Annotated in this window: 65 protein-coding genes and 1 pseudogene (1 of these 66 running past the window's edge); 33 read left to right on the top strand and 33 right to left on the bottom strand. The window is 68.1% G+C overall.

Features of this window, described 5'->3' with window-relative positions:
- Positions 1-119 precede the first annotated feature (119 nt).
- Both ABFX45_RS18920 and ABFX45_RS18925 read right to left on the bottom strand, forming a co-directional pair.
- Positions 120-866 (bottom strand): hypothetical protein, encoded by a 747-nt coding sequence (locus tag ABFX45_RS18920; RefSeq protein ID WP_346131496.1) that lies wholly within the window; start codon positions 864-866, stop codon positions 120-122.
- A gap of 442 nt (positions 867-1,308) precedes the next feature.
- Complete coding sequence (locus ABFX45_RS18925) at positions 1,309-1,569, bottom strand: hypothetical protein (protein ID WP_346131498.1); 261 nt, start codon at positions 1,567-1,569, stop codon at positions 1,309-1,311.
- A 260-nt stretch (positions 1,570-1,829) separates the two neighbouring features.
- Here ABFX45_RS18925 and ABFX45_RS18930 point away from each other — a divergent pair, with 260 nt between their 5' ends.
- The gene (locus ABFX45_RS18930; protein WP_346131501.1) at positions 1,830-3,308 is read left to right on the top strand and encodes a transcriptional regulator; all 1,479 of its coding nucleotides are present in this window, start codon (positions 1,830-1,832) and stop codon (positions 3,306-3,308) included.
- Here ABFX45_RS18930 and ABFX45_RS18935 read toward each other — a convergent pair whose 3' ends face one another.
- Together ABFX45_RS18935 and ABFX45_RS18940 are read right to left on the bottom strand one after the other, a co-directional pair.
- Positions 3,309-3,671 (bottom strand): signal peptidase I, encoded by a 363-nt coding sequence (locus ABFX45_RS18935; RefSeq protein ID WP_428834166.1) that lies wholly within the window; start codon positions 3,669-3,671, stop codon positions 3,309-3,311.
- On the bottom strand, positions 3,656-4,507 hold the full coding sequence (locus ABFX45_RS18940) for a hypothetical protein (protein ID WP_346131504.1): 852 nt from the start codon (positions 4,505-4,507) through the stop codon (positions 3,656-3,658). The genes ABFX45_RS18935 and ABFX45_RS18940 overlap by 16 nt, the downstream gene beginning before the upstream one ends.
- Between ABFX45_RS18940 and ABFX45_RS18945 the strand changes: the two genes are divergently transcribed.
- On the top strand, positions 4,506-4,889 hold the full coding sequence (locus ABFX45_RS18945) for a hypothetical protein (RefSeq protein WP_346131507.1): 384 nt from the start codon (positions 4,506-4,508) through the stop codon (positions 4,887-4,889). The genes ABFX45_RS18940 and ABFX45_RS18945 overlap by 2 nt on opposite strands.
- A gap of 476 nt (positions 4,890-5,365) precedes the next feature.
- Here ABFX45_RS18945 and ABFX45_RS18950 read toward each other — a convergent pair whose 3' ends face one another.
- Positions 5,366-5,770 (bottom strand): helix-turn-helix domain-containing protein, encoded by a 405-nt coding sequence (locus ABFX45_RS18950; RefSeq protein WP_346131508.1) that lies wholly within the window; start codon positions 5,768-5,770, stop codon positions 5,366-5,368.
- A gap of 166 nt (positions 5,771-5,936) precedes the next feature.
- Between ABFX45_RS18950 and ABFX45_RS18955 the strand changes: the two genes are divergently transcribed.
- The 7 genes from ABFX45_RS18955 (at position 5,937) to ABFX45_RS18985 (ending at position 12,310) form a co-directional block, all read left to right on the top strand.
- Positions 5,937-6,134 carry a helix-turn-helix domain-containing protein gene (locus tag ABFX45_RS18955; protein WP_346131510.1) on the top strand — a complete coding sequence of 66 codons (198 nt, stop codon included), beginning with the start codon at positions 5,937-5,939 and terminating at the stop codon, positions 6,132-6,134.
- Positions 6,127-6,465, top strand: coding sequence for a WhiB family transcriptional regulator (locus tag ABFX45_RS18960; RefSeq protein ID WP_346131511.1), 339 nt, complete (start codon positions 6,127-6,129; stop codon positions 6,463-6,465). The genes ABFX45_RS18955 and ABFX45_RS18960 overlap by 8 nt, the downstream gene beginning before the upstream one ends.
- On the top strand, positions 6,462-6,800 hold the full coding sequence (locus ABFX45_RS18965; RefSeq protein ID WP_346131512.1) for a hypothetical protein: 339 nt from the start codon (positions 6,462-6,464) through the stop codon (positions 6,798-6,800). Before ABFX45_RS18960 ends, ABFX45_RS18965 begins: the two co-directional genes overlap by 4 nt.
- On the top strand, positions 6,797-7,438 hold the full coding sequence (locus tag ABFX45_RS18970) for a hypothetical protein (RefSeq protein ID WP_346131513.1): 642 nt from the start codon (positions 6,797-6,799) through the stop codon (positions 7,436-7,438). The genes ABFX45_RS18965 and ABFX45_RS18970 overlap by 4 nt, the downstream gene beginning before the upstream one ends.
- Before the next feature lie 8 nt (positions 7,439-7,446).
- Positions 7,447-9,558, top strand: coding sequence for an FtsK/SpoIIIE domain-containing protein (locus ABFX45_RS18975; RefSeq protein ID WP_346131693.1), 2,112 nt, complete (start codon positions 7,447-7,449; stop codon positions 9,556-9,558).
- Between the two features lie 150 nt (positions 9,559-9,708).
- Entirely contained in the window at positions 9,709-11,472 is a 1,764-nt protein-coding gene (locus ABFX45_RS18980; protein WP_346131514.1) for a recombinase family protein, read from the top strand.
- Between the two features lie 640 nt (positions 11,473-12,112).
- Positions 12,113-12,310: a hypothetical protein gene (locus tag ABFX45_RS18985; protein ID WP_146771873.1), complete on the top strand. Its 198-nt coding sequence runs from the start codon at positions 12,113-12,115 to the stop codon at positions 12,308-12,310.
- A 341-nt stretch (positions 12,311-12,651) separates the two neighbouring features.
- Here ABFX45_RS18985 and ABFX45_RS18990 read toward each other — a convergent pair whose 3' ends face one another.
- Positions 12,652-13,107 carry an ATP-binding protein gene (locus ABFX45_RS18990; RefSeq protein WP_346131515.1) on the bottom strand — a complete coding sequence of 152 codons (456 nt, stop codon included), beginning with the start codon at positions 13,105-13,107 and terminating at the stop codon, positions 12,652-12,654.
- A gap of 145 nt (positions 13,108-13,252) precedes the next feature.
- On the opposite strand from ABFX45_RS18990, the gene ABFX45_RS18995 reads away from it, so the two are divergent.
- Complete coding sequence (locus ABFX45_RS18995; protein WP_112228733.1) at positions 13,253-13,786, top strand: hypothetical protein; 534 nt, start codon at positions 13,253-13,255, stop codon at positions 13,784-13,786.
- An 80-nt stretch (positions 13,787-13,866) separates the two neighbouring features.
- Here ABFX45_RS18995 and ABFX45_RS19000 read toward each other — a convergent pair whose 3' ends face one another.
- Positions 13,867-14,259 (bottom strand): hypothetical protein, encoded by a 393-nt coding sequence (locus ABFX45_RS19000; protein WP_346131516.1) that lies wholly within the window; start codon positions 14,257-14,259, stop codon positions 13,867-13,869.
- Positions 14,260-14,401: 142 nt separating this feature from the next.
- Here ABFX45_RS19000 and glgX point away from each other — a divergent pair, with 142 nt between their 5' ends.
- Positions 14,402-16,513 carry a glycogen debranching protein GlgX gene (gene glgX, locus ABFX45_RS19005; protein ID WP_346131694.1) on the top strand — a complete coding sequence of 704 codons (2,112 nt, stop codon included), beginning with the start codon at positions 14,402-14,404 and terminating at the stop codon, positions 16,511-16,513.
- Between the two features lie 11 nt (positions 16,514-16,524).
- Here the strand turns inward: glgX and ABFX45_RS19010 are convergent, their stop codons facing one another.
- Both ABFX45_RS19010 and ABFX45_RS19015 read right to left on the bottom strand, forming a co-directional pair.
- Complete coding sequence (locus ABFX45_RS19010) at positions 16,525-16,905, bottom strand: STAS domain-containing protein (protein ID WP_346131517.1); 381 nt, start codon at positions 16,903-16,905, stop codon at positions 16,525-16,527.
- Positions 16,906-16,969: 64 nt separating this feature from the next.
- Positions 16,970-18,115 (bottom strand): carboxylate-amine ligase, encoded by a 1,146-nt coding sequence (locus tag ABFX45_RS19015; RefSeq protein ID WP_346131518.1) that lies wholly within the window; start codon positions 18,113-18,115, stop codon positions 16,970-16,972.
- Between the two features lie 376 nt (positions 18,116-18,491).
- Between ABFX45_RS19015 and ABFX45_RS19020 the strand changes: the two genes are divergently transcribed.
- From ABFX45_RS19020 to ABFX45_RS19035, 4 genes are all read left to right on the top strand, one after another.
- Positions 18,492-18,710: a hypothetical protein gene (locus ABFX45_RS19020; RefSeq protein ID WP_112228729.1), complete on the top strand. Its 219-nt coding sequence runs from the start codon at positions 18,492-18,494 to the stop codon at positions 18,708-18,710.
- 281 nt (positions 18,711-18,991) lie between these two features.
- The gene (locus ABFX45_RS19025) at positions 18,992-19,108 is read left to right on the top strand and encodes a hypothetical protein (protein WP_428834167.1); all 117 of its coding nucleotides are present in this window, start codon (positions 18,992-18,994) and stop codon (positions 19,106-19,108) included.
- A 439-nt stretch (positions 19,109-19,547) separates the two neighbouring features.
- Complete coding sequence (locus ABFX45_RS19030; protein ID WP_346131519.1) at positions 19,548-19,808, top strand: hypothetical protein; 261 nt, start codon at positions 19,548-19,550, stop codon at positions 19,806-19,808.
- A 107-nt stretch (positions 19,809-19,915) separates the two neighbouring features.
- Positions 19,916-20,239 (top strand): hypothetical protein, encoded by a 324-nt coding sequence (locus ABFX45_RS19035; RefSeq protein ID WP_146771872.1) that lies wholly within the window; start codon positions 19,916-19,918, stop codon positions 20,237-20,239.
- A gap of 1 nt (position 20,240) precedes the next feature.
- Here ABFX45_RS19035 and ABFX45_RS19040 read toward each other — a convergent pair whose 3' ends face one another.
- A complete protein-coding gene (locus ABFX45_RS19040) occupies positions 20,241-20,807 on the bottom strand; it encodes a DUF2231 domain-containing protein (RefSeq protein ID WP_428834168.1) in 567 nt (188 codons plus the stop codon).
- 87 nt (positions 20,808-20,894) lie between these two features.
- Between ABFX45_RS19040 and ABFX45_RS19045 the strand changes: the two genes are divergently transcribed.
- Positions 20,895-21,392, top strand: coding sequence for a DUF1360 domain-containing protein (locus ABFX45_RS19045; protein WP_112228726.1), 498 nt, complete (start codon positions 20,895-20,897; stop codon positions 21,390-21,392).
- A gap of 378 nt (positions 21,393-21,770) precedes the next feature.
- Here the strand turns inward: ABFX45_RS19045 and ABFX45_RS46855 are convergent, their stop codons facing one another.
- The 13 genes and pseudogenes from ABFX45_RS46855 to ABFX45_RS19105 form a co-directional block, all read right to left on the bottom strand.
- Entirely contained in the window at positions 21,771-22,415 is a 645-nt protein-coding gene (locus ABFX45_RS46855) for an Orn/Lys/Arg family decarboxylase (RefSeq protein ID WP_487047087.1), read from the bottom strand.
- Positions 22,389-23,239: pseudogene (locus ABFX45_RS46860) on the bottom strand (aminotransferase class I/II-fold pyridoxal phosphate-dependent enzyme); the annotation flags it as partial. The pseudogene ABFX45_RS46860 and the gene ABFX45_RS46855, both read right to left, overlap by 27 nt.
- Positions 23,240-23,288: 49 nt before the next feature.
- Positions 23,289-24,017, bottom strand: coding sequence for a cysteine dioxygenase (locus ABFX45_RS19055; RefSeq protein ID WP_346131520.1), 729 nt, complete (start codon positions 24,015-24,017; stop codon positions 23,289-23,291).
- Between the two features lie 108 nt (positions 24,018-24,125).
- Positions 24,126-24,887 (bottom strand): alpha/beta hydrolase, encoded by a 762-nt coding sequence (locus ABFX45_RS19060; RefSeq protein ID WP_346131521.1) that lies wholly within the window; start codon positions 24,885-24,887, stop codon positions 24,126-24,128.
- 44 nt (positions 24,888-24,931) lie between these two features.
- The gene (locus tag ABFX45_RS19065) at positions 24,932-26,167 is read right to left on the bottom strand and encodes a cytochrome P450 (protein WP_346131522.1); all 1,236 of its coding nucleotides are present in this window, start codon (positions 26,165-26,167) and stop codon (positions 24,932-24,934) included.
- A 34-nt stretch (positions 26,168-26,201) separates the two neighbouring features.
- Entirely contained in the window at positions 26,202-26,459 is a 258-nt protein-coding gene (locus ABFX45_RS19070) for a DUF3040 domain-containing protein (RefSeq protein ID WP_112228723.1), read from the bottom strand.
- 3 nt (positions 26,460-26,462) lie between these two features.
- On the bottom strand, positions 26,463-28,217 hold the full coding sequence (gene ctaD, locus ABFX45_RS19075) for an aa3-type cytochrome oxidase subunit I (protein WP_346131523.1): 1,755 nt from the start codon (positions 28,215-28,217) through the stop codon (positions 26,463-26,465).
- 45 nt (positions 28,218-28,262) lie between these two features.
- Positions 28,263-29,450, bottom strand: coding sequence for a glycosyltransferase (locus tag ABFX45_RS19080; RefSeq protein WP_346131524.1), 1,188 nt, complete (start codon positions 29,448-29,450; stop codon positions 28,263-28,265).
- A gap of 257 nt (positions 29,451-29,707) precedes the next feature.
- The gene (locus ABFX45_RS19085) at positions 29,708-30,565 is read right to left on the bottom strand and encodes a type I-G CRISPR-associated protein, Cas3-extension family (RefSeq protein WP_346131525.1); all 858 of its coding nucleotides are present in this window, start codon (positions 30,563-30,565) and stop codon (positions 29,708-29,710) included.
- A 173-nt stretch (positions 30,566-30,738) separates the two neighbouring features.
- On the bottom strand, positions 30,739-32,655 hold the full coding sequence (ligD, locus tag ABFX45_RS19090) for a DNA ligase D (protein ID WP_346131695.1): 1,917 nt from the start codon (positions 32,653-32,655) through the stop codon (positions 30,739-30,741).
- Positions 32,656-32,785: 130 nt separating this feature from the next.
- On the bottom strand, positions 32,786-33,628 hold the full coding sequence (locus ABFX45_RS19095; protein ID WP_346131526.1) for a trypsin-like serine protease: 843 nt from the start codon (positions 33,626-33,628) through the stop codon (positions 32,786-32,788).
- Positions 33,629-33,709: 81 nt separating this feature from the next.
- Positions 33,710-34,195 carry a glutathione peroxidase gene (locus ABFX45_RS19100; protein ID WP_109637088.1) on the bottom strand — a complete coding sequence of 162 codons (486 nt, stop codon included), beginning with the start codon at positions 34,193-34,195 and terminating at the stop codon, positions 33,710-33,712.
- A 51-nt stretch (positions 34,196-34,246) separates the two neighbouring features.
- Positions 34,247-34,810, bottom strand: coding sequence for a TetR/AcrR family transcriptional regulator (locus ABFX45_RS19105; protein ID WP_109636856.1), 564 nt, complete (start codon positions 34,808-34,810; stop codon positions 34,247-34,249).
- A gap of 128 nt (positions 34,811-34,938) precedes the next feature.
- Between ABFX45_RS19105 and ABFX45_RS19110 the strand changes: the two genes are divergently transcribed.
- The 8 genes from ABFX45_RS19110 (at position 34,939) to ABFX45_RS19145 (ending at position 38,523) form a co-directional block, all read left to right on the top strand.
- Entirely contained in the window at positions 34,939-35,496 is a 558-nt protein-coding gene (locus tag ABFX45_RS19110) for a hypothetical protein (RefSeq protein ID WP_346131527.1), read from the top strand.
- A gap of 288 nt (positions 35,497-35,784) precedes the next feature.
- Positions 35,785-36,087, top strand: a complete 303-nt coding sequence (locus ABFX45_RS19115; RefSeq protein ID WP_112225263.1) for a gas vesicle protein GvpO — start codon at positions 35,785-35,787, stop codon at positions 36,085-36,087.
- A gap of 15 nt (positions 36,088-36,102) precedes the next feature.
- Positions 36,103-36,405, top strand: coding sequence for a gas vesicle protein (locus ABFX45_RS19120; protein WP_112225262.1), 303 nt, complete (start codon positions 36,103-36,105; stop codon positions 36,403-36,405).
- Positions 36,402-37,085 (top strand): GvpL/GvpF family gas vesicle protein, encoded by a 684-nt coding sequence (locus ABFX45_RS19125; protein WP_346131528.1) that lies wholly within the window; start codon positions 36,402-36,404, stop codon positions 37,083-37,085. Before ABFX45_RS19120 ends, ABFX45_RS19125 begins: the two co-directional genes overlap by 4 nt.
- Entirely contained in the window at positions 37,078-37,236 is a 159-nt protein-coding gene (gvpJ, locus tag ABFX45_RS19130) for a gas vesicle protein GvpJ (protein ID WP_109636861.1), read from the top strand. Before ABFX45_RS19125 ends, gvpJ (ABFX45_RS19130) begins: the two co-directional genes overlap by 8 nt.
- Positions 37,233-37,502 carry a gas vesicle protein K gene (locus tag ABFX45_RS19135; protein WP_109636862.1) on the top strand — a complete coding sequence of 90 codons (270 nt, stop codon included), beginning with the start codon at positions 37,233-37,235 and terminating at the stop codon, positions 37,500-37,502. The genes gvpJ (ABFX45_RS19130) and ABFX45_RS19135 overlap by 4 nt, the downstream gene beginning before the upstream one ends.
- Entirely contained in the window at positions 37,499-37,840 is a 342-nt protein-coding gene (gene gvpJ, locus ABFX45_RS19140; protein ID WP_109636863.1) for a gas vesicle protein GvpJ, read from the top strand. Before ABFX45_RS19135 ends, gvpJ (ABFX45_RS19140) begins: the two co-directional genes overlap by 4 nt.
- Positions 37,837-38,523, top strand: a complete 687-nt coding sequence (locus ABFX45_RS19145) for a GvpL/GvpF family gas vesicle protein (RefSeq protein WP_346131529.1) — start codon at positions 37,837-37,839, stop codon at positions 38,521-38,523. The genes gvpJ (ABFX45_RS19140) and ABFX45_RS19145 overlap by 4 nt, the downstream gene beginning before the upstream one ends.
- 3 nt (positions 38,524-38,526) lie before the next feature.
- Here the strand turns inward: ABFX45_RS19145 and ABFX45_RS19150 are convergent, their stop codons facing one another.
- Positions 38,527-39,600, bottom strand: a complete 1,074-nt coding sequence (locus ABFX45_RS19150) for an NAD(P)H-dependent amine dehydrogenase family protein (protein WP_346131530.1) — start codon at positions 39,598-39,600, stop codon at positions 38,527-38,529.
- 10 nt (positions 39,601-39,610) lie between these two features.
- Positions 39,611-40,399: an SDR family oxidoreductase gene (locus ABFX45_RS19155; protein WP_428834169.1), complete on the bottom strand. Its 789-nt coding sequence runs from the start codon at positions 40,397-40,399 to the stop codon at positions 39,611-39,613.
- A 58-nt stretch (positions 40,400-40,457) separates the two neighbouring features.
- Here ABFX45_RS19155 and ABFX45_RS19160 point away from each other — a divergent pair, with 58 nt between their 5' ends.
- Entirely contained in the window at positions 40,458-41,087 is a 630-nt protein-coding gene (locus tag ABFX45_RS19160) for a TetR family transcriptional regulator (RefSeq protein ID WP_346131532.1), read from the top strand.
- A 6-nt stretch (positions 41,088-41,093) separates the two neighbouring features.
- Here ABFX45_RS19160 and ABFX45_RS19165 read toward each other — a convergent pair whose 3' ends face one another.
- Positions 41,094-41,231 carry a hypothetical protein gene (locus tag ABFX45_RS19165; protein ID WP_170166279.1) on the bottom strand — a complete coding sequence of 46 codons (138 nt, stop codon included), beginning with the start codon at positions 41,229-41,231 and terminating at the stop codon, positions 41,094-41,096.
- A 197-nt stretch (positions 41,232-41,428) separates the two neighbouring features.
- Positions 41,429-41,602, bottom strand: a complete 174-nt coding sequence (locus ABFX45_RS19170; protein WP_170154946.1) for a DUF5999 family protein — start codon at positions 41,600-41,602, stop codon at positions 41,429-41,431.
- A gap of 184 nt (positions 41,603-41,786) precedes the next feature.
- On the opposite strand from ABFX45_RS19170, the gene ABFX45_RS19175 reads away from it, so the two are divergent.
- Positions 41,787-44,096 carry an ATP-binding protein gene (locus ABFX45_RS19175; RefSeq protein WP_346131533.1) on the top strand — a complete coding sequence of 770 codons (2,310 nt, stop codon included), beginning with the start codon at positions 41,787-41,789 and terminating at the stop codon, positions 44,094-44,096.
- Between the two features lie 36 nt (positions 44,097-44,132).
- Here the strand turns inward: ABFX45_RS19175 and ABFX45_RS19180 are convergent, their stop codons facing one another.
- Positions 44,133-45,500, bottom strand: coding sequence for a GH1 family beta-glucosidase (locus tag ABFX45_RS19180; protein ID WP_112226204.1), 1,368 nt, complete (start codon positions 45,498-45,500; stop codon positions 44,133-44,135).
- A 216-nt stretch (positions 45,501-45,716) separates the two neighbouring features.
- On the opposite strand from ABFX45_RS19180, the gene ABFX45_RS19185 reads away from it, so the two are divergent.
- A complete protein-coding gene (locus tag ABFX45_RS19185; RefSeq protein WP_346131534.1) occupies positions 45,717-46,748 on the top strand; it encodes a LacI family DNA-binding transcriptional regulator in 1,032 nt (343 codons plus the stop codon).
- 3 nt (positions 46,749-46,751) lie between these two features.
- Here the strand turns inward: ABFX45_RS19185 and ABFX45_RS19190 are convergent, their stop codons facing one another.
- Positions 46,752-47,153, bottom strand: coding sequence for an Lrp/AsnC family transcriptional regulator (locus tag ABFX45_RS19190; RefSeq protein WP_346131535.1), 402 nt, complete (start codon positions 47,151-47,153; stop codon positions 46,752-46,754).
- 73 nt (positions 47,154-47,226) lie between these two features.
- Here ABFX45_RS19190 and ABFX45_RS19195 point away from each other — a divergent pair, with 73 nt between their 5' ends.
- The 3 genes from ABFX45_RS19195 (at position 47,227) to ABFX45_RS19205 (ending at position 48,984) form a co-directional block, all read left to right on the top strand.
- Positions 47,227-47,457 carry a hypothetical protein gene (locus tag ABFX45_RS19195; protein ID WP_428834170.1) on the top strand — a complete coding sequence of 77 codons (231 nt, stop codon included), beginning with the start codon at positions 47,227-47,229 and terminating at the stop codon, positions 47,455-47,457.
- Complete coding sequence (locus ABFX45_RS19200; RefSeq protein ID WP_109636872.1) at positions 47,454-47,660, top strand: hypothetical protein; 207 nt, start codon at positions 47,454-47,456, stop codon at positions 47,658-47,660. Before ABFX45_RS19195 ends, ABFX45_RS19200 begins: the two co-directional genes overlap by 4 nt.
- Before the next feature lie 235 nt (positions 47,661-47,895).
- On the top strand, positions 47,896-48,984 hold the full coding sequence (locus ABFX45_RS19205) for an RICIN domain-containing protein (protein ID WP_109636873.1): 1,089 nt from the start codon (positions 47,896-47,898) through the stop codon (positions 48,982-48,984).
- A gap of 47 nt (positions 48,985-49,031) precedes the next feature.
- Here ABFX45_RS19205 and ABFX45_RS19210 read toward each other — a convergent pair whose 3' ends face one another.
- Positions 49,032-49,388 (bottom strand): 5-carboxymethyl-2-hydroxymuconate Delta-isomerase, encoded by a 357-nt coding sequence (locus ABFX45_RS19210; RefSeq protein ID WP_112225255.1) that lies wholly within the window; start codon positions 49,386-49,388, stop codon positions 49,032-49,034.
- Between the two features lie 19 nt (positions 49,389-49,407).
- On the bottom strand, positions 49,408-49,785 hold the full coding sequence (locus tag ABFX45_RS19215; protein WP_109636875.1) for a hypothetical protein: 378 nt from the start codon (positions 49,783-49,785) through the stop codon (positions 49,408-49,410).
- 43 nt (positions 49,786-49,828) lie between these two features.
- On the opposite strand from ABFX45_RS19215, the gene ABFX45_RS19220 reads away from it, so the two are divergent.
- Both ABFX45_RS19220 and ABFX45_RS19225 read left to right on the top strand, forming a co-directional pair.
- Positions 49,829-50,659 carry an alpha/beta fold hydrolase gene (locus ABFX45_RS19220; protein WP_233439532.1) on the top strand — a complete coding sequence of 277 codons (831 nt, stop codon included), beginning with the start codon at positions 49,829-49,831 and terminating at the stop codon, positions 50,657-50,659.
- Positions 50,656-51,849 (top strand): PP2C family protein-serine/threonine phosphatase, encoded by a 1,194-nt coding sequence (locus ABFX45_RS19225; protein WP_109636877.1) that lies wholly within the window; start codon positions 50,656-50,658, stop codon positions 51,847-51,849. The genes ABFX45_RS19220 and ABFX45_RS19225 overlap by 4 nt, the downstream gene beginning before the upstream one ends.
- Before the next feature lie 61 nt (positions 51,850-51,910).
- Here ABFX45_RS19225 and ABFX45_RS19230 read toward each other — a convergent pair whose 3' ends face one another.
- Positions 51,911-52,576: a response regulator gene (locus ABFX45_RS19230; RefSeq protein WP_109636878.1), complete on the bottom strand. Its 666-nt coding sequence runs from the start codon at positions 52,574-52,576 to the stop codon at positions 51,911-51,913.
- On the bottom strand, positions 52,573-53,349 hold the full coding sequence (locus ABFX45_RS19235; protein WP_215732130.1) for a sensor histidine kinase: 777 nt from the start codon (positions 53,347-53,349) through the stop codon (positions 52,573-52,575). The genes ABFX45_RS19230 and ABFX45_RS19235 overlap by 4 nt, the downstream gene beginning before the upstream one ends.
- 139 nt (positions 53,350-53,488) lie before the next feature.
- Here ABFX45_RS19235 and ABFX45_RS19240 point away from each other — a divergent pair, with 139 nt between their 5' ends.
- On the top strand, positions 53,489-53,600 hold the start of the coding sequence (locus tag ABFX45_RS19240) for an ABC transporter ATP-binding protein (protein ID WP_233441851.1). It continues 593 nt past the right edge of the window; only the first 112 of its 705 coding nucleotides appear in the window; its start codon is at positions 53,489-53,491; the stop codon falls past the right edge of the window.

Here is a 53,600-nt window from a genome sequence, read left to right on the forward strand (position 1 = left end):
AGTCCTATCAGGAGCTCCCCGTCCTTCTACTCCCAGGCCCCGCGGCACGTCAGAGCGCCTGCACGAGCGTTCCCCCGAACATCCTCAGGCCTTCAGTGCTGGAATCTCCGCTGTTGAGATCACCTCAGTCTGTTCCTTCTTGCGGTCGGATCGGTGCTTGAAACGTGCTTGTCCCACAGGCCAGAGATAAGCGCTTCACATAGTATCCAGGCGGCAAGGACGGTTTCGGAGACGTTTCCGCGTGAAGCGTGGTGCGCTGCGGCAACGAGCAGTTCGGGAAGACGCGCTCCAATGCCGCGAATAATCTGGGCGTTTCTGAAATCCGCAATGTCGTTGAGTAGCTGCGGATCTTCGGCGGTCCAGTAGTAGTTAGCTGGCCAGATGGTAGGCCCACGGTATCCAAAATCTACGCCAAGATCAGCGGGTTGAGCGGCGAGCAGTGCGAACGGGCCCCATGCCTGTTCGCCGTGTCGTCCTCCACCTCCGTATATCGCTGCGTGAGTGCCAATCAGCTTGCCATCTTGGACATCCTTTGGGTTGATAGGATGCGATGGAACTCCGTTTATGGCAAGTTCACAAAGTATGTAGTTTAGTGTCTCGGCAATCTTGCTTGGCCAAGCTTGCCTGAGGTCATAATCGGCAACTCGATCGACCCGCACGAATAACCCGCCACCTCGGGTTATGGCGATGTCGGTATCGTCGACCCTAAGTATCTGGACGACTTCAAGATAGTCATCCGGGTTCTGGGACTCGTCAAGGCTGAAGTACTTGAGCGGAAACATGTAGGCGCCAAGCACGGGCGTCCAGGACTTGTTGTAAACGAACCGTCCGAGCGCGCCTGAGTGTGGGTTGGCCGAGCTGCTCATGTCGGGCTCATCGTCGGCGGCAAGGCCTTTGTTTCACCTGCTGGGGCGGCGATGCTGCGAGCTGCTCGGCTCGCATAGAGCTAGCGATCTTCATTGCTTCGGCGTCTTGGCCTGGTCTTCGGGCATCTGTGGCATCGGCGAATGCCAGTCGACACATCGAGTACAGCCAGGAGCGCAGCGCCCGCAAAGCCAACTCACACATCGTTCACGGGCTTGAAAGATCCGCTCGTGATCGTCGTCTGACTGCGGCGTTCGAGCTTCCACCCTCATCGGGGATCACGCTGGCGAGCGGTGGTGTGCGGTGCTCGGTGTCGCGCCTGGTCGGTGGAAGCTCGCCGAACCGTCATACGCGCAACGAGTTCGCCGTACACGGCGACGATGAACACGGCGGCGACCGCCACCAGGACCGTGTCGAGTCCGCAGATACACAACGGTCCGGCCGTCATCGGTGCTGCTCCTGGCGGTCGGCGAGCGCGCGAAGCTGGTCCGACAACATCGAGGAGAATTTCTCGGCGCCTTGCGGGAGAAAGCCGATCAGCACCGGGCACGGACTGCCGGGCAGCGTGACGTAGATCAGCTCATCGTCGCCGAGGTGCGCCTCGATCGGTGTGCTCGACCGCACGACGGAAACGACGTACCCCGAGCCGAGTAGCCCTTCGGCTGCCGGATCTCGTTCGCCGGGCGTAGTCACGGTGACCTCCATTGCGAGGTGTCCGGCGGCGCTGAGGCGGACAGGAGGTGTCCACGCCGCCGGACGGCTCGGGGGACCGCCTATAAGCGACCCATGTCAAACTGAAATCAACGTCTCATCAGCACTTGGTCAGCGGAACGACCTGGCGGCGACATGTGGACGACATGGGCGAATCGGGGAGGTGGGACGGCGTGCGGACGTTCCGAACGGTCCTGGAGCAGAAGATCCGGGAACGGCGTCAGACCCTCCAGGAGTTCATCGACTTCGCCGAGTTGTTCGCGCGCGAGCACAACGAGCCGGGGACGATCGGCAAGCGTCATCTTCAGCGGCTCATCGCTGGTCGGAAGGCTTCTGGGGAACCGCTTGGGCCGACTGTTCAGCCGGCGACCGCGCGCCTGCTGGAACGGATCTTTGAGGTCGGGATCGATGACCTGTTGTCGCCACCGAAGCCACCCGAGATCGTTGGGCGGCAACAGCCGGAACGAGACGCGGTCGAGTTGGCTGCTGCCCTTGACTGGCTCGACGAACGCGCCGGGTGGAAGCCAGGAACGAGCCGTTCGAAGGTGCGCACGAGGCTTGAAGCGCTCGACCTAGGGGCGCTGCTGGACCGGGGAGCGCGACGAGCGAGGATTGGGCGAACGGCGTTGGCTCGCGCGCTCATCGAGTACTACGGCGACCAGGGCATCTACCGGGCGATCTGTGCGGACGTCGAGATCTTGACCAGCGTTGTGAGCCGTGTGGAATGGCTCGACCTCGCCTGCTCGCTCGCCGGTGCCCAGGGTGGGCTGACGCTCGCAGAGGAGACCTGCGATCACCGGGCGCTGGACGAGGTCGAAGCCTCGGCGGCCCTGTCGCAGCTGGCAGAGTCGGTCGCGCTCGGTGTGCGGTTCGCCAATCTGCCGCTGTACCGCCTACGAAGCGTTGACGTCAGTCCAGGGCGGGTGCGGGGGCGCGTCGGCATCGTGCCGTTCGTCGAGTACGCGCTGACGGCTGACCTCCTCGAACGAGAACTAACCGATGCTGTTGGAGCCGGAAGCATTGCCCGTCGAACTCCCTTGCGGGACAAGCAATTGCCGAGCCTTGACGCGGTGCACGACCTGTCCGGTCGCGTATGTGCCGGTGGCGTTCTAGCTCTGTGTGCGATCGCTCGGCCGCATGATCAAGTCCGCGGTTCGGCAGACTACGCCCTGCTGGTGCAGGAGCGTTCCGGTCAGGTGCTGAACGCCGCTGGGCGGCTCGCCGTGATCCCGAAGGGCTTCCATCAGCCGCTGACCGATGTGCGAGCTGAGGCGGCGGTGGGCGCGACGCTCCGGCGAGAGCTGGAAGAGGAGCTGTTCGGCCGTCGCGACGTCGATGCGACGGTGGGTGACGCACGCTCGGCTGCACCGATGCATCCGAGCCGACGATCGGAGCCGATGAAGTGGCTGACCGGGGCACCGGGACGGTTGCGGATGGAGTGCACAGGATTCGGGCTCAACCTGGTCAGCGGAAACTACGAGTTCGCGAGCCTCGTCGTGATCGAGGACGAGGAGTTCTGGCACCGGTTCGGCGGACAGGTCGAGGCCAACTGGGAAGCAAGCGGACTGCGGCTGTACTCCAGCCTCGACGGCGAGCTGGTGAGCGAGCTGATCTCGCAAGAGGCCTGGAGCAACGAGGGACTGTTCGCGTTGCTCCAGGGCCTACGTCGGCTGCGTGAGATCGGCGGCGACCGCGTCAGCCTGCCGCCGGTCGAGTGGCGGCTCAGCGACTGATTACGTCTGAGACGGCCAGCGAACCGTCATGACCACCGAGTCCTCTACGGCTTCCCACGAGTGGTCGATCCCAGGACCCCACATCACGTAGTCACCTTGGCGGGTCATCGTCGCGCTGCCCTCGGTCAGGTCAACGCGGAAGTTCCCTTGTACCAACAGAACCAAGGTCGTTCGCTGGTCGTCTGAAGTCCACTCCACACGCTTGTCACCGGCCGGGTGATTGAACCACTTGACCTCAACGTCCTTTGAGGACCGTACACCCTCTGACGGGTCGATGAAGTGCCCGACCAGCCAGCCTCGCGTGGCGCTTCCGTCCTCCGCAGCGTTGCCCTGGCTCCAGTTCGCGGTCACCGTATCTCCCATTCGATCGTTGGCAGGTTCACGCGGCTACCGCCGATCTCCTTGAGTCGGCGAAGCCCTTGCAGGAGCGCGAACAAGCCCTCGTTGCTCCACGCTTCGTCGCCCGCGAGCTCCTCCAGGAGCTCAGCGTCCGCACTGGAGTACTGGCGAAGGTTGGCTGTCTCCCAGTTGGCCTCGATCAGCCCCCCGTACCGGTGCCAGAACTCCTCGTCATCGACGACGATCAAGAGTGGGAACTCGAAGTTCCCGCTGACGAGGTTCAGCCCGAACCCGGTGCACTCCATCCGCAGACGGCCCGGTTCGCCGAGGAGCCAGCGCATCGGTTCGGAAAGGCGGCTCGGGTGCATCGGATCGGCGCTGCGTTGGTCGCCCACCGTGTTGTCGATGTCGTGGCGGCCGAACAACTCCTCTTCCATCTCGCGGCGCATGGTGGCGCCCACTTGTGCGTCGGTCCGGAAGTCGGTCAGCGGCTGGTGGAAGCCCTTCGGGATCACGGCAAGCCGACGCGCGGCGTTGATGACGTGACCTGAGCGCTCCTGCACCAGGAGAACGTAGTCTGCCGGGCCTCGGAACGGGTCAGCTGGTCGAGCGAACGCGCACAGCGCGAGCGTGCCGCCGGCGGTGAGACGTTCGCCGACGTTCAGCACGGCGTCGAGGTCCGGCAGGTAGTGGTCACGAAGCGGTAGGTCGCCCGCCTGTAGGCCGTTGGCCAGCGCGTCGACCAGTTCCCCTTCCAGGAGGTCCAACGTCACGATGTACTCGACAAACGACGTGAGTCCGACCGTGCCGCCGATCGACTCGGATCCCATGTCGACGCTCAGCAAGCGGTAGAGCGGCATGTTGATGAACCCGCACGCCGAGCGCGAGCGACTCGGCCAGTCGCTGAACAGCCTGGTCGAAAGCTTGCTCATCAAGCGTGACCGGTGTGTGCCCGGCAGCACGCACGAGAGCGAGCCGGTCGTGGCTGGCGACCAGCGGACAGTCGAGATCGAGCCAGTCCGAGTGCGTGAAGACGCTGGTGTTGGCCTCGACGGTGCCGAACCGGGCGGCATACCGGCCGTAGCCGTCGGAACCGCGACCGTAGTAGCTCGCGAGTGCCTCAGCGACGGTTCGCTGATCGACACGTCCGCGACGACTTCCCCTGTCTCGCAAGGCATTCACATCAACCTGAGCAAGCCGCGAGGCCACAGCGCGGCGCGCAGTGCCGGGCTCACTCGCTGAGCGCTCGTCTAGCCAGTCGAGCGCGGCGACGATGTTCGGGTCGTCGGCGAGCCGCCGTTCGGTGTCGGCTACCGCATCGGTCGTGGCGGCTTCCGGCGCGGCGGCCGGTGCGTCTGCGCGAGCCTCGGCAAAGCGCGCTTTGACCTCTGCGGACGCTCGATCAAGAGCCGCGTCCAAGACCTGCTGCATCTCCGACTTCGGCCGCGAGCTGGGCTTCTGGTGCCAGTAGCCAACCGTGCGCGAGTGCACGCCGAGGTGCTCGGCGAACCCCTCCTGACTGAGTCGTAGCGCGTCCTGCAACGCGCACGCGTCGGCACCGGTCCAGCCGTTCGACAACGCCATCTCGTCGCTACCCCCGAAGCGCGATTTGCAGGGAACTTGTGGTGGTTTTGCAGAGGTCTTGCATGGGGTCCGGCGCCATTCCGCAGTGGAATTAGTGCATGGAAAACAGCAGCTCCACCAGGACAAACGGCGAACTACCGGCGCCCGCGGACATGCTTCGCGACATCTGCGAGCTGGTTCATTACGGAAGCAACATCGGATTTGAGAGCGTCGAGCCGCTCGGTGATGTCTTCGAGTCGCTCTTCGACCCGGTCCATTCGAGTCCACAGGGTGTCGGCGAGGTCCACCACGGGGTCGCCGACCTCGGGAGGCGTGCGCCCCCGCAACACGGCGTCGAGGTGCTGCGGGTGCCAGCCCAGCGCTGTGGACAGGGATTCCAGGGTTCGGGGACTCCGCCGGCGCTCCACGAGGTTGTGCTGAATCTCGCGGACGATCGCGAGCGATACGTGCGACCGCTCGGCGAGTTCCTTCTGTCGCAATCCCAGCTCGTCCACCCGCTGGTTGATCACCTTGGCGACTGCCGCCCAATCCTCCGACACGTATTCCTCCGCGCTCCGCCTCGGCGCTGAGATTAGTCACTGTTTCGAGCGCTGCGGCGTGACACGGCGTTTCACCCGCCGTTTGCGACCGCGCACGTCTTCAAGAGTGCTGAAATCAGCACAGCGGAAACTGAAATCATCATTTCTTGCAGAAAGGCTATTCCTCATGCGTACTTCTCTGTCTTCCTCCGCCCACACCATCCGCGAGACCGCGTGGCTCCTCGGCGTCGACCGGTCCGAGGTCTGCCGCGCCATCCGGCTCGGCAAGCTGCACGCCGAACGTCGGCGCGGCCAGACCGTCATCCCCGTGAGCGCACTCCTGCCGCTGCTCTCCAACGCCGGTCCGGGGGTGCTCCGTGACTGACGACCGACTGATCGGCATCGCGTGGTCGCTGGACCGCCTGCGGTGGGTGCCGACCGACCAGCTCGCCGAGGTGGTCGAGCGTGACGGCCTGTGCATGTGGGCGTTCACGAACGAGCCACCCGACGCTGGCGAAGAGCTGACCGATCGTGAACTCGCCGAGCGCACTTGTGCCGGGTGTCCCGTGCAAGACGAGTGCCTGGAACTGGAACTGCGCACGGCCGGTGAGAACACCTCCGGCGTATGGGGTGCGCTCACCGATGACGAGCGGCGGGAGTTGTACCCGCACTGGCTCCGACGCGGTGAACGCGCCGAGAGGGGGCCGCGTTCATGAACGCTCTCACTCTCACCCCGACTCAGATCATGGCCGCTGTAGGCGCGCTCCTGGTCCTGGTCCTGGTGCTCGTGTGGCGAACGGCGTCCCGTCGCGCGAAGGCTGCGGCGAACGCGGCACGCACAGGTGCCCGGTTCGTCTCGCTCGCCGGGCGCGTGCTGTTCAACGCCGCGCTGATCGTCGTGGCGCAGTGGATCGTGATCACCCAACGAGGTAGCGGCTGGCTGCTCGTCGCGGTGCTCGCCGTGCCCGCGCTGTTCGCGTCGTACACGCTGACCAAGGCCCTGACCGTGACGACGTACGAACCACGCCGCCGAGGCGGTGAACGGCGATGAGTGAGCCGATCGAGCGCGTAGCGGTACAGGTCGATCGGTTGTGCTGGACCGGCATCCTGCTCGGGCTGGCGTTCACGATGACCAACGTTCAGCAGTTCGCGGCGGCCGGCTCTCTGGTGTGGTCGCTCGCCTGGTCCGCCGCGTGGCTGCTCGACCCGATGGTGTCGCTGGTGCTCCTGGCGATTCTTCGGGCCGAGCAGATCACGGCCCGGCACGGCGTCCGCATGGGTGGCTGGGTGCGGGCGGCGAAGTGGTTCACGCTCGGCGCGACCTACGTCATGAACACCTGGAGCGCGTACGCCGCCGGATCGGCCGCGCTGGTGGTGCTGCACTCCGTGCCGCCGCTCGTCGTGTTCGTCGCCGCCGAGGCGGTGACCGACCTTCGAGACAAGCTCGGCTCGGCGGTCGCCGTGTTCACGGCCGTGCAGGCGGAACCGCAGGCTTCGCCGAGTCCTCGGAAGAAGGCACGCAAGCACGCGAATCCAAGGACTTCCTTTGACGACTACCTCGCGATTGCCAGGGCGGCTCGAACGCCGGACGTGACGGTCACACCCGCGTGGATACGTGAGGTGACGGAGTGCTCGCGTGGCCTGTCGTCACGGCTGGCTGCGGCGCTGAACGCCGAGGTGCAGCCGTGAACGGCGAGATGGTTCCGGCGGGACCGGTGTTCGAAGGTGAACTCGTCGACGACCAGGCGGACGTGACTCAGCCACGACAGGCTCACCGGATGGCGGGCCGGTGGCGTCGGTTGCGGTTCGTTCCGGCGGCGTTGAAGTCACGGCAGGCGCTCGGGTACGCGGCCAAGGACGGTCTCGTGTGGGTGGCGCGGTCGCCGTTCCGCTTCATCCGAGCCACCTTTCGTGGCCTGGTGGTCGCAGTGCGCGGATGGCGGCGATGGGTGCGAGTGAACGACTACCGCGAGGCTGCCGAGCAGTCGGAGAAGCTGGCGGACAAGTTCGCGGAGATCCGTGGACTGACGTTGTTCCGATGGAAGGTGACCGGTGCTGTATCCGCCGTTTCCCTTGTCTCGCTTGCGATCCTCGATCTCGTCTACGGGCATCGGGTGTTGTGGATTGCCGGCGTCGTTGGCTCGGTGGCGTTGGCGATCCTCGGTAGGCAGAAGGATGGGAACCCTGGCCGTAAAGCTGCTCTCGCCGGGCCACGCTCGCTCGCATGGACGATGGACCCACAGATCCTGGTGGACGCATTCCGCGACGCGAAGCTGATCGGTAAGGACGAGAGCCTGCGGCTCGTCGAGCGCGCGAAGCACCAGGGCGGGGGATGGGCGGTCACCGTCGACCTACCCGCAACCCGCAAGGCGACCGACGTCGTCAAGCATCGCGAGGACCTGGCGTCAGCTCTGGCGGTCGATGAGATCCAGCTCAGCGTCGAGCGTGTGCGCGGCAATGGCGGGCATGCCGGACGCGTCGCGATGTGGGTTGCTGATGAGGACCCGTACGCGAAACCGCCGATCCGGACGCCACTGCTGGCGGTCGAGCGGTGGGACGCATGGCGGCCGGTGCCGTTCGGGACTGACGCACGCGGCAGGCGGATCACGCTGCCGCTGGTGTGGACGTCACTCCTGATCGGTGCGCTTCCCCGCCAGGGCAAGACAATGGCCGAACGGCTGGCAGCCGCGGGCTTGATCTTGGACCCGCACGTCCGGCTGTACGTCGCAGGCTTCAAGAACGGCAAGGACTGGAAAGCCGCCGAGAAGGTCGCCCACCGGTTCATGGCGGGCGACGACGCCGAACACGTCCTCGCGTTCCTCGATTGGCTCGTCGAGCTGGTCGCCGATGTTCAGGATCGCTACCGGAGGATGCAGGACCTCGACGACGTCACCTGTCCCGAGTCGAAGGTGACGCCGGACATGTCCCGTGATCAGTCGCTGGGTATGCCGATCACGGCACTGATTGTCGACGAGGTCCACATCGCACTGGAGGACCGAACTCCCGTTGAGGTGCAAGGGAAGAAGCTCACGGCGGGGGAGTACATCGGCGAGTTGCTGACATGGCTCGCGAAGAAGGCCCCGGCCGCCGGCATCATTCTCGTCCTGGCAACGCAGCGACCGGATAGCAAGACCATCCCAACCAAGTTGCGCGCTGTGCTTGGCTCCCGCTTTGCCTTGCGCGTCATGGACTTCCGCGACAGCAACATCATCCTCGGCGAGCAGATGAACACGCGCGGATATGACAGCAGCCGCCTACTCCCGTCCCATCGGGGCGTTGGCATCTTGCGGCCGGACGGCGAGACCCAAGCTGGTGCCGATGTGCTCGCGCTGACGGTGCGGACGTACTACATGCCAAACGAGGACTGGCGGGAAATCTGCGAGCGTGGCCGCGCCCTTCGGGAGGCGGAAGGAACGCTGAGCGGTCACGCGGCTGGGCAGGACGTTTCGCCGATGCTCGACCGCTCGACGGTGGTCAAGGCTATCGGAAGTGGCACCGTGGCGAGCCTGGCCGAGGTCGAGCTACCCGAGCCGCTCGCGTCAGTCGTCGACTACCTCGGCGACGACGTGAACACGCGGGACTTCGTACCGACCGCCGAACTCGCCGAGGCGCTCGAAGTCGAGGTAACCGCGCTCGGCGTCGACATGGGCGAGCTGGGCTGTCGGCCGATACGCCAGTACGTCCCGACCGACGATGGCACCCGACGTGTACGCGGCTACCTGACAGCCGACCTACGTGCGGCGGTCGAGCGCATCGCGGCCGATGATGAAATCGGCACGTCGAGCGACGCGGACGAGGGCCGACCGTGATCGCCGACGAGCCGTCGCGCGGCAAACTCAAGTTCAACCCGCCCGCTGAACTACCTGTCCTCACCAGGGAGGTAAGTCGCATACTGCTAGAAGTACTGATCAGAGTTACTGAGGTCGAGGCGCTGGATGCGCCTCGGGAAGGGAGGGCAGATGACTGTTGAAATCAGTCAGGATCCGTGGGCGGCGTTCGACGACCTGCTCGGCGTCGAGGTCGTCGAGACGATCGGGGATGGGATCGGATCGCTTGCGTTCCTTGGTCGGTGTTCGACCGAGGACAACCAAGATCCGGAGACGTCGCGAGGATGGCAGTACGGCAACGCCCACAAGTTCGTCGAGCCGTTGGGCGGCGTCATCGTCGAGGAGTTCTTCGACGTCGGCCAGTCGCGCTCGGTGCCGTGGGAGCGTCGGCCGGAAGCGTCACGCCTCCTGGCCGCGCTGAAGGACAAGAACCGGGGCTGGAACGCGGTCGTGGTCGGCGAAGGGACACGATGCTGGTTCGGCAACCAGTTCTCGTTGATCGCACCGAAGTTCGCCGCCTATGGCGTGGACCTGTGGGTGCCGGAACTCGGTGGCAAGTTCGACTCGCGGAACCCGTCCCACAAGATGCTGATGAGCGTGCTCGGCGGCATGAGCGAGTCGGAGCGTCAGCACGTACAGGCTCGCGTTAGGGCGGCGATGGATGCCCAGGTCGTCAACGAGGGACGACACCAGGGCGGGCGTGCGCCGTACGGGTACACGGTGGTCGATGCTGGGCCGCATCCGAACCCAAGGAAGGCGGCCGAGGGCTACAGGTTGCGCGTGCTGGCGATCGACGAGCCGAGTGCGGCGGTCGTGCGGCGGATCTTCGCCGAGTACCTGACTGGTGAGATGGGAGACCGGGCAATCGCGAATGGTCTCAACCGGGACGGGATTCCGTGCCCGTCGGCTCGGCGGCCGGACCAGAACCGGCACCGGCTCGCCGACGGATGGCAGGGCAGCACGGTCCGGGCCATTTTGGAGAATCCGCGCTACACCGGCTTTGCGTTCTTCGGGCGCTGGACGCGTCAAGAGATGCTGCTCGACCCTGAGGACGTTGGCGCGGGTCACGTGGTGCGGTTCCGCAAGGCTGCTCCTGATCGTGTGGTGCGTTCTCGTAAGAAGGCCCATCCGCACATCATCGAGGTCGAGGACTTCGTTCAAGCGCAGTTGCTACGCCGGTCGCGCGCGGCCGGTGGATTCTCGGCCGGAAAGAAGCTGGTGAGGGGGCCCAAGCGGACCAAGCGGGTGTATCCGCTCCGGGGACGAGTGAAGTGCGGCTATTGCAGTCGACGGATGGAGGGCACGCCTCGCGGTCCGAGGACCTACTACCGCTGTGCGCTACGGACGATGGTGCCCGGTTCGCCCGTGCTGAATGGCCACCCGACGAACGTGTACCTGCCCGAAGCAGTGGCCATTGAGCATTTCAACAGGTGGATTGATCACCTCTTCGACCCGGTGAACGTCGACAACACGGTGTCGGCTCTCGTCGCGTCGCAGGACAATCGCGAGGCCAGTACGCCCGACCACGCCGCCGCGAGGCGACGTCTCGCCGATGCGGAAGCGAAGCTGCGCCGTTTCCAAGACGCCATTGCGGCGGGAATCGACCCGTCCGCACTCGTCGAGGCGATGAACGAGGCACAGGAGAAGCGCGCGGCGGCTCAAGCGGAGCTGAACGGGGTTCCGAAACGACTCGGGCGAAGTGTCGCCGAGATCCACGCCATGATTGATTCGCTCGGCGACGTGAAGAAGGTGATCAGGCAGGCTGACCCTGATGAGCTGCAAAGACTGTATGAGGCGCTGAACGTGGAAATCGTCTACAACGCAACGGGCCGGATGCTCGATGCGAGCATCCGGCCCGTTGGTAGGGATAAAGCCAGTGTCCGAGGGGGGACATGAACCCCCACGCGTGGCAAGCGCGCAACATTCGCGTGTTCATGTGGCTATGGATAGCTCGCCGCCAAATTAGAGGGCTAATCGAATTGGTCGGGGTTGATGTTCTTGGTGTCGGCTTAGATAGCGCCTCAGTTGCGCTACTCGAATGTCAAGCGCTGGAACTGGTTGCCACTAAACCACAGTGGAAAGCTCTGTGACCGCATGCGCGGTGAAGAGCACCACAGGAAGTGTGCATGGCGGGTCAAGCCTTGTTAGGAGGTGGCCGCAAGTCGACGGCGCTTCAGTACCTGGCGCGTGTTGCCTCATTGTGGAATCTTGGTGTGTTTGAGTCTGCTCTGCTGCGCCCTCAAGACCTCGCCGTAGTTAGGCTATTCCAGTTCTTGTCGAGACCAACCTATCTGGAGTAGCTTCGAAGACCGCGATGTCTACCCTCTGCCTTGTCGTTCTCGTAATGCTCATGCAAGTTTTCCGGAGTCGGCGTAGTCCGCTCTCAGGATGGACGTGACCACTGCGGTTGGTTGCGCCAGCAACACTGCGGGTTTGGGGAGGGCGATGAGAAGTAGGCGGTCGCCCGCGTGGAGGTTGAAGTGCGCTTGTGCTCCTGCCGGGATGAGGACTTGTCGTCGTCGGTCGATGGGCCAACGTGGTCGCTCGTCGCGGGCTCGGGGTGGTCACCGCGGCCACGCTGCTGGCCATCGATCTCGTCTACGTGCCGAAGAACCGCATTCCCGAGACCTATCTGCTTGACGCCGCGATGGAGGCCGCGTGGCTGTTGGTGTGGTCGCGTGCTTCCGGTTCGGCGGGGCTCGAGACACCGGCGCCGGATGACGGTCATCGGTGAAAGGACGTGATGATGAGCCTCGAGAACGACAAGCCAGAGACCGGACACGATGATGCTCACGCCGCCTGGTGGGGACGCTGGCCGGCACCCCGGCAGCCCGACGATCGGCAGCGCGCACGACGACTCGGTGCCCACACGGGGTGATGGGAGCAGCGGCCATCCGCACTCCGGGCGCCGGCACAAGGCCGCCGGTGACGAGGAGCTGCCGGGCGAGTGTGTGTGAGCAACGGCCGATCACGCCGCCCGAAGGGCGTTGAGCAGGTCACGTCGCGCAGTAGCGCGGCCCGCTTGAAGGCGAGAAGTGCCGACGGTGGAGGCGAGGTGTTGTGCCAGCCGCCGAACTAGGGCTCGCACTCGACTTCGGCGCAGACCGTCTTGCCGTGCGGGACGAGAGTGACGCCCCAGTCCTTGGCCAGCCGGTTGACGATGAGCATTCCACGGCCTTGGTGCCCTCCCAGCCGTGATCTGCCGAGAACCGGCACCTGCGTCGAGGCGTGGCAGACCTCGACGCTGACCAGGCACGGCTCCTCCGACCTGTGCAGTCGCATCAGGCGGGGACTGAGCCCGTGGTCGAAGGCGTTGCTCACGAGCTCATCGACCACGAGCAGGATGTCGTCGAGCTCGTCGTCGGTGACACCGGACAGGACGGCGCTCGTCCAGCGGCGCGCCGCCGCCACGTCCTGCACCTCGTCGAGGTCGAGCGATCGGGGCCTGGGGCTATCACCGAGTCGGCTGGAAGAGTGGATCGGCGTCACGTCCTCGGCTGTGGGCGACGTTCGCCTGGCGGGTTCGGTCATCGCGCCAGCTGCCGGTTCATCGTGCGCTACCTCGGCGGGGACGACCATCCGGGACAACAATGTTCGTCCTTCCGCCGGCCCAGGAAACTCGATCCGAGAGGCTGACGGCGAGGTTGGGGGAAGGGTGGCCGGGTATTCGGCGGTCATGGTGAAACGCGCGTTGTGGCAGGGGTTGATCGCGGGGACGCTCGGAGCGGCCGTGATGACGGTGGGCGAGAAGCTCGAGCAGCGGCTGACCAGGCGCCCGGATTCCCACGTGCCCGCTCGGGTTCTGCAGCGGTTGACCGGGATGCCGGAGCGACCGGGGGAGCAGCCGCGGCCGGTGAATCTCGCCATGCATTTCGGTCAGGGCGCGTTGGCCGGGGTGGTTCGATCGCTGATGGCGAACGCGGGGATGCGGGGACCGGTCGCCTCCGCCATGTTCACCGTGGTGCGGTTGAGCAATGACCAGATTCTGGAGAACGCCACCGGTGTCGGCGCGCCGCCACAGACCTGGCCCCGCAAGGAATTGATGGTCGACGTGCTGCACAAGGCGGTCTACGGATTCGTCACGGGGGCCGTGGCCGACGCGTTGGCGGCTCGCCGGGGACCGAGTCCTGGGCAGCGGCACGCGGCGAAGCGACCGGGTCGTCACGCCCATGTCGGCCCGATCTCGCGTGACGCTGCTGGGAGCCGTTGATCCGTCCACAGGTCGAGCGCCCGGCCGGTCGCCGCGATCGGCCGGGCACGACTGCGTCCACCGTGCAGCTGGGCCGACCGTCAGATCGGGTCGTCGGGAGTGCGTGTCGCGCTCGCGACCGAGCCGCCGGGTTCGTCCGCGAGCTGTCCGCGGCCGGTGGCTTCGGACAGCACTTCCTCGTCCAGATCTCCTGCGGCGACCGGCACGTCGGGCTGTTCCTCGGCGAGCCGGTCGGCCAGCGGACGCGGGTGAGCTTCCTCGTAGGGCGTCATGCCGTACTTGTCGACGCCGGTCCAGCGCTCCGGCGGGTCCATACCTGCTTCGAGCGGGTCGAGCCGGATCCGATCCTCGTCGAGGTCCTCGGCGCTGTTGAGCGCGGCGGGGTCGGTCTCGACGGCGTCGGGTGAGCCGGTGTCGTGCGGCGGTGTGTAGGACGCCTGGTCGTCGCCCGGAGTCATGTCATGTGTCGCCATGACCGGCGTGTACCCGATGGCCGTCCGATCAACCGATTCCGCTTCTCCGGTTGAGCCCGCGACTTGCGGGCATACCTGCGGCAGCCACGAGCGGGAGGTAGGCGCGATGAAGACATCGATCGATTTCGGCCGGAGCGCGGGTGTGCGAGCGTGGCCGGGAGCGTCCTATCCGCTCGGTGCCACCTACGACGGTGTCGGCACCAACTTCGCGCTGTTCTCGGAGGTCGCGGACCGCGTCGAGCTGTGCCTGTTCGACGAGGACGGTACCGAGACCCGCGTGCCGCTTCCGGAGGTGAGCGGTTTCGTCCACCACGGCTACCTGCACGGTGTCGGGCCGGGGCAGCGGTACGGCTACCGCGTGCACGGCCCGCACGACCCTGAGCTGGGTCTGCGTTGCAACGCGAACAAGCTGTTGATCGACCCCTACGCGAAGGCGATCAGCAGCGGCGTGTCCTGGGACGAGTCGCTGTTCGGATATCGGTTCGGTGCTCCTGATGAGCGCAACGACGCGGACTCGGCGGCGCACGTGCCGAAGGCCGTCGTGGTGAACCCGTTCTTCGACTGGGGCGACGACAGGCCACCGAAGACGCCGTATCACCGAAGTGTTCTGTACGAAGCTCATGTCCGCGGTCTCACCATCGGCCACCCCGACATCCCGCCGAGGTTGCGCGGCACGTACACGGGCCTCGCACATCCGGCGATGATCGAGCACCTGACCCGGCTGGGTGTCACGGCGATCGAGCTGATGCCGGTGCACCAGTTCATCAGCGACCACACGCTGATCGAGAAAGGGCTGACCAACTACTGGGGTTACAACACGATCGGGTTCTTCGCCCCGCACGACGGCTACGCCTCGCAGGCCGGCTCCGGCAACCAGGTGCAGGAGTTCAAGGGCATGGTCAGGGCTCTGCACGAGGCAGGCATCGAGGTCATCCTCGACGTGGTCTACAACCACACCGCGGAGGGCAACCACCTCGGCCCGACGTTGTCGATGCGCGGTATCGACAACGCCGCGTACTACCGGCTGGTGGAGGACGAACCGAAGTTCTACCTCGACCACACCGGAACCGGGAACACGCTGAACGTGCGCACGCCGCACACCCTGCAGCTGATCATGGACTCGCTGCGGTACTGGGTTACCGAGATGCACGTCGACGGGTTCCGGTTCGACCTCGCCGCCGCGCTGGCGCGCGAGTTCTTCGACGTGGACCGGCTGGCCACGTTCTTCGAGGTCGTGCAGCAGGATCCGGTGGTGTCGCAGGTCAAGCTGATCGCCGAGCCGTGGGACGTCGGTCCCGACGGCTACCAGGTCGGCAACTTCCCTCCGCTGTGGACGGAGTGGAACGGCAAGTTCCGGGACACGGTGCGCGACTTCTGGCGCGGAGAGCCCGCGACGCTGGGCGAGTTCGCCTCGCGCATCACCGGCAGCAGTGATCTGTATCAGAACGACGGGCGGCGGCCGTACGCGTCGATCAACTTCGTGACGGCGCACGACGGGTTCACGCTCAACGACCTGGTGTCGTACAACGAGAAGCACAACGAGGCCAACGGCGAGGACAACCAGGACGGCGAGAGCCACAACCGGTCGTGGAACTGCGGCGTCGAGGGGCCGACGGACGACGAGAAGGTCCTGGAGCTGAGGGCACGGCAGCGGCGCAACCTGATGGCGACCATGTTGCTGTCGCAGGGTGTGCCGATGATCCTGCACGGCGACGAGTTCGGCCGCACGCAGCACGGCAACAACAACGCGTACTGCCAGGACAACGAGGTGTCCTGGGTCGACTGGTCCCTCGCGGAGACGAACGCCGAGCTGGTGGAGTTCACCGCGGCGCTGACGGCGTTCCGCAAGGCGCACCCGGTGTTCCGGCGCAAGCGGTTCTTCGCCGGCCGGCCGATCCGCAAGGGCGGCGAACTGCGCGACATCGCGTGGTTCACCCCCTCGGGCGAGGAGATGACCGAGCAGAACTGGGAGGACGACTTCGGCCGGTGCATCGTCATCTTCCTCAACGGCGAGGGCATCCCGGACCTCGACGCACGCGGCGCGCGGGTGGTGGACGACTCGTTCCTGATGGCGTTCAACGCCCATCACGAGGACATCGACGTGACGCTGCCCGAGGCCGACTACGGTCCTGAGTGGAAGGTCGTGGTCGACACGAGCACCGGTGAAATGGGGGACGGCGACAAGCCGGTCGCCGCGTCCAGTCAGCTGAGCCTGCCCCCACGCTCGCTCGTCGTGCTCCAGAGGGTGGACTGAAGCGGCGGTGATCAGGTGGAGGCCAGTCGCACCGCCGTGACGGCCTCCTCCAGGGTCGAGCACATGGCGAGCGTGTGGTACACCTGGCTGACCTGCAACGGTCGCAGCACGCTGTGGTTGTCCGCGACAACGGCGAACGGCACGTGGAGTCTGGCGGCGTGATGCTGGGCGTTGATGAGCATCGCGATACCTGCCGATCCCAGGAAGCCGACGCCACGCAGATCCATCACGACCGCAACCGGCCGGGTGTCGAGCAGTGCGCCGAGCTGGGTGGCGACGTGCTGGTTCGACGCCGTGTCGAGTGCACCGGTCACCCGCATCACGGGGATCCCGTTGTGCGTCGTGGCGGTGTGCACGCGAGCCGGTGCGTCGTGGCTGGCCTGGTGATCCATGTTGCTTCCTCTGACATCGACGGGTCTTGCCAGTTCGTCAACCACGCGCAGGCGCGAGGTGACCTCATGCGGCGGTTTCGGGCCGGCTGTCCTGACCGGTGGCGCGGTCCAGCACGGCCAGCACGTCCTCCAGCCGCCCACGCCGCTGGAAGGCCTGCCGTTGCCGCACGGCCCCGTTGCCGAGCCGGAGGACCTTGGTCAGCAGCGCGTTGACGGCGCGCAGCTCCCCGGTCTGACGCAGCACGGGCCCGACGTCGCGAACAAGTCGGCGCAGCAGCTCGACAGCGGGGGTGCGACGGCCGGTGAACAGGTCGATGCCCTGGCCCACGATGCCGTCGTGAGCGGCGCGCCAACGGGCCGCGCGCACTGCCTGCTCGCTCACCGGAAGCGCCGGCTCTCCCCGTTCGACGGCACGGACGGCGGTGACGACCAATGCTCGCACCAGGACTGCCAGCAGAACGGTCTCGTCGACCGTGGCCGGCACATCGCACACCCGGACCTCCACGGTGGGCAGGTGATCGGAGGGCCGCACGTCCCAGTAGATCATCGCCCGGTCCAGCACGGCGCCACTGCCGACCAGCATGTCCGTCACGGCGTCGTAGTGCTCGGCGGAGGTGAAGTAGGGCGGGGCACCGGAGCAGGGCCAGCGACTGGTCAGCACCGAACGCCAGCTGGCGTAGCCGGTGTCCACGCCGTGGTGGATCGGAGAGTTGGCGGTCAGCGCGAGCAGAACCGGCAGCCACGGGCGCAGGTGGTTGCACACCTGCACCGCGGTCTCCCGGTCGGGCACCGCGACGTGCACGTGGCAACCGCACACCCCGTGCTGGGCGGCCAGCAGTCCGAAGTCGCGGGCGATGCGCCGGTAGCGATCGGTGTCGGTGATCGGCTGCTCGGTGGCCCCCGCCAAGGGGACACCCATCGCCACCAGCTGCCCGCCGGCCCGCAATGCGGCAGCGGTGGCGACGGACCGCGCTGCCAGCAAGTGTCCCCGCACTTCCCGCATTCCCCGGCACGCCGGCGTGGCGCTCTCCACTTGCACGCGAGTGATCTCCTGCTGGAGCTCGGTGCCGAAGCCGTTCGCCACGGTGATCACCTCCCTCGCCACGGGGAGGGGGAGGCCGGTGGCCGGATCGACGATCAGGAACTCTTCCTCGACACCCAGGGTCGGCAGTTCGACGCCCCGGGCGAGCGGGCGATCGGTATGGATCATGACGTTCCTTCAGCGCTCTGCGGTGATCCGCACGCGATCCGTTCACACCGCCGGCACAGCCATGATGACGGCACCAACTCATGGCGGAACGATCACGTAGCGGTGTCGGCACGCTGTTTGACCGACCAGAAGTTCTTCCGGCTGCCGTGTCCGAGCTCGCCGGAAGGAACGCTGGAATACCACCGCGGAGCACGGACAAACTCGTGTGAAAGACGGAGGACTCGCAAACTCCCGTTGTGGGCGCCACCGCAGGCAGGAAGGAGGTTTCGTCGGTCTGCCTCGGGTATCCGACCGGAACGTCAAGCAGTCGGCGACACCCCGGACCGTCTCGATCGCGGCGCCGACCGAGGCGAGCAGCGAACCCACTGGAGTCGCCATGGCAACCAAGCCTTGCCCAGGCCGCGGTGCGGTCGTCACCTACCTCAACCCCGATGTGATGCACCCGTCCGTCTACGTACGCGGCGTGGTGATCGGAGCGCACGTGGTCGACCCGCAGACCTCACACACGTGGGTGCCGGTCCTGCGGTCAGACCGCACCATATCGGTTCTGGACACCGCCAACATCGTCAACGTGCAGGAACCCGAGCGTCGCTGAGAGCCCGGACGAGCCGCTCCGAGGTGCGTTTCGCGGCTGGTGCCACCGAAGAGGAAGATGGCCTCGGCGAGAACGACTCGTCGCTGCCCGACGGTGAAACATGAGTAGGTCCCCGCCGACGTCATGAATGGTGATCGGCCGGAGGTGGTCGTGCTGGTCGGACTGCAGGCGTCCGGGAAGAGCATGTTCTTCCGGCAGCGCTTCGCTGTCACTCACGTGCACATCAGCAAGGACCTGATGCGCAACGGGGCCGCAAGTAGACCCGTCAGCACGCCCTTCTCGTGGCCGCTCTCACCCGCAGTGCCTCAGTCGTGGTCGACAACACCAACGCCTCCGCGGTGGAACGGCAGCGGATCATCGCGGCGGCCAAGGACTTCGGGGCTCAGGTGACCGGATAGTGGTTCCCGCCGGGCCTGCCGGTGTTGCTTGCGCGCAATGCGCGCGGACGGGCCGGGCACGCGTTCCAGAGGTGGCGTTGTTCGCCACACTCGCACGATTGGAGGAGCCGCGCGTCGAGGAAGGATTCGACAGTTTCTTCGTCGTGGACATCCAACCCCGAGACGGTTTCGTCTGCCGCACTGCCGGATGACACCGACAGAGTCCGTGCGAAGTGGACGCGTCTGGAGTGGTCATCCGGGCTTGCCGAGTGGTTTTCCAGCGCCGCGACCTCGTCGGGAGAGTCCGGCCGCCAGAGGGTGCCAGAATGTGGCCGTCCTGCGAGACCGAGATCGTTGGTCTTCTTCGGCACCTTGGTTCCGACCGTCCTTCCGCTTCAAACCGGTCGTGACCGGGCCTCGGCACGTGGTGTGCAGGCACGCACCGATCACGCCTATGAAGATGAACAGGAACGCGGTGGCAACCGAGCCGATCACGATGCACAGCGCTCCGAGCAGCGGTGCGCCGTTGGCGCCACCGAGGAGGAGGCGTCGGACCGCGCGCCCAGCGATCCCCGCAAGACTCCTCCGGTCGGACCGGCCGAACGCGACGCTGGTGCTGGTGGAGGGCAGCTACGTGGTGGCGGACCGCGAGGAGCCGTTGTCCGGCGCCCTCCCCGTGGTCACGCGAGACGAGCTGCTCGAACGCCTCGGCGGACGGTAGATCACGGACCGCGACCTCGACGAGGTGGCCGCGACGCTGAGCTCTGCCGTGGACAACCGGGCGGGTGACGGAGGTTAGATCCTGACGCAGGTGGGTACGGCTGGCGTATGACCCGAACTCGCTGCCGCGCTGACGGCGCCGAAGTGACGCTGCGGTCCAAGACGATGCTCCTGGACTTCACCGGGGAGTGCGACGGCGCCGCCATCCGGTTGGTCGCCGAGCTGCCGGACGCCGGTGGAGCCGAGGACGGCGGGACCGTCGTGCTGGAGCAGGACGCCGCGACCGTCACCCAGCCGGGCGGTGAGATCCGCTTGGCCGCACGCGAACCGCTGCGCTGGGACGGCCAGCCGGTCGACGCCGAGTTCGTGCTGCCGGAGAGCCCTGAGTCGACGGTGCTCGCCGTCCGCGGGCTTGCCGTGCAGGTGGAGTGACTCAACGGACCTGCCGGGTGGATCGGCGCGCCTCGAACGGGTGCACGTTGCTGTCCTCCGCGGGGCGCTGCCAGCGGAACACTCCGGCGCCCTGGGCGTAGGAGAGGTGGCCGCCGAGCGCGCCGCCGACGCCCAGCGCCGCCAGTCCGAGCAGGCTCAGCAGCTTCCCCTCGGTATGGGCCTCGCGTCGTCGTGCGGCGTAGGACGCGGTGAAGCAGGCCAACGCGGCGGTGTTCGCGGCCGCGTGCACCACCCCGACGCGTTGCTGCCGCGGCCCCAGCCCGTCGTAGTCCGCCAGTCCCAAGAGGACGGTCGGTGGTGCCGCTGCCAGACCGATGCCGGTGAGGCGGCGGGCCGCGTCCTCGTTGCCTGCTCGAACGTCCAGCGCCGACGCGCACACCCAGGCTCCGATGGGCACGGTGATGATCAGGGGGTGCAGCGGATGGCCGAGCCACGATCCGCGCAGCACCTCGCGCAGGCGTGACGACCGCAGCAGACGCCGAGCCGCCGTCGCCACTGCGGCTGCCGGCCGGTCAGCGGCACGGAGGTTCTCCGCGGTTCGCAGCACGTCATGAAGGTTCATGGCTGCGGATACCCCGCCGCGCGTCGCCCATCCCGGTGGTTTGGACGCACCCGCGATGGCAACACCTCAGCCATGTCGATCGCGGAGTCCTTCGAGAGTGTCCAGCGCGCCTACGCGGATGGTGAACGACGGCCGCTGCTCGGATATCTGGCATCGCTGTGCTCGTACGGTGCTCTCGCAGGCGCCGCCACGGCTGTCGGCCGGCATCGGGGGACTCGGCTGCCGGAGCGGTTCTCGGTCGGGGACACGGCCCTGCTGGCGCTGGCCACCCACAAGGCGAGCAGGCTAGTCACCAAGTCGTCGATCACCAGCGTGCTGCGCGCACCGTTCACCCGGTACGAGGAGCCCGCCGGTGTGGCCGAGGTCAAAGAGACCGTGCGCGGTCACGGCGTGCGGCACGCGGTGGGTGAGCTCATGACGTGCCCGTTCTGTTCGGGTGTCTGGATGGCGAGTGCGTTCACCGCGGGACTGGTGCTCGCGCCGAGGGCCACCCGTCTGGTCATGACCGCCCTGTCCGCTGTCGCCGCTTCAGATTGGCTGCACGTCGGCTACGACGCCGCGAAGAAGTGATCACGTCGCGGGCAGCGGAGGGCCGGGGAGTACGGGCGATCAGGGCCACGGTGGCGATGAGGTCCCAGCCGACGGCGTACTCGTTGCCGGTGTCGAGGTGCGGGGCGTGTTGCTCGTAAAGGCCGAGCAGGCCGCGCACGGAGTCGAAGACCGCTCTGGCGTCCAGCATCGCGTCGTTCGCGGCCTGATAGCCCTCGGGTTCGGTCATCGCGAACACCGCCGCGTCCGCGTCTACTGTGGACAGTTGCTCCGTCAGCTCCCCGAAGGGGGCGGAAACCGCTGGGATCGTGCATTCCCCACATGGGTGTGGACGTCGAACAGCGGCATGTCGACGTGCAGCGCGTCCCACCACGGCCGCACCAGGTCATCCGCGTACATTCACGGCTTCCGAGCCACGACCCGGAAGCTCTTCAGCTCCGAGTCGGCCGGGTCGGGCAGTTCCATCCCGGCGTTCAGGCCGCTGCGGACGTAGTCGACGACCTCCTTGGTGATCACCTCACCCGGCAGCACAGCAGGCGCGCCGGGCGGGTACGGCGTGACCATCTCGGCGCTGATCCGCCCGACGGCCTGGTCCGCGTCGACCTGCTCGACCTCGGCGAAGAACGCGTCGCGGGGCAGCATCACCGTCTCGAGCTGCAGTTCGTCCGATGAGGGCAGGTCCACCGGTGGCGGTGTCTCGAAGTCGTCTGCGGCCTTGACCAGAGCACTGAGTGCGTCGAGCAGGATGCCTGCGGTGCGGTGGTCGTCGGCGTGGGTGAACTGGGCGACGACGCGCCTGTGGTCGGACAGGCCGAGGGTGACGCGCTGGTGTTCGCGCAGCCAGTCGGTGGCCTGGTAGCCGCTGATGTCCAGGGCGGACACGTCGATGACCATCTTGAGAGGGTCGGGCGACTTCGCCAGCTCCTCCCCGAGGAACTCGGCCTCGCCCATCACGCGCAGGCCGGTCAGGTCGTTGATCGCGGCGCGGGTGGAGTGGGCCAGTGCGAGGGTCGCGGTGAGCAGTTCCTTGCCGTGCTGGACCATGTGCCGCAGCCAGCCGTCGAGGGTGGCGTAGACGAGGGACGTGGGGCTCGTGGTGGCCAGCAGGTCCTCGCGGGCCTTGAGCACGTTCGGGTCCACGAGGTCACCTTGCAGGTGGAACACCGAGCTCTGCTCCACCGCGGCACCGGACTTGTGCACGCTGGTCACGACGACGTCGGCGTCGGCGTCCATGCCCCACGGCGGCAGGTCGGGGTGGAACGGCAGGTGCGCGCCCCACGCCTCGTCGACGATGAGCGGCTTGCCGAACTCGTGGCACACCTCGGCGATGGCCTGGATGTCCCCGCACGTGCCGTAGTCGTTGGGCGTCACGAGCAGCATGCCCTTGGCCTCGGGCTCTGCCTTGAACAGCTCCCGGACCTCGTCGGGGCCTGGTGGGTGGGACAGGTGGCGTTCGGCGTCCCAGTGCGGGGACAGCCACACCGGGCAGACGCCGCTGAGGATGAGGGCCGGGTGACCGACTTGTGGGCGTGGCGGGGCACGATGAGCTTCTCGTGCGGGCCGGCGACCGACAGCATGGCGCTCTTGACCGACAGCGAACTGCCGCAGGTGGAGAAGAACGCCTGCTCGGCGCCGACCGCCTCGGCCATCAGCTGCTGGGCCTGCTCGATGACACCCTGGCGGTTGAGCCGGTCGTCCAAGCCGTTGACGGAGATGATGTCGGCGGCGTACACGGCTTCACCGAGGATCTCCAGCACGCGGGGGTCCGCGCTGCGGCCCTGGCGGTGGCCGGGCGGGTTGAACGGTGTGTAACCGCACTCGCGGAACGCCTGCAACGCCTCCAGCACCGGTGCCCTGTTCTGGTCCATATAGGAGAGTTGCCAGGAGGAGGAGCGCAAAACCAGATCGCAGAACGCTTCAGCCGGTCGGGGTGCCTTGGTGTCCGTGGGGTTTGAGCTGCTCTTCGGCGTCGGTCGGGGTGCGGTGCAGCAGACCGTCGTGGTTCTCGCCGTACTGGCCGGTTTGGACCAGTGGCGGGGAGTAGGCGTGGATGGTGATCGTCGGTCCGGCGCCGGGTTCACGACGCATGCGGTGGATGAAGGTGTCGTCGAAGCAGAACGTCCCGCCGGCGTCCACCGCCGTTCCCGTGGGACGCGCGCCGAGCCGCAGGTGTTCGTGGCGGATGCAGCCGCTGACGACGTGGACCGCGCCGCAGGACCGGTCGTGGTCGTGGAACCCGGTGTCGTGACCGTCGGCCATCCAGGAGATGGCCCACACTCCGAGGTGCTCGTTGGTGAACACCTCGGAATAGGTGCGTTCCGCTGTGGTCTGTCGCAGTCCGTCCTCCCAGAGTGCGGGCTGGTTCGCGACGGCCTTGGCAATGTCCGCCAGCTCCTCCGGCGACAGACGGCTTCGTGGTGCCTCGAAGGGCAGGTCAGCTGGCATGGCAGCTGGATTGCCCGGCGAAGGGCGGGTAAACGCGCGCCATGTGAGCAGCTGGCCGCCGGTTACGCCGAGGACCTCGCCGGTGATGTAGCTGGACTCCTGCGAGGCGAAGAAGACGACGACCGGTGGCAGCTCGGCGGGTTGCACGGCACGTCCCATCGATGTCTGCGCACCGAAGTCATCGACCTTCTCCCCGGGCATCGTCGCCGGGATCAGAGGTGTCCACACCGGACGTGCCGCACGCCGCGCAGCTCGGGGCACAGTTCGGTCCAGCCGAAGACCTCTTCGGCCGTCCGGAGAAGCCGTTCGTCAGCCGACATCGCGCAGGTCGAACCTTTCCGCGGCCCAGGCGGCCAGGCGCGGCCGCAGCGCGAGGTACACGTCCGGGTCCAGTCCCATGCCGGTGTGGGTGCTGTGCACCTCGACGTGCTCGGCGGACGGGTCGAGGCTCAGCCGCCACGGCACGATTCCGTCCGACTTGGAGTACACCGACACTGCAGGGATCTCCAGCGGCGCGGTGGCCGCGGCGACGTTGTCCTCGAAGCAGGTGCCCGAGAGGCAGTCGTTGTCCATCAGACCGGGCACGCCGATCGCGGACAACCCCGCCAGGGCCCTGGCGGCGAGCAGCACGTGTGGGTGGGCGCCCATCGGGTCGAGCACCGGGCTGCCCAGCATCACCAGGCCGCGCACGAGGTCGGGGCGGCGAACAGCGGCCAGCCGGGCGAGTCCACCGCCGCGGCTCTGGCCCAGCAGCACGACCGGGCCGCCGGTGGCCTCGGCGTGTTCCTCCAGGCGTTGTTCGATGCGGTCGACCAGTTCGGAGGTGCAGCCCACGTTGAACCCGACGCCGGCGCCGACCGGCAGGTAGCCGCGGTCTCGCAGCCAGGTGGTGGCCAAGGTGAGGCTGAAGTCGCTCGCGCCGAATCCGGGCACCAGGACGACGCCCAGGCCCGCGCCTTCGTGAGGATTCACGTCGCGCCACACCGAATGGCGCAGCAGGCGGGGGATCGTGAGAGCGGCGACGGCGACGTTTTCGCGTGCCAGTGATCGCAGTTGTCCAACAGCACTCATCGTTCTGTTTAGCCCGGCAGAGCGGAGACAAACGCGGAGCAGAGTCACGTTTGGCGTGCCGTCGCGGGAATGAGCCGGAAGCCGCTGCGTGGGCGTGCCGGAATCCGGCTCAGCGAGATGGTGAGGTCCTGGTCGGGCACGTCGTGGTCCAGGCCGGCCAGGCGGGTGGACAACTCGGCGAGCAGTGCGACGGTGAACGGTTCGCCGGGGCAGCGGTGCCCGGTGTGCGGATCACCGGCACCCTGCGGCACGAGGTCCCACGCGCCGATCTCGCGGTCGACGAACCGCTGCGGGTCGAACCGGTACGGATCCGTCCACAAGCGACTGTCGTGGTTCTGGCCGTACAGGTCCAGCAGGACGAGGGATCCCTCTGGCACGTGCTCGCCCTGCCACGTCAGGTCGTGGGTGGCGCGGCCTCCGAGGAACGGTGCGAACGGGTAGAACCGGCGCAGCTCGTGCGCGAACGCGACAGCGAAGTCACCGCCCGCGCGCAGCGGTTCGCGGTGCTGCGGCCAGCGGTGCAGCGCGTGTCCGGCATAGGCGACGAACCAGCACACCGCCACGGTCGGCCGGATCACGTTCAGCAGCTCCACCGCCGCGGTGTGCGGGTCGAGCAGCTCGCCGTCCGCATCGCGATGCCGGGCAACGACATCGAGGGCTGCCCCCTGCGGTGTGCCGAGCTCGTTGTCGCGCACCTGTCGCACCAGCGCAGCGAGCCACGCCTCACGGCGTTTGCGGGCTTTCCGGGCTCGCCAGTGCCGGGGACCGGCCGTGGCGAACCCGTCGACCATCGCCACCAGATCGGCTGCCAGCGCGGCCACCTCGTGGGTTTCCACGGGTATGCCGGCCCACCGGCGAACGCCCGCGGTCAGCGCCCGGCTCGCCTCGTCGAACAGCACGACCTCGCGGCCCTCGGGCCACCCGACGACGGTGTCCTCCCACGCGGCGGCCACGCAGGAGACCAGTGAGGCAGTCGATTCCCGCGTCACCAGTGACAGGAACAAGCTCTTGCGCTGCCGGTGCGCGTCGCCGTCGAGCGTGTGCACGGCACCGTGACCGAACAGCGTGCTCAGCACCGGGCCGGGGATCGCGCCGTGCCGTTGCACGTGCTTCTCGTCGTAGAAGAACTGCGCGGCTTCCGGTCCGCACAACCCGAGTGCGGGCTGACCCATCACGCGTGTCCGCACCACATCGCTGCCGGTGCTGCGCCGCAGACCTGGCAGCCAGGCGTAGCCCTCCATCAGGAGCCGCAACGACTGGTCTCCACGATGATCTCGCATTCCCATACCGTGCCTGTGCCCACTTCGTTGCGCTTCAAACGCGAGTCGTGTGCAGACACGCGCCGACCATGAGGACCACCACACCGACGAAGACGAACGTGAGCACGCCGGTGGCCGCGCCGATCACCACGCACGTCGCACCGAGCAGGTCGACGGTGAACCGAACCGGCCGACGGTTGAGCCGCCGCGGCTCGGCACCCGGTGCGCTGAGCGCCGCGGCCAGTCCGGGATCGTTGACCGCCAGCCAGCGCTCGATCCGGCGGAGCTCGTGGCGTTCGTGCGCGGCGTCCACGGCTCAGTGCTTCGTTTCGCGGTCGGTCGGGGCGAGCACCTCTTCGGTGGTCTTGTCGACGCCGGCGGGTCCGCGTTTCGTGATGGACACGTGCGACTCGTCGCGCATCCGTTCGACCATGTGCGGGTAGTGCAGTTCGAACGCGGGGCGCTCGGACCGGATCCTGGGCAGCTCGTGGAAGTTGTGCCGGGGCGGGGGAGACGTGGTGGCCCACTCCAGCGAGTTGCCGAAGCCCCACGGGTCGTCGCTCCGAGCGGGCTCGCCGTACAGGCGACTGCGGAAGACGTTGTACACGAACGGAAGCACCGACAGCCCGAGTACGAAGGAGCCGATGGTGGAGATCGTGTTGAGGAACGTGAAGTTGTCGGACGCGAGGTAGTCGGCGTAGCGGCGGGGCATGCCCTGGTTGCCTAGCCAGTGGTGGACCAGGAACGTGCCGTGGAAGCCGATGAACGTGGTCCAGAAGTGCAGCTTGCCCAGCGGCTCGTTCATCATCCGGCCGGTGATCTTGGGGAACCAGAAGTAGATGCCGGCGTAGGTGGCGAACACGATGGTGCCGAACAGCACGTAGTGGAAGTGGGCGACGACGAAGTAGGTGTCGGTGACGTGGAAGTCCAGCGGCGGTGAGGCGAGCAGGATGCCGGACAGGCCGCCGAACAGGAACGTGACGATGAAGCCGATGCTGAACAGCATCGGTGTCTCGAACGTCAGCTGTCCTTTCCACATCGTGCCGATCCAGTTGAAGAACTTGATGCCGGTCGGGATGGCGATGATGAACGTGGTGGCGGAGAAAAACAGCAGCAGCACGGCGCCGGTGGCGTACATGTGGTGCGCCCACACCACCACGGAGTAGAGCGCGATCGCGATCGTCGCGTACACCAGGCCCTTGTAGCCGAACAGCGGTTTGCGGCTGAACACCGGGAAGATCTCCGACACGATCCCGAAGAACGGCAACGCGACGATGTAGACCTCCGGATGGCCGAAGAACCAGAACAGGTGCTGCCACAGGATCACGCCGCCGTTGGCCGGATCGAACACGTGCGCGCCGAAGTGGCGGTCGGCGAGCAGCCCGAGCAGCGCCGCGGTGAGGATCGGGAACGCCAGCAGCACGAGTATCGACGTGACCAGGATGTTCCAGGTGAAGATCGGCATCCGGAACGCGGTCATGCCCGGTGCCCGCAGGCAGACGATGGTGGTGATCATGTTGACCGCGCCGAGGATGGTGCCGAGACCGCCGACCACGAGCCCGGAGATCCACAGGTCGCCGCCGATGCCGGGGGAGTGTCGCGCGCTCGACAGCGGTGTGTAGGCGGTCCAGCCGAAGTCTGCCGCGCCGGCCGGGGTCATGAACGAGCAGACGACGATCAGGCCGCCGAACAGGAACAGCCAGTACGAGAAGGCGTTCAGGCGCGGGAACGCCACGTCGGGGGATCCGATCTGCAACGGCACCACGAAGTTGGCGAATCCGAACACGATCGGCGTCGCGTACAGCAACAGCATCACTGTGCCGTGCATGGTGAACAGCTGGTTGTACTGCTCGTTGGACAGGAACTGCAGACCCGGCCGCGCGAGCTCACCACGCATCAGCAGCGCCATCACGCCGCCGATCATGAAGAAGCCGAACGACGTGACCATGTACATGATCCCGATCAGCTTGTGATCGGTGGTGTTCAGCAGCTTCAGCAAGGCGGCGCCCTTGCGGCCCCGAGCGGCCCTCGTCGGGAGCGGGACGACCGGTGTGGGTTTCAGCGTGGTCATGATCCCCCTTCGGCACCGCACGGCACGCGCCGCGCAGCGCCCGGGCTACCCCGCAGAATCCACGTCACACTCCGCAGGGCGCATCCGTCCGGACGAATCAGCACCGGCCAGTGTGTAAGCACGCAGGACGTCCTCGGCAACGCGACTCCAGGAATACCGTGCGGTGGCGCGATCCCGGCCCGCCACCGCGAACTCGTTGCGCAGCGTGTCGTCCAGCACGAGCGAGCGCAGCGCCCGTGCCAGGCTTTCTGGTTCTCCTGGCGGCACGAGCAGGCCCGTCACACCGTTCACAACGACATCAGCCAACGCTCCGACTGCGGTGGCGACGACCGGCACCCCGCACGCCATCGCCTCGATCGCGACCGCACCAGACGGTTCGTACAACGGTGCGCAGGCGACAACGTCGGCCGATCGCAACAGAGCGGGCATGGCCGAGCGCGCAACCGCGCCGGCGAACACGACCCTGTCTCCGACACCGAGGTGTTCAGCGTGTTCCCGCAGCTTCGTGAGTTCTGGATCGTCGTGCAGTCGTCCACTTCCAGGACGACCAGCGACTACCAGCTCGGTGCCGTCGAGACTGGAGAACGCCGTGATGACGGGCTCGACATCCGCGTACCGCAGCAGCGGTGCCGTGGTGAGCACGCGATGCAGCCGGCCGCGTCCTGCGAGGGTGCCTTCGGGTGTGAACCTGTCGATGTCGACGCCGCTCGGAATGACGGAGATCTTCCGCCTGCCCACTCCTGCCTTGATCAGCTCGGCCATCTCGTCCGAACTGATCGCCGCGACGTGCGCGGCCTCCTTCCCGACGAGTACTTCGATCCGGCCGCGTTCTTCAGGGTCCGTGTCGCTGACGTGATGACGCCGCTCGACCGCCGCCAGCGAATGGAACGTCTGCACCACCGGAACTCGAACCCGCTGCCCGCCGAGCACGCTGACCATGCCGGACATCCACCCGTGCCCGTGCACCACGTCTGGCGGAGACGCTGCCCATTCCTGAAGCAGGAGCGAGATGAAGGCGCCGGTGTGGGGCAAGGAGTCCTCATCCGCGAGCGGCGACGCCGGCCCGGCGGATACATGCACCACCTCGTAACCGCGATCGGTGCGCACCCGGCTGGGCAGGTCCGGGTCGTCCTTGCGGGTGTACACCGTCACGTCGTGCCCGTGTCGGCTCAAGGCGGAAGAGAGCCCGGCGACGTGGGGGCTCGCGTGGGCAGACACCATCGCGATCTTCATGATCACTCCAGCTGATGAGGTTCGACAAGCACGTTGCGAGCTGCTTGGTCAACTCGGAGTCACCGTTCGCTACTGTGAATGACGAGGCTACCCGTGTCAGCGGCTCTGAAACCCTCCCGGCAATGCTGGAACCGTCAGATTGCGTGCACATGCAGTGAGAACACCCTGCGTCGAGCGCGCAGCACCATACAGGTCGAGAATGTTCAGGTCGACGACATGGTCGATGTTGTTGGGTGCCGATATGCCGTGAGTCCGCGTCATCTCAGCACGGATTGAACCATCAGGGTTTGCCGTGAATTTCCAGGCATCGTACCCCCAGCCGACGTTCCAGACCGCACCAGGCAGGTTCCAGAAATCGGTGTCGTCCAAATCGGCCATGCGAACACATCACGATCGGCGACGCGGAACCACCCGTTCGGCAGCACGGGCCGGCCGGTCTCCACGCCATTACGACGTCGATACCGGAACCTCTGCAGCGCCAAGGTGGCCAACCAGGTTGCACCCGGCACCGCCATACTTCCACCGGGGCCGCGCAGAGCGGGCTCGAAGGAATAGGTCGCGCGGTGATCAAGAAGCCATCCCTCCGCGCCTGCTACTCTCCGCCAGCCCGTCAGCGCTTCCGTGAGAAGCCGTTCCGGGTCTCGCTTGACTTCCATCATCGGGTAGTACCAGAAGCTGCCGGCGGTTTGTCGTCCACGGATACCGACGAGAGGATTCAAAACACAGAAGCCATTGGCATCCACCGCACGGTCGGTCACCACGCTGTCGAACCAGTAATAGCTGCCGGAGTGTTCCTGACGCGCACGCACCTTGCGGTACTCGTCCGGGCGGATGCGTAAGGGGTCTGCCATTCCGCGATTCCGTGGGATTGGAAACCCTTTGATGCCTGGAATTGCTTGTCCCGACTTGACCGTGGCCAGCGCATCCTTCAGCTCGGCGACAACATCGGCAATGGTGGCATATCGCTCGCTGTGCAGGATCGCATGACCGTCCGCCGGGTCCCAGCTCAAGTAGACCTGGTGCAACAATTGGGCTTCGAGTCCCATCGTCGCCAAGAAACCAAGGGGCTCGCGACCAATCAGGCCGGGCAGATCAACGCGATTCAGTCTTCCCACATCGCCCCCTCGCTCGCCGTGGTGGTGCCACCCGTTCGCGATCTCCAGGAGCGTTGTGCTGGTGCACGACAGCGGGTTGTGCTCGCGCCAACTCCTCCCGGCGTCACCCCACTAGAAGATCACCCCGCCGGTCAAGCCCCCTACCGCACCTGACGAAGCACTTCCAGCGTTGTTCAGACGGCGAACAGGTCACCGTGCTCTGCCACCCGGTCGAGCACGTCGTCCGCGGTGAAGGCGAGCTCTTCCGCGTGCTGGCAGTCGCGGATCTCGTCCCAGGTGACCGGGGCGGAGGCGGCCGGGTGGTCGCGGCCGCGCAGGGAGTAGGGCGCGACGGTGGTCTTGGCCGGGTTGTTCTGGCTCCAGTCGATGAACACCTTGCCCGTGCGCAGTGCCTTGGTCATCTTCGCGGTCACCAGGCCGGGTGTCTCCGCGGCGAACCGTTCGGCCAGCGCTTTCGCGTAGGCGGACGGCCAGCCCGGATCGTCGGTGGTGATGGCGGCGTAGACCTGGAGTCCTTTGCCGCCAGAGGTTTTGGCCGTGGGGGCCAGGCCGTCGGCGGTGAGGGCGGTGTGGAGTCGTTCGGCGACCCGGCAGCACTCCACGATCGACGTGCCGGGGCCGGGGTCCAAGTCGAACACCAGCCGGTCAGGCAGTCCGCGGGCGGGACCGGGAGCGACCCTCCACTGTGGAACGTGCAGTTCGAGGGCGGCGAGGTTGGCCGCCCACACCAGTGCGGCGAGCTCCTCGATCAGCGGGTAGCGGATGATCTCGCCGGCGTTGGTGCCGCGCCGGGAGCCGCCGCTCGGCAGCGCGGCGATCGGCAGCCAGTCCGGTGCGCCGGCATCGGCGTTCTTCTGGAAGAACGCCTGCCTGCCCACGCCGTCGGGGAAGCGGACGAACGTGACCGGCCGGCCGCGCAGGTGCGGCAGCAGCACCGGGGCGACGCGGGTGTAGTAGTCGATCACCTCGCCCTTGGTGAAGCCGTCCGGGTACAGGGGCTTGTCCAGGTTGGACAGGGTCAGACGGCGTCCGTCCGCCTTGACGGTGATGCGGCGGCCGATGTCCGGTGGTTCGGCCGGTGCGGGTGAACGGCCGGGCTGTGGCGCGACGACCTCGGCGGGGCTGCGGTCGGCGCGCAGGCCGCGCCAGGCGGTGTGGCGCAGGCGGCCGTGCTCGCCGCGGGTGAACTGCCGGAACCGCACCTCGCCCACCAGTTCGGGCTCGACCCACCTGGCCCGCACGACGTCCTCGCGCGGGGGAGTGGCGGAGAACGGGTGGCGGGGGCGTTCGAGCGGTGCCAGCCGGTCGCGGAGCTGGTCGCGGTCCCGGCGGGTGAAGCCGGTGCCGACGTCGCCGATGTAGACCAGCTCACCGGTGTCCGGGTCGTGCGCACCGAGCAGCAGCCCGCCGACGGTGCCGGTGAAGCCGCTCTGGCCGGGCCGCCAGCCGCAGACGATCACCTCGCGCGTCTGCACCAGCGGGTGCTTGCACCAGAAGTCCGGCCGCTTGCCGGGCAGGTAGGGGGAGTCGAGGCGCTTGGCGACGAGCCCTTCGTGCCCCTCGGCGGCCACGCGTTCGAGCAGGCGTTGTGGGGTGAGCCGCTCGGCGGCGAGGTCGGCGGTGGTGAACGACGGCACCACGGCCACCCGGAACGGGTCGGGCATCGCCAGCTCGCTGAGCCGCGCGCGCCGTTGCTCGTAGGGCTCGTCGAGGAGGAGCCGCCCGTCGAGCAGCAGCAGGTCGAACACCAGAAAGCGGACCGGGACGTCGGTGAACGGCTCGGTCCGCCGGGCGGTGCGGTGTTTCTGGAAGCGCCCACGTCGTTGCTGCAGCAGGCCGAAGTCGATCTGGCCGGCTTCGTTGTAGACCACGACCTCACCGTCGAGCACCGCGGCGCGCCCGTGCAGCGCCTCGGCGAGCACGCCCGTCAGGTCGGCGAACTCGGCGGTGAGGTCGAGGCCGTTGCGGCTGGTCAGCACTGTCGTGCCGGCGGCGGCGATCCTCATCGTCACGCGGTAGCCGTCCAGCTTGTACTCGTACGCCCACTGCGGACCTTCGCGCAGCCGGCCTCCGTCGGGCTTGGCGAGCATCGGGTCGATCCAGGCGGGAACGGAGTCGGGTGCCACGGCGACCTCCGTTCCCGGCGTGTTGCCCAGTCACCAGGAATCAGAAGGTAACCCGATCGGCCTAACTTCGCGCGTCAGCTCAGCTCGCAGCCGTTCAGGGCAGCGTGACGAACGGGCGGAGGAAGTCCCGCGCTCCGGGGCCGTCCAGCCGGTAGACGACGTTCGTGGCGTAGCACGGCGAGTCACCGGTGATCGTCGTGGCGGCGAGGGTCAGCCTGCCGTCGATCGTGGCGAAGTTCGGGCCACCGGAGTCGCCGTAGCAGGCGCCGCCGTTGCCCTGCGGCGCCGTCATGGCGAGCCGGGCCCACGCGTTGTTCAGCGCGTTGAACGTCACCGGCGCCTTCATCCGGACACCGCCACCGGGGTGCGTGTGCCCGCCTGGACCGCGGCGGGCCTCCTGCGTGCCGTAGCCGGCGACCAGCCAGGGCGTGTCGTTGAGCCCCTGCGGTCCGAGCTCACCCAGGCGGTTCGCGGTGGGCAGCGTCGCCGGGGTGAACTTCCACCGCGCCTTCATCTGCTGCGCGGACACCTGCACCACGGAGATGTCGTGCGTGTCCTCCGCCGGGCCGGGGTAGGCGGGGTGGTTGTGCGCGGTGCCCGGCACCGCGACCGCCGCGGCGATCTGCGCCGGCGTGCCCGTGGCGTTGTCCAGCACGGTCTGCACGTCCTGGTGCAGCGACACGTAGAACTTCACGTTCGCCGGCCAGTCGCTGGTGCAGTGCGCGGCCGTGAGGAACGTGTCGTCGTCGATCATCGTTCCGCTGCAGACCCAGTCGACGCGGTCCGGGGTCGCCGGGTTGTCGTCGTTGTCCCAGGTCGCGACGAGGGCACCGACCTCGGTGCGCTCGGGCGCGGGAGTGGCGTTGTAGGAGTTGATCGCGGACGCGGGCAGCGCGGACACCAGGAGAGCTGTGGCGGTAACTGCGGCTGTGCTCATCAAACGCATGCTGAAGCCCTTTCGACGGCGTGCGCGGATTCAACCTCCGCGCACGCCGCGGCAACAGCATTCACAGATGACCTATCGAAGTGCCGCCTCGATCGCCTCGGTGATCGCCGGCGCCTCTGGCTCGACGTTCGGCCGGAACCGGCCCAGCACCTCGCCGTCGCGCGAGACCAGGAACTTCTCGAAGTTCCACTGCACGTCGCCGGCGACGCCTTCCGCGTCCGGCTGACGCACCAGCTCCTGGTAGATCGCGTGCCGACCGGGCCCGTTCACCTCCAGCTTCTCGTACAGGGGGAACGACACCCCGTAGGTCGTCGAGCAGAAGGTGGCGATCTCCTCCGAGGTGCCCGGCTCCTGACCCGCGAACTGGTTGCACGGGAAGCCGATCACGGAGAAGCCATCGTCGGCGTACTTCTCCTGCAGCCGCTCCAGACCCGCGTACTGAGGGGTCAGGCCGCAGCGCGAGGCGACGTTGACGATGAGCAGCACCTTGCCCCGCACCGCGTCGAGGCTGCCCGGCTCACCCGCGAGCGTGCTGACCGGGATGTCGTAGATCTCCATGCCACCAACGTAGTTCACGCGTGGATGATCGCCGACGCGCACGGGCGGTGATCAGGTGAGAGTGGCTCGGTACCGCAGGATCCCCTCGACGCCGCGCAGGAACGTCTCGCAGATCGGCTCAGGATCGGTGAGGCATCCCGCCGCCATCGCTCCGTCCCGCAGCATGACGAAATGCCGCGCCGCGGGCTCGGCCGCTGTCTCTCCCGTCCGCGCCAGCAGGTCGGTGACGGTGCTCAGAAACCACTCCCGATGAGCGAGGACCGCCTGGTGCACCGGGTGCGCGGGATCGGGGTACTCCGCCGCGGCGTTGAGAAACGCACATCCCCGGAAGCCGTCCGACCGGATGCCACCGGCGATCGACTCCGCGACCGCCCGCACCGCCCCGGCCGCGTCGGGCGCGGCGGCGCGGGCCGTCTCCACCTGGGCGCGGATCGCCTCGTCGGCGAGGCGCAGGTAGGAGACCAGGAGATCTTCCTTGCTCGGGAAGTGCCGGTAGAAGGTCGCGCGGGTCACGGACGCCTCGGAGATGATCCGGTCGACACCGACCGAGTGCAGCCCCTCCGAGTAGAACAGCCGGCTCGCCGTGGTGAGCAGCCGCGATCGTGCTTCGGACACCGTCGCCCCACCTCTCCTTCTCGACGGCCACGCTAGCAGATAGAACGTTCGGTCTTGACGAGGGTGCCAGGTGGCTGCCATGGTTCAGAGAGAGACTGAACGTTCTATCTACCTGAGGGAGAACACTCATGAGCACCGCTGCTCTTCCGGAGACCGGTGTGGCACTCGGCTTGAGGCGCCTGTACTTCGTCCGGTTCGCCTTCGCGCTGTTGTGGGCCGGTTCGCTGGTCGCGACCGCGTCGAGCCTCAGCGCCGTGAGCCTCGCGCTGCTGGTGCTGTACCCGGTGTTCGACGTGGCCGCGGCGATCGTCGACCTCCGCTCGTCCAAGGAGACGAAGGCGGTCACGGGCCTCTACGTGAACATCGCGATCAGCCTGCTCGCCGCCACCGGCCTCGTCCTCGCCGCCTCGTCCGGCATCCCCGGCGTCCTGCGGGTCTGGGGGAGCTGGGCGATCGTGTCGGGGCTCGTCCAGCTCGTCGTCGGTGTTCTGCGGCGCGGCCTGGGTGGTCAGTGGCCGATGATCCTCAGCGGCGGGATTTCCGTCCTGGCGGGCACTTCGTTCATCCTCCAGTCCGCAAAGGACGGTGCGACGCTGGTGAACCTGGCCGGCTACGCACTTCTCGGCGGCATCTTCTTCCTCGTCTCCGCCTTGCGCCTGCGGGCGAAGTCAACTTCGGCGCGGTGATTCCGATCGGGAATCGCCCGGCCAGCTGCATTGAAATTCTGTGTCTCAATAGGTGGCTGAATCCACCGATTCGTCCGCATGCTCCAAAGGTGGTATTCGCACACCCCGTCCGCCGGAGTTGGCATTGTGGACTCCGCTGAATTTCCGCAGCTGGCAGCGCCTTTTGGTCTCCCCGGTTGCAACGGCCGGGGCAGTATTCGACTTGTTCGACAGTTCTGGTGAATATGTCAATTCTTGCTGTGCACGCATTATCGCGACGTGCGGTGCGATCTCCCTAAGATCAGGAGGGTGGCTGACGACTTCAATGAAAGTTCGCCATCCGGAAAACCTGAGAAACTCACTGCCGCATTCGCCATTCGCGCCGCGACGGAGCAGTTCGGTGCGCTGATCGGCAGGACGCCGGAAGCCGTTTCGGGGATACGCGCGCTGCCGGACGGCGGCTGGTCGGTGCTGGTCGACGTGCTCGAGCTCGAACGCATCCCGGCCACGACCAGCGTCATGTCCACCTATCGCGTCGACGTCGACGCGACGGGGGAGCTGTTCGGCTGCGAGCGGCTCCGGCGTTACACCCGCGGGACGACCGACATGTGAGGGGACGGTTCCACAGTGGACAACAGGTCCAGTTCTCTCGCCGACACGCTGGAACGCGTCCTGGACAAGGGCGTGGTGATCGTCGGGGACATCGCGGTCTGCGTGGTGGACATCGAGCTGCTCACGTTGCGGGTGAGGTTGTTCGTCGCGTCCGCGCAGACCGCCAGGGAGATGGGCATGGACTGGTGGACGGACGACCCGTTCTTCGCCCCGAAGGCGGTGGAGCGGGCCGCGGCGAACGAGCTGGCCGCGGAGAACGCCGAGCTGCGTGAGCGTCTCGCGGTGCTGGAGCGGGCGCTGGAGGAGAAACGACCATGAGCCGCGGCCTGTACGCGTACGCGATCACGAGAGATCGGCAGCTCGACCTGGCCGGGCCGTGGCTGATCGGCCACCGGGGCCTCGCCCTCGTCGTGGCCGAGGTCGAGCTCGACCGGTTCACCGGGCTCGAGCTCGACGAGCCCACTGAGGACAGTCCGCTGGCGGTGCTGGCCCGCTACCACGACGCCGTGGTGCGTGCGGTGTTCCAGCGCGAACCGGTGCTGCCACTGCGGTTCGGCACCGTCCTCGACGGTGTCGACGCCGCCATGCGACTGCTCAGCGCTCGCCACGAGGAGGCGTCGGCCTGGCTGGACCGGGTCGAGGGGCGGCGCGAGTGGGGCGTCCGGGTGCGAGCCCCCGAGCGTGAGCCGATCAATCTGGACGAGATGTCGGGAACGGCTTATCTGACACTGCGCAGGCAGCGGCTGAACGCCACCGATGCCGTCCGGAGTGGCGCTGCCGCCGTGCACCGTGCACTGGAGCAGCGAGCCGCCGAGAGCACGTGCCGCGACCTCTCGGGCGACCTCCTGCTCGAAGCGGCGTACCTGGTGCGCACCGAGGACGAGGAGGACTTCCACGCCGAGGTTCGCCGGCTGACCGGGGAACTGGGGCTGCGAGTGGAGATCACCGGGCCCTGGCCGCCGTACTCGTTCACGAAGGTGGAGTTCGCCGATGCCTGAGCACACCGCCGCGAGCCTCGTCGACCTGCTCGACCGGGTGGTGCACCGGGGTGCGGTCGTGCGTGGCGACGTGGTCATCGCGTTGGCGGGCGTCGAGCTGATCCGGCTCGACCTGAGGCTGTTGCTGATCGGCATCGGCGGTGACCGGTGACCGCGCAGGACGCGGGCAGAGGGCTCGGCCGGATCGTCGTGGCCGTGCTGGAGATCGTGTGTGAACTGCTGGAGCGTCAAGCGCTGCGCCGGGTGGACGCGGGCACCCTCACGGCCGAGGAGACCGAAAACCTCGGCCAGGCGCTGATCTCACTGCAACGCCAGTTCGCGGCGTTGCGCGAAGCACTCGGTGAACCGGACTCCTCAGGTGTCCGGCTTCCCGTCGACATCGCGAGCCTGTTGCGCGAAGAGAGGGCATCATCGTGACCGCTCCTGCCGTGCCGAACACCGGCGGCCTGTCCGACGTGCTGAACGTCCTGCTGGACAAGGGACTCGTGATCGACGCGTCGGTGCGCGTGTCGCTGATCGGCATCGAGATCCTCGCCATCGACATCAAGGTCGTGATCGCGAGCGTCGACACCTACATCCGGTACCTGGAAGCGATGCAACGGCTGGAGGTGACCCGCCGGGGCCTCGCGGCGGCACCACCCGCGGCACAGGGCATCGGCGGTACCTACGGCCTGCTCGCCTCCGCGGTCCCGGCCATGGTCACCCCCGCGGTCGTCACGCCGGCCGCGGTCCAGGTGGAGGAACCCCAGCCGTGAGCCTGCACCTGCACGGCGTTGTGCGGGCATTGCACCGGCTGCCGGACGGATCACCGTTCCGGCTGGTCGCGCTGGAGGACCTCGCCGTCGTCGTCAGCGACCGGCCGGACGGCCTCGCGCTGACCGAGCAGGAGGCCGTCGCCCAGCTGGCCGCGTTGTGCGCGTTGCTGCCGGGCGGACCGGTGCTGCCACTGCGCATCGGCACCACGGCGGTGGACGAGGCCGCCGCCCGCACGGCGGTGCTCGCACTGGGCCCACCGGCACTGCGGCACCATCTCGACCAGCTCGACGGCATGGCGGAGCTGCACGTGCGCCTGGCGTTCGACGAAGACACCGCGTTGCGCGCGGTCTACGAGAAGCGCACGTTCACGGGCCGCCGCACGGACACCCTCGCAGGAGGCGAGCTGATCGCGCGGGAAATCGTGGCGTGGCGCCGGAAAGAGGCGGAAGCACTGCTCGCACCGGTGTCGGCGGTGGCCCGGTCGACGGCGCTGCTTCCCGCACCCGAACACACCGTGGAACTCCGTGCGTACCTTCTGCCTCTGGACCAGATCGAGGCCGTGCGCGCCGCGGTGGCGGCGTTCACCGATGTCACGGCGACTTGCACCGGACCGTTGCCCGCGTACAACTTCCTTGACCTGAAACAACAACAGACGCGGCCGTCGTCCCGATGGGGCTGGTAGGGCTCAGGCGTTCGCGCCGCGGGCCACGAGCCCGCGTCCGGTGGTCAGGGGCAGGTCGAGTGCGGTGAGCAGGCCGGGTGGGGCGGCCACGACCGCGGGAACGGCGTTGACCAGACGCATGGCGGTCGACGCCACGCCCGCGGTGTTGTGGTCGCCGTCGCCACCGGTCAGCCGCACGTCGACCACGTAGTTGGGTTCACCGGCGATCTCCACGCGGTAGCAGCCGGTGCCGACCGGCTGCGGCCAGTCCGGCGCGAGGTCCGCCCGCAGGCGGGTGACGTGCTCGAGCACGAGCACCGGCCGATCCGCGATCATGCCGCTGACGGTGAACCGCAGCGCCGCCATCGTGCCCTCGGCGATCGTGCGGCCCGCGGCCGGGAACGACTCGGGAGCCGCGAACCGCTCGTGGTCCTCGACGACCGAGTCCAGCGCGACGTCCAGCGCGGCGGCCAGCTGGCGGACCACGCTGCCCCAGGCAAGAGTGAGCACGCCGGGCTGCAACAGCAGGGGAGTGTGGTCGGGCGCCGAACCGAAGCCCATGATGTCGAACAACACCAACGGATTGTCGTAGGTGGAGTAGTCCGTGATCTCCGAGCATCGGATGAGGTCGATGCGCTGACACGTGCCGGACAGCAGCAGTGGCAGCCAGTCGTTGGCCCAGCCGGGGTCGATGCCGTTGACCCACAACGAACTTCCGCCGTCGATCGCGGCCTGGCGAACCGGCTCGATCAGCTCGGGCGGCACGGTTCCCTCCGGGTAGGACAGGAACACCGGACCGCTGGCCACCACGTTGATGCCCGCCCGCAACAGCAGGCACAGGTCGGCGATCGCCTCGGTCAACCGGTTGTCGGCCATCGCCGTGTAGACCACGCAGTCCGGCTTCGTCGCGATCAACTGGCCGGCATCCGTGGTCGCGCGGATCCCGACCGGGTCCACCCCGGCGAGCTCTCCCGCGTCGCGGCCGTCCTTGCCGGGGCCCGACACCCACACCCCGGCCAGCTCGAGTTCGGGGTGGTCGATGATGCCCCGCAACGCCCACTTGCCGACGTTGCCCGTGCTCCACTGCACCACGCGCATCTGGGCCTCCTCAGAGATCCGGCAGGTTGAAGTCGAGGTTGGGCGCGCCGATCCCGCCGTCGACCCGCAGCACCGATCCCGTGGTGTAGCCGGAGGCCCGCGACGCCAGGTACAGCACCGCTGCCGCGACCTCGTCGGGATGTCCCAGCCGGCGCAACGGTGTGGCCTGTTCCATCGAGGTCCTGATCTTCTCGTCGCGGGCGACCACGTCGAGAGCCGAGGTGTGGACCGAGCCCACGTCGATCGCGTTCACCCTGATCCGCGGCGCGAGGTCCGTGGCGGCCAGGTGCGTGTAGTGCGTCAGGGCCGCTTTCGCCGTGCCGTAGGCCAGGAAGCCGCGACCGGCGAGTCTGCCCATCACAGAGCTGATGTTGACCACCGACCCGCCGCCGCTCTTGAGCATGTGCGGTACCGCCGCGCAGGTCAGGGCGTGCGCGGTGGTCACGTTGAAGTGGAAGGCGTCTTCCAGGAAGTCCGGCGTTGTCGTCAGGAACGTGTTCGGCAACGTGCCGCCGACGTTGTTCACCACGACGTCCAGCCGCCCGAACCGCTCGACGGCCGTGTCCGCCAGCGCCGCCGTAGCGTCCACATCGGACAGATCTGCCGGCACGACGACGGCCCGCCGCCCCAGTACCTCGATCCTGCCCGCGACCTCGTTGAGCTGCTCCGCGGTACGTGCGCTGATCACCACGTCCGCGCCCGCCTCGGCCAGTGCCACCGCCGATGCCGCGCCGATGCCCCGTCCCGCTCCGGTCACCACCGCGACCGCGCCTGGCAAGCCGAACATGTCCGTCACCACTCGGCCACTGTTAAGCGCTGGTGCTTAAAAGTCAAGAAGCGCGTGTTAACGTAATGCCGTGGCCAGCGCGGACGCCAGGGAGCGGATCATCGTCGCCGCCGAGCGGTTGATCGCCGAGCACGGCGTCGAGGTGCCGTTGCGCGACATCGCGAAGGCCGCGGGGCAGCGCAACAACTCCGCGGTCCAGTACCACTTCGGCTCCAGGGACGGGCTGATCGACGCCGTCGCCGAGTACCGCATCGCCGACCTGGAGCAGCACCGCCTGGAGCTGCTCACCGAGAGCGAGGCGGCCGGCGAGACGCACGACGTGCGGGCCTTGGTGTCGGCGTTGGTCGTGCCGATGCTGACCGTCCCGTACGAACACGGCGCCACCCACTACGCCCGGTTCCTCGAACAGGTCCGAACTCACCCGGCGCTGGCCGCGGACAGCAACCTCGGGCGAGCGGGGCGGGCCGCGGTCCGGCTGATCATCATGCGTCTGGACCGCGCGCTGCGGGACCTGCCACCCGAGATCCGGCGCCGACGGCTGCGCGTCCTGCCCACCGTGCTGTTCGCCCTGCTCGCCGACCGCGAACGGGCCGTGTGCGCGGACGATCTACCGCGGGACGACCCGCAATCCGCTGCGGAACTGGTCGACCTGCTCATCGGACTGCTCACCGCGCCGGTGTCCACCGCCGCGTCGCCGTGAGCCCTCTCAGCCGGCGTGCACGACCCGCCCGCACCGGGCGAGCCACGTGCCGACGTGCAGCCATTCGCGGCCTTGGCGGTGGGTGACCAGCACCGTCGGGCGAAGGCAACGCGGGCACGGCTGCGGCGGCGAGTCGATGGTCATGGCGGGTTCTCTCCGGAGTCGTGGGGGTGGACGGCGGGGCGGACGGTCCGACCGCAGAGGCGCGCTGCGGCGAGCAGACCGTCCACCCCACCCGCCCGGTGCGCGTCGGTGTCAGCGGGGGGAGGCGACACCGGCATCGGGGGAACCACCGGGCACGTTTGAGAGCGGCCGACCGAATCAGGCCGCCCCGAACGAGATCAGGCGGCAGGAGCGACGACGCGGTGATCGGGCAGCATCAGGCCTCCGTCGTCGAACAGCACGATCCCGTTGCAGAGCAGGTACCAGCCCTGCTCGGGGTGAGCGACGGCGATCTCCGCCCACGGGCCGCGCGGGTCCGCCGCGTCAGGGCACTGTGGCTGGTGCTGGCACATGGCTGCGCTCCTGGTGTCCCGGCGGCCGGTTCTTCACCAGCCCGTGTGGTCCGGGCCACATGGAGAAATGGTGCTCGCGACACCCCGCGGACACATCGGGAGAAGTACGTAGAAGGCTACGGATTCCAAACCGTTGTGGGTTCCCCCCTGCGCCGCGGGGGCCACGGCACTACCGTGCGTTGTTATGGGCACGGTCGCCCGGAGGAGGACTTCGGGTCTTCCTCTGGAGCTGAGCAGCTTCGTCGGCCGCCGGCGTGAGGTGGACGAGGTCAGGCGCCTGTTGTCCGCGTCACGCCTCGTGACCCTCACCGGACCGGGCGGAGTCGGCAAGACGCGCCTCGCCCTGGAGGTGAGCCGCATCGTGCACCGGGCGTTCCCGGACGGGGTCGTGCTGGTCGAGCTGGACGAGCTGCGCGACGCCGAGCTCGTGGCGAACGCCGTGGCGCTGGCGGTGGGCATGCGCGAGGCCGGCCGGACCTCGCTCGAGATGCTGATCGACTACCTGTCGTCGCGCCGGCTGCTGCTGGTGCTGGACAACTCCGAGCATCTCGTGGACGCGGTCGCCGGACTGTCCCACGCGCTGCTGCAGACGTGTCACGAGCTGCGAATCCTCTCGACGAGCCGGGAGTGCCTCGGCATCGCGGGCGAGGCAGTCATGCCCGTGCCACCGCTCACCCTCCCGGCCCTGGAACGGCCGCTCGGCGAGCAGGAGCTGAACGGGTCGGAGGCGGTGACGCTGTTCGCGGAACGAGCGGCGTCCGTGCGGCTCGGCTTCACCGTGAACTCCGCCAACGGGGACGTGGTGGCCGAGATCTGCCAACGACTGGACGGCCTGCCGCTCGCGATCGAGCTGGCGGCGGCGCGGGTGCGGGCGCTGTCGGAGAAGGACATCCTCGCCCGGCTGCTGGACCAGCCCCAGTCGCTCACCGCGGGGCAGCGCGTGCTCCCCGCCCGGCAGCAGACGCTGCGGTCGTGCATCGAGTGGAGCCACGGCCTGTGCTCGGACGCGGAGAAGCTGCTGTGGGCGCGGCTGTCGGTGTTCGCCGGCGGGTTCGAGCTCGACGCCGCGGAAGACGTGTGCTGCGGTGCCGGGCTCGCCGTCGAGGAAGTGCTGAGCACCGTGTCCTCGTTGCTGGACAAGTCGGTGCTGGTCGCGGACCAGCACGGCGACGTGATGCGCTACCGGATGCTGGAGACCATCCGCGAGTTCGGTGTGGAACAGCTCGACCGCGCGGGTGAACACGCGGATCTCCTGCGCAGGCACCGCGACTTCCACCTCGGGCTGATCGACCAGGCCAACGCCGACTGGGTGAGCTCCCGGCAGGTGTTCTGGTTCGCCAGGCTGGACCGTGAGCACGCCAACGTCCAGGCGGCCGTGGACTACTGCCTCAAGGAACCGGGGGAGCTGGAGGCCGCGTTCCGGATGCTGTCCGGTCTGTTCCACTTCTACTGGTGGGGCCGCGGCTGGGCCAGGGAAGGCCGCCTGTGGCTGGGCCGTGCGCTCGACCGGCCGAGCCCGCCGTCCGTCGAGCGGGCCAGGGCGCTGCTCACCGACGGCAGCCTGGCGGCGGCGGACGGGCAGTTCGACGACAGCCTGCGCCGCCTGGCCGACGCGAGGACCATCGAGGCGGTCGTGAACGACCCGGCCATCACGGCCTTCGCCTGCTGGGTGGAAGGCAGCGTCGATCTGTACAGCGGTGACCTGCCGGCCGCGATCTCGGTCTTGGAGCGGGGCATCGCGGTGCTGGCACCCGGCGTCGACGTGCCGCGCCGCCTCGACCTGATGGTGAGCTACTCCAGCGCCGTGGGCCTCGCCGGTGACGTCGCCCGCGCCACCGCCTGCCACGAGGAGTGGCTGCGGATCACCGAGCCCGCGGGCGAGTGCTTCCACCGCTCGTACGCGCTCTGGAGCATGGGCATCTTCGCGATGGCGCAGGGTGACCACGACCGTGCCGCCGGGCTGTACCGGGAGAGCATCCGGCTGCGCCGCGACATCCGCGACCTCACCGGCATCGGCTGGTCCGTGGAGTCGCTGTCGTGGGTCGAGGCCGCGCTCGGGCACGTGGAACCGGCGGCGACGCTGCTCGGCGCGGCGGACCGCGTCTGGGAGATCATGGCCCGTCCGCTGCGCACCTACCAGCACATGTACCCCTACCACGAGGAAGCCGAGCGCGTCGGGCGGAAACGACTGGGCGACAAGGGTTTCGACGAGGCGTTCGGGCGCGGCCGGTCGATGACGATCGACGAGGCCATGGCGTACTCCCTGGGCGAGGAGCCGGAGGCCGCCGCGCCGGTGGAGCCGCCGAGCGTGCTGACGCGGCGCGAGCGGGAGATCGCCGGCCTCATCGCCGAAGGGCTGACCAGCAGGGAGATCGCGGACCGGCTGGTGATCTCGGTGCGGACCGCGGAGACCCACACCGAGAACATCCTGACGAAGCTGGGGTTCAAGTCCAGGGTGCAGGTCGCGACCTGGGTGGCCGCGCAACGCCAGTAGATCCCCTCATCACCAGCCGGGGAGCTGCTCCGGCCGTCAGCTGTCCTGCCGCCGAGCGTTGATGAACGAGCGGTACCAGCGGTAGCTGGCGCGCGGTGTGCGGCGCTGGGTCGCGTAGTCGACGTGGATCAGGCCGAACCGGTGCTTGTAGCCGTGCGCCCACTCGAAGTTGTCGAGCAGCGACCAGCAGAAGTAGCCGCGGAGGTCCACTCCGGCCGCCGCGGCTGCTTCGGCCGCGGCGATGTGGTCGCGGAGATAGGCGATGCGGTCGTCGTCCTCGAAGGTTTCCGTGTCCGGGTAGACGCATCCGTTCTCCGTGACGTACACGGGAGGCAGATCGGGGTGACGGGCCTTGAGGTCCGTCAGCGCCGTGGTGAGACCGGCGGGTTCCACCGGCCAGCCCATGCCGGTGCGGGGCACGTCCGGCAGCTGGGTCGTGTCGACGCCGATGTCGTGGGCGGTGCGCTTGGCGGGATCCGGCTCCCGGTGCGGTGCGTCGGCGACGTGCAGGCGGTAGTAGTAGTTGAGACCGACGTGGTTCAGCGGCTCGCCGATGATCGACAGGTCCTCGTCGTGCCGGAACGAGAAGTCGGTGATCTCGCTGAACATCGAGGTCAGCTCGTCCGGATAGGTCCCGCCGAACAGCGGGTCGGTGAACTGCCTGCGCAACAGGCAGTCCTGCCGGCTCGCGGCGGCGACGTCGGCGGGGGAGTCCGTCACCGGCACGGTGGGGGACTGGTTGAGCACGATGCCGAACTCCTGGCCGGCCGCACCGTTGGCGCGCATGGCCCGCACGGCGAAACCGTGCCCCAGCAACAGGTGGTGCGCCGCCGCCAGTGCGCCGTGACCTTCCCTGGCGCCGGGGGCGTGCCGGCCTTCGCCGTAGCCCACGATCGAAGAGCAGTACGGCTCGTTCAGCGTGACCCACTTGGTGACGACGTCGCTCAGCGCCTCGTGCACGGTCGCGGCGTAGTCGGCGAACCGGTAGGACGTGTCGCGGCTGCGCCAGCCACCCAGGTCCTCCAGCGCCTGCGGCAGGTCCCAGTGGTACAGCGTGACGAACGGCTCGATCCCCTTGCCCAGCAACGCCTCGGCGAGCCGCCGGTAGAAGTCGAGGCCGCGCTGCTCCACCCGGCCGCGTCCCTCCGGCAGGATCCTCGGCCACGACACCGAGAAGCGGTACGCGTCCACGCCGAGGTCGACGAGCAACCGCACGTCCTCGGCCCAGCGGTGGTAGTGGTCCGCCGCCACGTCGCCGTTGTCGCCGTTCGCGACCGCGCCGGGCACCGCCGCGAACGTGTCCCAGATGGACGGACCGCGGCCGTCGAGCCGCGCCGCCCCCTCGATCTGATAGGCCGAGGTCGCCACACCCCAGCGGAAGCCGTCCGGAAAACTCACACCGATCTCCTTCGCGAGGTCAGCCCTTGACGGCGCCCGGCATGGTGCCGCCGACGATCTGGCGGCCGAACACTGCCGGGGATGTGCGGGGCCCATGACAACCGGGTCACACCGAGCCCGTCAAGTAACAAAACGATAAACGAGTCGACTGTGGCAGTCGTTTGAACAGGGAAACTGCTGCTCGTACGATGATGTAACCGCTTACGGTGAAACGGAGGTCCGATGGCGACCGGGCGTGAGATCGCCCAGCTCTGCGGTGTGTCCGTGGCGACGGTGTCGCGTGTCTTCAACCAGCCGGAAACGGTCAACGAGGAAACGCGGGAACGAGTGCTGCGAGTCGCGCGGGAGCTGGGCTACCAGCCCAACGAATCCGCGCGGGCGTTGTCGACGAAGCAGTCCACGATGATCGGACTGGTCTGGGACACCGACCACCGCAGGCCCGGCTGGCGGCACCCGTACCTGCAGGACCTGCTGATCGGGCTGAAGTCCGCGCTCAGCGTCCACGGTTACCACCTGCTGATGCTCGCGACCAGCGGTGACGCCCGCGAGGTCGGCGCGTCGCTCGCTGATCCGGTCGGCTACGTGAACATGACCCGCCGCCACCACCTCGGCGGGCTCGTCCTGATCGACAGCGGTTCCGACGCCGAGGCGTTCGAAGCCTTCGCGCAGTCAGGAGTTCCGTGCGTCGCGCTGGACGTAGCCGTCGACGGCCCCAGAGCCACCTACGTGACCTCCGACAACGCCGGCGGCGCGCGGGCGGCCACCCGGCACCTCACTGGACTCGGTCACACCCGGATCGCCACGATCACGGGCCCGCCGGGCAACCAGCCCTCCCGGGCCCGTGTCGCCGGCTACCGCGATGCACTGCGGGAGGCCGGTCTGCCGCCGCGCGACGAGTACGTCGTCGCCGGTGACTTCTACCGGACGAGTGGAACCGTTGCCATGCAACGACTTCTCGCACTGAACGAGCCGCCGACGGCTGTGTTCGCGGCCAGCGACGAGATGGCGGTCGGAGCGCTGCTGGCCGCCCGTGCCGCGGGACTGCGCGTGCCGGACGACCTGGCGATCGTCGGGTTCGACGACATCGAGATCGCCTCCGTGGTCGATCCGGCGCTCACCACGGTGGCCCAGGACAAACCGGGGTTCGGTGTGGCGGCCGCCAAAGCGATCATGGCCATGATCACCGGCACTGGCCGCGAGGACCCGGTGATCCTGCCGACCCGGCTGGTCGTCAGGGACTCCTGCGGAGCCTGAACATCAGGCCGAGATGCCTGGTGCCCACGGATCGATGGGCACCACCTCGGTGATGTGCCCGCTTTCACTGAGCAGGCAACCCATCCGCTTCACCGCGCGCAACGTGACGGCGCGGTCGGTGAGGGTCAGCTGAGGCAGGCTGGTCGCGAGCTCCGCTTCCACGCGCTGGATGTCGCCGAGCGACCGCAACCAGAGCGTCGTGATCAGGTTGTCCGACCCGGTGACCGCCGCGCACAGCCGCACCTCCGTCCGTGCGGCCAGCTTCGTGGCGGTCTCGTCGAGCTGGTCGGGCGGCACGCGCGCCCAGAACGTCGTGGCGATCGGCCATCCGGTGATGGGCTGCGCGACCTCGCAGCGGAACGACAGCAGGCCGTCCTCCATCATCCAGTTGAGCCAGCGGCGCACCGCTGCGCCCGATCGCGGCCCCGATGTCCACCGCTGTCCGGCGTCCGTCGTGCAGCGCGCGGAGCACCTCCTGGTGGCGGAGCTTCCACACGGAGCCTTCCCGGGGCTGTTGGAGAACCCGCTGCCCGGCGGCGAGGACTTCTCCCGAGTCGTGCGCGAGGTGCCCGGCACGTTCGTGCTGCTCGGCGCGGGAGACGGCCGGACGGGCAACCACTCGCCGCTCGCGGTGTTCGACGACGCGGTGCTGACGGACGGAGCCGCCGTGCTCGCCGAGCTCGCGCTGCGCAGAGGACAGCCGGCATGAACCTCACCGTTGTCGTCACCATCGCGGCGTTGCCGACCATCGCCTTGCTGGCGTGGGCGTTGTGGTTGCTGTTCAACGTGGTGATCGCGCGCCGGCACGGGCCGGACAGCCTGAAGATCACCCCGCAGATCGCACGGGCGTTCCGGCCGCAGCAGTGGGCCGGACCGCTGGGCAAGGACTCCGAACCACGGCAGGAGGTGTAGTTCTCGTGCACCCCAGGCAGATGTGATGTGAGCGCTAACGCTAGGCAAAGCGACGGCAAGAACGTTGTGCCAGCTGAGACAACTGAAACTTGCAAATCTCAAATTTCCTGCACCACAAGGGAAGAGCTTGTGCGGCCATTCTTGTCGTCTCAGGTGGTCAGGCCCTTGACGTGAAGTCGCTGCGTTATCCAGTGTTAGCGCTAACGCACCATGGTTTCCTGGGACGGGAGAACAGATGCACGCAAAGTTACGGCGGCTCATCGTCTGCGCCGCCGCGCTGGTCGCCACCGCACTGCCCGCCGCACCGGCGCTCGCGGAGTCCAACGGCGGAACACGCGTCATGCCGCTGGGCGACTCGATCACCGAGGGGACGCAGGTACCGGGCGGCTACCGCATCGGGCTGTGGCAGCGGGCCACCAGCGCGAACTACCGCGTGGACTTCGTCGGCTCGGAGTTCAACGGCCCGGCGTCGCTCGGGGACCACGACCATCAGGGCCACCCCGGCTGGCGCATCGACCAGATCCACGCGAACGTCGAAACCTGGCTCCGCAACACCACTCCGCGCACGGTTCTGCTGCACATCGGCACCAACGACGTGCTCCAGAACCACGACCTGGCGAACGCGCCCGCCCGCCTGTCGGCCCTGGTCGACCGCATCACCGCGACCGCGCCCAACGCCGACGTGTTCGTCGCGACGATCATCCCGCTGTCGAACGCGGGGCAGGAGTCCGCTGCCCGCGCCTACAACGCCACGATCCCCGGCATGGTGCAGAGCAAGGTGAACGCGGGCAAGCGGGTGCGCCTGGTCGACATGCACTCCGCGCTCACCACCAACGACCTGATCGACGGAGTCCACCCGACCGCGACCGGCTACGACAAGATGGCCGCGACCTGGTACAGCGCCCTGCGCAGCGTGCCCGGCAGCATCGGTGATCCCGTGGCGGGCAAGCGGATCGCCGGCGTCCCGTCAGGCCGGTGCGTGGACGTTCCCGGGGCGACCACCACCAACGGCACCCAGACCCAGCTGTGGGACTGCCACAGCGGAACCAACCAGAGCTGGGCCTACACCTCGAACCGGCAGCTGGTGGTCTACGGCACGAAGTGCCTGGACGCCTCGGGCTGGGGCACGACCAACGGCACGCAGGTGGCGATCTGGGACTGCACCGGCGGCGCGAACCAGCAGTGGAACGTCAACGCCAACGGCACCATCACCAACGCCTTGTCCAACCTGTGCCTCGACGCCAGCGGTCAGGGTTCCGCCAACGGCACCAAGCTCATCCTGTGGTCCTGCTCGGGGCAGTCCAACCAGCAGTGGCGGTTCTGACGACCGCTCGGAGCGCACCGGTCCCGAGCCCGGGGCCGGTGCGACCGTCAGACCACCAGCTTCTGGTACTGCTCGCGATCCATGTCGTACACCTCGAGCGTGAGCTGCGTCGGCAGTCCCTCCACCGGCTTGAGGTGTTCACGCGCGAGCTCGATGCCCACCCGCCCGACCTCCTGCTTCAGCTCGGCCGGCCGTCCCGACAACAGCCCGATCCGAACGTGGATCATCGCCGCGGGGGAGCCGTCGCCGATCACGCACTCCTCGATCTGGCGGAACCGCGTCTTGAACGCGGCCACCTCCGAGCTGACCAGCGGCGACAAGGCCTGGTGCAGCGCGAGGGCGAAGGCTCGGCGGTCGAACGCCCCGCTCAGCTCCGCGGAGTGCTCGACGGTGATCTGCGGCATGCGCCCACGCTACCGGTGATCAACAGGAATGCGCGGCGACCCGAGTCCGGCGCCCGGCGAGCGAGAGCGCGAGCCAGCCGAACGCACCCGCCCACCCGGCGAACGCCGCCGCGAGAGTCGGTTCCCACTCCGGCTGGCCGAGCCGCAGCACCCAGCTCACGCCGAACAGCACCAGGACAGCGGCGATGCCGAGATCATGCCCGGACGTGCGGGTGGCCGGTTCGGCGAAGATCCGGTCGAGCCACTCGGCGGACGCCACCGCGATGCCCAGCAGCAGGCCAGCGGTGATCAGGTGCCACGCCACGGCAGCGGGCAGTCCGGTGAACACGTGCAGCACGTCGAGCGCGGCCGCGGTGGTGAGCAGGGCGAGCGGCAGTACGACCAGACGGCGCGGCATTGTCGTTCCTTCCTGGAGCAAGTTCGAGGGATAGATACCCGCGATGGCCGCCGTCACACCTAGTATCGGCGGGGTGGACGTCCTGCGCAGGAACAACGTCGTGGTCACCGGCAACGAGACCGGTCCAGCCGTGCTGCTCGCACACGGTTTCGGCTGCGATCAGAACCTGTGGCGCAGAATCGTCCCGGACCTGGCCGAACGGTGTCGCGTGGTGTTGTTCGACCACACCGGGTGCGGCCGCTCGGACGTGAGCGCGTGGTCCGCCGAGCGTTACAGCGGCCTCGACGGGTACGCCGACGACGTGCTGGAGATCTGCAGCGCGCTCGACCTGCGCGATGTCGTGCTGGTCGGTCACTCGGTCAGCGCCATGATCGCCGTGCTGGCCGCGAACAGGGAGCCGGAACGGTTCGCGCAGCTGGTCCTCCTCACGCCCTCACCGTGCTATGTGGACGATGACGACTACCGCGGCGGGTTCAGCCGGGAGGACGTCGACGAGCTGCTCGCCGCGCTGGAGTCGAACTACCTGGGCTGGTCCGCCGCGATGGCACCGGTCATCGTGGACAACCCCGATCGGCCCGAGCTCGCGGAGGAGTTGAAGAACAGCTTCTGCCGCACGGATCCGGCGATCGCGCGGGTGTTCGCCCGCGCCACGTTCCTGTCGGACAACCGCACCGACCTGGCGAGGGTGACCGTGCCGACGCTGGTGATCCAGTGCGCCGTCGACGCCATCGCGCCGCCGGAGGTCGGGCAGTACACGCACGAGCAGATCGCCGGCAGCGAGCTGGTCACGCTGAACGCGACCGGACACTGCCCGCAGCTGAGCGCACCGGAGATCACCGCGAAGGCGATCCTGGAGTTCGTGGACACCCGATGACGTGGGACAGCGGGACGTTCGCGGCGTTGCTGGAGGACAGCGCGGAGGACCTCTACGACAACGCGCCCTGCGGCTACGTCTCGACGTTGCTGGACGGCACCATCGCGAAGATCAACGCGACGCTGCTGGCCTGGCTCGGTTACGACCGGGACGAGCTCGTCGGCCGCAGGCGGTTCCCCGAGCTGCTGACGGTCGGCGGCCGGATGTACTACGAGACGCACTTCGCGCCGTTGCTGCAGATGCAGGGCGAGATCGGCGGCGTCGCGCTGGAGGTGAGGACCGCGGACGGCACGCGGCTGCCGGTGCTGCTGACCTCCACCGTCAAGAACGGTCCCGGCGGCGAGGCGCAGCTGATCCGCACGACGGTGTTCGACGCCCGCGACCGGCGCGCGTACGAGGAGGAGCTGCTGCGCGCCCGGCAGCAGGCCGAACGGGAACGTGACAAGGCCCAGCAGCTGGCGAGGACGTTGCAGCAGACCCTGTTGCCGCCCGCGCTGCCCGTGATACCCGGAGTGCAGGTCGAGGCCCGTTACCACCCGGCGTCGCTCGACCAGGTCGGCGGCGACTTCTACGACGTGTTCCCGCTCGGGGGCGACACCTGGGGCTTCTTCCTCGGCGACGTGTCCGGCAAGGGCGTGGACGCGGCGGTGGTGACCTCGCTGACGCGCTACACCCTGCGCGCCGCGGCGATCAACAACCCGGATCCGGTCAGCGTGCTGAAGAACCTCAACACCGTCCTCAACCACGCGAAATCGCGCCTGTGCACGGTCATCTACGGCTGCATCCGGCCCGCCGGCGACGGCGCCACCGTCACGCTGGCCACCGGCGGGCACACCCCGCCGCTGCTCCTGCGCGCGGACGGCACCGCGGAGCTGGTGGAACTGCCGGGCGGGCAACTGGTCGGCGTGCTGCCGGACGCCCGCGTCGTCACGACCGAGCTCCGCCTGACGCCGGGCGACGTGCTGCTGTGCTACACCGACGGCTTGACCGAGGCACGAGTCGACGGCGCCGTCCGCTACAGCGAGGAGGAGCTGCGAGACGACCTGGCCGGCTTGGCACCGGCCACTGCTGTGTCGGTGATCGCCGCGGCGGGCCGGTTGCTCGCGGGTTTCGGCGATGGCGTCGAGGACGACACGGCGTTGCTCGCGTTCGGCGTTGAACCGCTCGGCGCGATCAGCCCGGTTTCGTAGGCGGGTACGGCGGCCTGGGCGACGGTGTCGAGGGCGACACGGCGTTGCCGGCGCTGAGCGTTCAGCCGCCCGGTGCGACCAGCCCGGTCTCATAGGCGAGCACCACGGCCTGGGCCCGGTCGCGCAGCGCCAGCTTGGCGAAGATTCGGGCCACGTGGGTCTTGACCGTCGCCTCGCTGAGGGTGAGGTCGTCGGCGATCTCGGCGTTGGACCGTCCGTGCCCGACCAGTGTCAGCACCTCCCGTTCGCGCGGGGTGAGCGCGGCCAGATCCCGGTGCACGACAGGGGCTCGCGCGGCAGGCGAGCCGGACGCGAACCGTTCGACGAGCCTGCGGGTGATCGACGGGGCGAGCAGCGCGTCACCGGTCTCGACCAGGCGCACGGCGGCGACGAGGTGCTCCGCGGTGACGTCCTTGAGCAGGAACCCGCTGGCACCGGCGGCGAGTGCGTCGTACACGTACCGGTCGAGGTCGAACGTCGTCAGCATCAGCACGCGGCAGTCCGGTGACTCGCGCACGATGCGGCGGGTGGCTTCGAGGCCGTCCATGGTGGGCATGCGGATGTCCATCAGCACGACGTCCGGCTTGAGGTCCCGCACGGCCGTCACCGCCTCGGCGCCGTCGGCCGCCTCGCCCACGACGTCGATGCCGCCCGAGGTCAGGATCATGCGGAAGCCGATGCGCACGTACGCCTGGTCGTCGGCGATCACCACCCGTGGCGCGGTCACAGCGGAATCCTCGCCCGGACGCGGAACCCGCCGCCGAGCCGTCTGCGGGCGTCGAGGTCGCCGCCCAGCACGGCGACGCGCTCCCGCAAGCCGAGCAGGCCGCGTCCCTCGCCGTCCTTCGTGGACACCGCGGCTCCCGACAGCACACTCGGGCCGCTGTTGAGCACCTCGACCCGCAGGGAGTGGTCCGCGTACCTGATGGTCACGTCCGCCTTTCCGCCGTCGCCGTGCTTGAGCGCGTTGGTCAGCGCCTCCTGGACGATCCGGTACGCCGTGAGGTCCACTCCGGACGGCAGCTCGCGGGGCTCGCCCGAGATGCGGACCTCGACCGGCAGCCCGGCGAAGCACATCCGGTCGACCAGCGAGCCGAGCCTGCTCAGACCTGGTTGCGGCGACAGCAGGTCCTCGCCGTCCGCCGACGGTGCAAGCAGGCCGAGCATGTGCCGCAGCTCGGTCATCGTGTCGCGCCCGGCCGACTCCACCGCCAGCAACGCGCCGGTCGCCTCCTCGGCCCCGGTCGCGAGCACCCGGCGTGCCGCACCGGCCTGCACGACCATGACGCTCACGTTGTGGCTCACGATGTCGTGCAGCTCCCTGGCGATCCTGGCTCGTTCGGCGTCCACGGCCCCACGGGCGGCGCTTTCCCGTTCCCGCTCAAGCAGCCAGCCGCGTTCCTCCATCGCACGGGCGTACGCGCGCTTCGCCACCGCCAGCCGCACCGCGAGGAAACCGGCGGTCAGGCAGGCGAGGACGGCCACGATCAACTCCCACACCCGACTCACCTTCCCAGAGCGCGTGACGTGCGCGCATCACTCCCCGGATGCAGCGGCTACATCCCCGGGATGACCCCGCCGGGCAGGTTACCTCCCCGGACTGATGCCCGGTCCCGTCGCGCCGAACAGGATGGCGGCCATGAACAACGACGCGGTCGTCCAGATATCGGACCTGCGCAAGGAGTACAGCGACTCGACAGCGCTCGACGGGGTGTCGCTCACCGTGCGCGCCGGGGAGGCCGTCGCGGTGA

Source organism: Lentzea roselyniae, from assembly GCF_039537795.1.
Lineage (GTDB): Bacteria > Actinomycetota > Actinomycetes > Mycobacteriales > Pseudonocardiaceae > Lentzea > Lentzea atacamensis.

Bases quoted from the DNA above. Each gene is read 5' to 3' on its own strand.
- ABFX45_RS18920 (WP_346131496.1), bottom strand. From the start codon at position 866: ATGAGCAGCTCGGCCAACCCACACTCAGGCGCGCTCGGACGGTTCGTT.
- ABFX45_RS18925 (WP_346131498.1), bottom strand. From the start codon at position 1,569: ATGGAGGTCACCGTGACTACGCCCGGCGAACGAGATCCGGCAGCCGAA.
- ABFX45_RS18935 (WP_428834166.1), bottom strand. From the start codon at position 3,671: ATGGGAGATACGGTGACCGCGAACTGGAGCCAGGGCAACGCTGCGGAG.
- ABFX45_RS18945 (WP_346131507.1), top strand. From the start codon at position 4,506: ATGTTGATGAACCCGCACGCCGAGCGCGAGCGACTCGGCCAGTCGCTG.
- ABFX45_RS18940 (WP_346131504.1), bottom strand. From the start codon at position 4,507: ATGCCGCTCTACCGCTTGCTGAGCGTCGACATGGGATCCGAGTCGATC.
- ABFX45_RS18955 (WP_346131510.1), top strand. From the start codon at position 5,937: ATGCGTACTTCTCTGTCTTCCTCCGCCCACACCATCCGCGAGACCGCG.
- ABFX45_RS18965 (WP_346131512.1), top strand. From the start codon at position 6,462: ATGAACGCTCTCACTCTCACCCCGACTCAGATCATGGCCGCTGTAGGC.
- ABFX45_RS18970 (WP_346131513.1), top strand. From the start codon at position 6,797: ATGAGTGAGCCGATCGAGCGCGTAGCGGTACAGGTCGATCGGTTGTGC.
- ABFX45_RS18975 (WP_346131693.1), top strand. From the start codon at position 7,447: ATGGTTCCGGCGGGACCGGTGTTCGAAGGTGAACTCGTCGACGACCAG.
- ABFX45_RS18980 (WP_346131514.1), top strand. From the start codon at position 9,709: ATGACTGTTGAAATCAGTCAGGATCCGTGGGCGGCGTTCGACGACCTG.
- ABFX45_RS18990 (WP_346131515.1), bottom strand. From the start codon at position 13,107: ATGACCGAACCCGCCAGGCGAACGTCGCCCACAGCCGAGGACGTGACG.
- ABFX45_RS18995 (WP_112228733.1), top strand. From the start codon at position 13,253: ATGGTGAAACGCGCGTTGTGGCAGGGGTTGATCGCGGGGACGCTCGGA.
- ABFX45_RS19000 (WP_346131516.1), bottom strand. From the start codon at position 14,259: ATGGCGACACATGACATGACTCCGGGCGACGACCAGGCGTCCTACACA.
- ABFX45_RS19010 (WP_346131517.1), bottom strand. From the start codon at position 16,905: ATGGATCACCAGGCCAGCCACGACGCACCGGCTCGCGTGCACACCGCC.
- ABFX45_RS19015 (WP_346131518.1), bottom strand. From the start codon at position 18,115: ATGATCCATACCGATCGCCCGCTCGCCCGGGGCGTCGAACTGCCGACC.
- ABFX45_RS19020 (WP_112228729.1), top strand. From the start codon at position 18,492: ATGGCAACCAAGCCTTGCCCAGGCCGCGGTGCGGTCGTCACCTACCTC.
- ABFX45_RS19030 (WP_346131519.1), top strand. From the start codon at position 19,548: ATGAACAGGAACGCGGTGGCAACCGAGCCGATCACGATGCACAGCGCT.
- ABFX45_RS19035 (WP_146771872.1), top strand. From the start codon at position 19,916: ATGACCCGAACTCGCTGCCGCGCTGACGGCGCCGAAGTGACGCTGCGG.
- ABFX45_RS19045 (WP_112228726.1), top strand. From the start codon at position 20,895: ATGTCGATCGCGGAGTCCTTCGAGAGTGTCCAGCGCGCCTACGCGGAT.
- ABFX45_RS46855 (WP_487047087.1), bottom strand. From the start codon at position 22,415: ATGGTCCAGCACGGCAAGGAACTGCTCACCGCGACCCTCGCACTGGCC.
- ABFX45_RS19055 (WP_346131520.1), bottom strand. From the start codon at position 24,017: ATGCCCGGGGAGAAGGTCGATGACTTCGGTGCGCAGACATCGATGGGA.
- ABFX45_RS19060 (WP_346131521.1), bottom strand. From the start codon at position 24,887: ATGAGTGCTGTTGGACAACTGCGATCACTGGCACGCGAAAACGTCGCC.
- ABFX45_RS19065 (WP_346131522.1), bottom strand. From the start codon at position 26,167: ATGCGAGATCATCGTGGAGACCAGTCGTTGCGGCTCCTGATGGAGGGC.
- ctaD (WP_346131523.1), bottom strand. From the start codon at position 28,217: ATGACCACGCTGAAACCCACACCGGTCGTCCCGCTCCCGACGAGGGCC.
- ABFX45_RS19080 (WP_346131524.1), bottom strand. From the start codon at position 29,450: ATGAAGATCGCGATGGTGTCTGCCCACGCGAGCCCCCACGTCGCCGGG.
- ligD (WP_346131695.1), bottom strand. From the start codon at position 32,655: ATGCTCGCCAAGCCCGACGGAGGCCGGCTGCGCGAAGGTCCGCAGTGG.
- ABFX45_RS19095 (WP_346131526.1), bottom strand. From the start codon at position 33,628: ATGAGCACAGCCGCAGTTACCGCCACAGCTCTCCTGGTGTCCGCGCTG.
- ABFX45_RS19100 (WP_109637088.1), bottom strand. From the start codon at position 34,195: ATGGAGATCTACGACATCCCGGTCAGCACGCTCGCGGGTGAGCCGGGC.
- ABFX45_RS19110 (WP_346131527.1), top strand. From the start codon at position 34,939: ATGAGCACCGCTGCTCTTCCGGAGACCGGTGTGGCACTCGGCTTGAGG.
- ABFX45_RS19125 (WP_346131528.1), top strand. From the start codon at position 36,402: ATGAGCCGCGGCCTGTACGCGTACGCGATCACGAGAGATCGGCAGCTC.
- gvpJ (WP_109636861.1), top strand. From the start codon at position 37,078: ATGCCTGAGCACACCGCCGCGAGCCTCGTCGACCTGCTCGACCGGGTG.
- ABFX45_RS19150 (WP_346131530.1), bottom strand. From the start codon at position 39,600: ATGCGCGTGGTGCAGTGGAGCACGGGCAACGTCGGCAAGTGGGCGTTG.
- ABFX45_RS19165 (WP_170166279.1), bottom strand. From the start codon at position 41,231: ATGACCATCGACTCGCCGCCGCAGCCGTGCCCGCGTTGCCTTCGCCCG.
- ABFX45_RS19170 (WP_170154946.1), bottom strand. From the start codon at position 41,602: ATGTGCCAGCACCAGCCACAGTGCCCTGACGCGGCGGACCCGCGCGGC.
- ABFX45_RS19175 (WP_346131533.1), top strand. From the start codon at position 41,787: ATGGGCACGGTCGCCCGGAGGAGGACTTCGGGTCTTCCTCTGGAGCTG.
- ABFX45_RS19185 (WP_346131534.1), top strand. From the start codon at position 45,717: ATGGCGACCGGGCGTGAGATCGCCCAGCTCTGCGGTGTGTCCGTGGCG.
- ABFX45_RS19200 (WP_109636872.1), top strand. From the start codon at position 47,454: ATGAACCTCACCGTTGTCGTCACCATCGCGGCGTTGCCGACCATCGCC.
- ABFX45_RS19205 (WP_109636873.1), top strand. From the start codon at position 47,896: ATGCACGCAAAGTTACGGCGGCTCATCGTCTGCGCCGCCGCGCTGGTC.
- ABFX45_RS19210 (WP_112225255.1), bottom strand. From the start codon at position 49,388: ATGCCGCAGATCACCGTCGAGCACTCCGCGGAGCTGAGCGGGGCGTTC.
- ABFX45_RS19215 (WP_109636875.1), bottom strand. From the start codon at position 49,785: ATGCCGCGCCGTCTGGTCGTACTGCCGCTCGCCCTGCTCACCACCGCG.
- ABFX45_RS19220 (WP_233439532.1), top strand. From the start codon at position 49,829: ATGGCCGCCGTCACACCTAGTATCGGCGGGGTGGACGTCCTGCGCAGG.
- ABFX45_RS19225 (WP_109636877.1), top strand. From the start codon at position 50,656: ATGACGTGGGACAGCGGGACGTTCGCGGCGTTGCTGGAGGACAGCGCG.